The organism is Streptomyces sp. NPDC020731 (assembly GCF_044334705.1).
GTDB lineage: Bacteria > Actinomycetota > Actinomycetes > Streptomycetales > Streptomycetaceae > Streptomyces.
Genome location: NZ_JBIRTN010000015.1, coordinates 55203 through 111907, shown reverse-complemented (window position 1 = coordinate 111907; position 56705 = coordinate 55203). Strand labels below are relative to the sequence as shown.

The window sequence follows — 56705 nt, the reverse complement described above, 5'->3', positions numbered from 1 at the left end:
ATGGCCACTCAGGTGACGACCACGGCGAACGCCCGGCGCGGCTCCTCGTTCCTGCGGACCGCGATCGCCCTGCAGACCCTGACCATCTTCCTTCAGGCGGTCTCCGCCGGACTGCTGCTCGGCTCGTCCTACGGCGAGACGCTGCACAGTGCCGGAGCCCGTGTGATGTACGGGGCGTCGATGCTGTACGTGCTCGCGGCGGTGCTGGCGTGGAAGCCGGGCGGCGGCTCGCCCCGGCCGGTGTGGCACGCGTCGGGTTTCCTCGTACTCGCCTCGGCCCAGGTCGTGCTCGGCATCGCCCACGTTCCGTCGGTCCATCTCCCCCTGGGCGTCCTGATGTTCGGCCTGAGCGTGCTGGCGCTGGCCCGGCGCTGAGGTCCGATACGGGGCCGCAGGCCGGTGGACGAAGCCGGGGTCGCGCCCGGCCCAGGCGCAGGAGGTCGTCCCTCGTCGATCCCGTAGCCCTCGGCGATGTCGCCGGTGCGCTCGTTCACCCACCGGTCGCGGACCCGGTCCGAAGCGCCCCCGTCGGGCCGGGCCGCTCCCGGACCGTCGACCTCGTAGACCTGGACCGGATCGAGCCGGCCTGCCGGCCCTCGGACGGCTGCGCCTGTCCCTGCCGGTGACCCGAGCGCTTGCGGTGCCGGGCGCCCCGGCGGGCCGGCCACATGGGGCCCGCGGTGCAGGCCACCGCGCCGGCCGGTGTGCCGACCGCCGGCAACAGCATCCCGGCACCGAGGACCGTCACCGTAGCGATCACCTTCTGCGGGATCCGCAGCCCGTGTCCCGGCGCCGCCCCGAGTCACCTCACCGACCGACGGCGTCGGAGCCCGGCCGCCTCTTCGCCGCGTCATCCACGGGGACTGATGAGGAGCAGGGCGACGTCGTCGCCGGGAGCGAGGGCGTGGTGGATGAGGGTCTCGGCCATGGTGTCGAGGTCGGTCGGGTCCGCGTGTTCGAGGAGCCCCGCGAGGGCCGCGGTGGCGTCGTCGAGGTCCACTCCGGGAGCTTCGACGAGCCCGTCGGTGTAGAGGGCGAGCACACAGCCGGCCGGCAGCCGGAATTCCAGGGCCGGGTAGCGGGAGTCCGGCTCGATGCCGAGGAGGAGACCGGGTGGGACCGGGAGGATTTCGGTGCGTCCGTCGGCATGACGGAGCAGGGGCGGCGGATGGCCGGCGGTGGCCACGCACGCGCGGTGGGTGGTGAGGTCGAGGTGGACGTAGAGGCAGCTGGTGAACAGGCCCGGCTCGAGGTCGGTGAGCAGGCGGTTGGTGCGGGTCAGGACCTGATCGGGGGCCGAGCCCACGGTGGCGTGGGCGTGGACGGCTGTGCGGACCTGCCCCATGAGCGCCGCGGCATCCACATTGTGGCCCTGCACATCGCCGATGGTGGCGCCGACGATGTGCTCGTCGAGGCGGATGAGGTCGTAGAAGTCGCCACCGATGCCCAGGCCCCGGGCCGCCGGAAGGTAGCGTGCGGCGACCTTCAGACCGGGGACGTGGGGAAGCGCGTGCGGCAGCAGGGCGGACTGCAGGCGGTGGGCGAGGTCGTGTTTGGTGTCGTAGAGGCGGGCGCGGTCCAGGGCCTGCCCCACCAGGCCCGCCATCGAGGTGAGGACGGCGCGTTCGCCGGGCGGGAAGGCGCGGGGCCGGCGGTAGGAGAGGAGGAGGGAGCCCTTGGGGCGGCCGGAGGCGATCAGCGGCAGGACGGCCCAGGCGGCCATCCCGTCCTCGTGCGTCGTCGCCGGGTAGTCGCGCTGGAGCTCGGCGAAGTTCGTGAAGAAGTGCGGGACGCCGGTGGTCAGGACCCTGGCGACGGGGATGTCCTCGCTCAGGGGGAGGTTGTCGAAGCGGGAGATGAGTTCGGCGCTGTAGCCGTGGTGGCCGAGAATCCTCAGCCTGCCGTCCTCGGGGGCCATCAGCACCATGCCCTGGGCGCCGAGGGCGGGCAGCAGCTGGTCGGCGGTCTGGTCGGCCACGTCCTGTACGCCGACGGCCTCGGTCAGGGTGGCGGCCAGCTGCATCAGCTGGTACAGCAGGACGGCGCGGCTGGGACCGGCGGCCGGCGCGGACGGCGACGCGGGAGCGTCCTCGGACGGATCGGCGCCGGTGATGCGGACGCTGATGCCGGAGGGGTCCGGGTACAGCTTGAACGTCAGCCACGTGTCCGGGGGGCGCAGGACGGTGAACGCCTGCGGCTGGTTGCTGACCAGCGCGGCCCGGTAGCGGTCCTCGACCTGGGGGACGTCCATCCACGGCAGCGCTTCCCAGGGCAGGGCGCCCACCAGCTCGTCCGGGCCGGCGCCGAAGAGATCGGCGGCGGCGGGAGTGACGAAGGTGATGCGGCCGTTCATGTCCAGTGCGCAGGACCCTCCGGGCAGGCGGTCGACGAAGGCCGTGACCGCGGCCGCCTCGCCGGGCGGGACCGTGCGCCCCTTCGGCAGGGGCAGGGTCCGCGGCCGGCCGGCGGGCAGCAGCGGATCGCCGCGGTCCGCGGACTCCCGGAGGAGGCTGCCCAGACGGTGGCAGCCCGATTCGATGGCGTCGCGTTCGCCGGGGCTGAGCTGCGGGGAACGGGTTCCGGACCACAGCAGCACCAGTCCGCCCAGGACCGTGGCGCCCGACGTGACCGGGGCGGCCGAGAGCGCGAAGTCGTACGGCAGCACGAGGGCCGGCCGCGGGTAGCGGCGTGCCAGCTCCTCCTGTCCGCCGATCCACACCAGGCGCCGCTCGCGCACGGCGTCCGCCACCGGCATCGGATCGGTCAGCGCGATCCGCCGCCACGGACTCGCGAGCTCGTGCGGGGCTCCCGCCACCACGACCAGCCACAGGGCGTCGTCGCCCGGCGGCAGTACGTACAGCAGCCCGCCGTACGCGCCGCTCTCCCGCACCACGGCAGCCATCGCGGTTTCCATCAGCCGTCCACCTGAACCTCACCGACTTTCCGGCGGGCCGCCGGCGCGTCGGAGACGCGGTAACGGCTGCCCCGCACCACCGGTCCCGGCGAGGGGGCACCACACCAGCCACATCAAACACTGTACATATGCGGACATTGCAACCAATGTACCGCGATCGCACCCCGGTGCCGGAGCGGAGCCGGGTTCGGTCCTTGCCCATGCTGAGGCGGGAGAGCCGCCCGCCGTACGGGGCACCCGCCCCGTAGGGCGGGCACCGGTCCGGCACCGCAGTCCGTCTGCCACGGGCGAGATCGAGCCACCGCTCAGCGCTGGAGGTTCCGTTGTTCCTTCCGATGGGGCGGCCGACGTGACAACCGGGCCGGTCGTGCCGCGGAACGGTCGGCCCGTACCCGTACCCGTACCCGTACCCGTGCACGCAGGCCCGCGTCCGGTCGGCGGGCTCAGTGCGGCGGCACCCCGTGTTCGGAGAGCGGGCCGACCGACAGGCCCGCCCGCCGGCAGCCGTCCACGATGTCGGGCAGGGCGTCCAGGGCGGCCCGCCAGCAGCCCGGGGCCGACATCCGGTCCGTGTCGTGCAGGAGGAGGGTGCCGCCACCGCGCAGACCGGCCGCGACGGCCGAGTACACCGACGCCGGGGTGGCCTCGGCCGTCCAGTCCCTGCCCCAGGCGGTCCACAGCACCGGCCGCAGGCCCGCCGTACGGGCGGCGGCCCAGCGCCCGGAGGTGAGGACGCCGTAGGGCGGGCGATACCAGCGGGGGCGGCGGCCCGCCAGCTCCCGCACCGCGCCGGCCGCCCGCGACAGGGCACGTACCTCGCCCGCCGGGCCCGGCAGCCAGGGACGGTCGTGGCTCCAGCCGTGCACGGCCAGTTCGTGCCCGCGGCGGACGGTCTCGCGCACCACGGAGGGATGCCGTACGACGCCGTCACCCAGGACGAAGAAGGTCGCCCGGACCCCGAGTTCCTCCAGCGCGTCGAGGAACCGCGGGGTGGACTCGGGGTCGGGCCCGTCGTCGAAGGTCAGGGCGACATGGGCGGGGTGTCCGACACCGGCGAGGCGCGGGAAACGGCGGCGCACCACGGGCAGCCAGGTCGCGGCCGGGGCGATGTGCGCCACGGCGACGGCGGCGACAGGAGCCAGCGCGGCTGCCGCGCGCCGGGCGGGGGAGGGACCGGTAGACACGGGCATCGGCTTCTGACTCCTTTCCGCGTGAGGTGGCCGTGACGCCTACGACACCGGCCGGGGCGAGTCGTCGCCCGGGCTCCGCGACGCCGCGTCCCAGCTCCCGGAGACCGACGGGGCGCGGGCCAGCCCCGCCGCCCCCGCCCCCATGAGGGCCACGCCGACCACCGCCGGCACCACCCGCACACCGAGCGTGATCTGCTCCCCGAACAGCGCCCACCCCAGCGCCACGCTCGTCAGCGCGTCACCGAGGGTCAGGGCGGGCTGGGACGCGGCCAGCGTCCCGGCCCGGAACGCGCCCTGGAGCAGCAGGAAGGCGAGGGCTCCGGCGACGGCGGTGGCGTACACGGGCCACGTCCCCAGCACGGCGCCCACCCCGTCCGGAATCCTGCCGGTCACTTCCTTGAGCAGCGCCGCCGTCAGGGAGAACGACGCGGCGGACGCCAGTCCCAGCAACCCCGCGCGCGGTGCGCCCCGCACCGTGCGGGCCGTCGTCACCAGCACCACCACGACACCCAGCACCACCCCGGCGGCCACGATCCACCGCCCCGCGGAGGCCGTGGACCGGCCGGCGGCCGGAGCGACCGAGGTCAGGAACGCCGCCAGCCCGGCGGCCAGGGCGGCGAACGCCAGCCAGGTCCTGCGGTCCGGACGACGGTGGAAGACCACGCTGCCGACGACGAGGGTGAACAGCAGCTCGGCGGCCATCAGCGGCTGGACCAGTGCGAGACTGCCCACGCCCAGAGCCGCCGCCTGCAGAACGGTCGACAGTGCCAGCATCCCGGCGCCCGCGACCCAGTAGGGCCGCCGCAGCACACGCCCGAGCCAGCGAACGGCCTGGCGCACGCCCGCGCCGCCCTCCGGTTCGTCCGCCGCGGCCCGCCGCTGCAGTACCGAGGCCGCGGCGTTGGACAGCGCCGCCAGCAGGGCCAGGACGACGACCAGCACGCCGTGTCGCCGTTCAGCCGAACACGGCGGCGAGCCGCCGGTACGGGCCCGGCGCCGCGCCGCGCACCCGGGCGGGCACCACCTGCCGGACCGGCCGCGACGTGGCCAGGAGGTCCACGCGGCCGGCGTGCTCGAAGGCGAACCGGGCCGGCCGCCGTTCGGCGGCCCGTCCGTTGGGGCCGGGACGCCACCATCCTCGCGCGGAGAGCCGTCGGGCCACGGCGGCGCCGATGCCCGAGGAGGCACCGGTCACCGGTGCGGCGCGCGGACGCCCGGTGCCGCCGGCCGGGGGCCCCGGCACCGCGTCGGCCGGCGCCACGGACGTCCGGGGCGACGACACGTCGGCCGGGCCGGCAGGGGAAGCGTGAGACATGGGCTGCACCTCGGCTGGGGGGTGAGCGCCCGGGGTGACCGCCGTCCGCGGCCGCTCCCGGCGTTCGGCGGAGAGGGGCACCCCGGAGTATCCCCGGCCCGGCCGCCGAAACGCGGGAAAGCGTGTTTCACCGGCGCAGCGGAAGGAGACACACCATCCCGTGCACTCACCGTCTTCGGGGCCCCGCCGGAACACGCCGGCGGACGGCAGGCCGCGACTGCTGATCGTCAGCGCGAGCATGGGAGCCGGCCACGACACGGTGGCCCGCGAACTCGCTCGCCGAGCCCGGGAACAGGGACACGACGCGCAGGTCGTGGACCTCCTGCGGCTGCTTCCGTACGGTCTCGGGACCGGGCTGCGCCTCTTCTACCGGTCGTCGGTACGACACTTCCCCTGGGCGTACGCGGGCCTCTACCGCGCGCTGCTGCGCCCCGGTCCGCGGCACCGCCCCAGCGGCGTCCCCCTCGCCCGGCTGGCGGGCCGCCGTCTGACGGATCTCGCGGAGCGCACGGGCGCCGACGTGGTGGTCCCCGTCTTCCATCTGGCTGCTCAGCTGACCGGTCATCTGAGGGCCCGCGGGCGCCTGCGGTCCCCGAGCGCCGTCTTCATGACCGACTTCGCCGTCCACCGGCAGTGGCTCCACCCCGGCAACGACCTGTACCTCTGCCTCACCGACGACGCCGCGCGGGACGTGGGCCGGCGCATCATGGTGTCCGTCGAGACGACCGGACCGGTCGTGGCACCCGGCTTCTTCGCGCCGGTCGCCGGAGCGGTGGAATGGCGGCGGCGCTTCGAGCGGTACGCCCCCGGCCGCCCGCCCGTCGTGCTGTCCGCCGGTGCCTGGGGCGCGGCTTCGGAGCTGGACGGGACCGCCCGGCTGCTCGCCGCCGCCGGTTTCCTCCCGATCGTGCTGTGCGGCCGGAACGAACGCCTGCGGGCCCGCCTGGCCGGGCTGCCGGGCACGCTTGTACCGGACTGGGTCACCGACATGCCCGGCCTGCTGCGCGCGGCCCGCGTCCTGGTCGACAACGCCGCCGGCCAGACCGCCGTACAGGCACTGGCCTCCGGGCTGCCCGTGGTGGGCTACCGTCCGCTGCCCGGCCACGGCGCGGAGGGCGTACGCCGGATGGCGGCGCTCGGTGTCTCGGAGACCGCCGCGGACGCCGCCGCCCTGCTGCGCGCACTGCGTCGGTTGTCGGCGGACGGCGCGCACCGGGACCACCGGATCGCCCGCGGGCGGGAGCTCTTCCGGGGGGACGTACTGGCCCGGGTGGCCGCACTCGCCGGCACGCCACCCGTGTGATCCGCCGGAACGGCCCGAGGGAGGCCACCGGGGGCCGGGGTGCCCACCCGCCGGGAGTGAGGTTCCCGCGCCCGCGGCCCGGTGCGCCCGGAGCGGCCGGGTCGCAACGACACGGAGGCCGGTCAGGGGCCGTCGGAGGTCGCCGCACACCGCCGGGGGGCGGGTGCGGGACGTCGGGAACCCTTCGGCCAGGACGCTCCCTCCCCCGCGGGGGAGGGCGATCCGCCCGCGCGAACGAGCCATGAGCAGGAGAGCGGGTGTCGCCTTCGTCAGTCGTCGCCGGCCTGTTCCGTCCCGGGCGGCGGGGGCAGGTCCTCGGTGAACCGGTGCCCGTGGTGGTGGAGGAGCCAGCGGCCGAACAGGGCGCCGCCGAAGATGACGAACCCCACGCCGATGAGCCAGGACTCGACGATGAGGACGACACCGACGGTGCCGTAGTTGATCGCGTTGTCGACGATCAGCGGGGCGAAGACGAAGTAGGAGAAGCCCCGCAGACCGATCAGGCCCGCCATGGTGGCGATCGCGCCCGGCAGCAGATGCCACCAGGGGATCTGGCTGCCCAGCAGGAAGCGCTGCCCCCACCAGAAGAACAGGACGCCGGTCACCAGCGACAGGGTGATCCGCTCCGGCCCGTGCATGGCGTCGCGGGTCAGCACCTCCTGGTAGAGGTACGCGGTCAGGACGCACAGCCAGGTCGCCTGACGCCAGATCCGGTGCCACGGTCCCGGTGGCAGGTTCCACATCCGCTCGTAGCCGTTCTGGACGCTCCCGCCGAACGGGATGCCGAACGCGGCGAGTGCCAGCACGCCCCACAGGCTGGTGGTGCCGATCACCTCGCGCGGCGGACTGATGATCTTCGTGAGAACGCGCGCGGACCGGCCGGACAGTCCCATGCCGTCCGCCAGCCAGGCCGCGAAGCCGCCCCGTCCGAGCGGATCGGCGGCGGCGATCACGATGAGCAGGGGCGCCAGCGTGACCAGCGCCAGCGTGGCGAACCCCATGGCCCTGTGCATCAGTTCGATGTCACGGCCGCGCCGTATCAGGGTGTGGGCGCCCAGCCACTCCCATCCGTGCCGGAGCGCGCGCAGGCCACGCCTCACGGTGCGCTCCTTCGTCGGCTTGCGTACACGCACCTGTGTCACCCGTCGGCAGGCGGGACAAACCCGGGCGGGGAAGGTGCTCTCTCCTCGTGCGCGCGGCGGGCGGGAGGGGGCCGCGCCCTCGTGGTCCGCGGCACGGTCCCGGCACACGTCCGCCACCGCGCGCCGAACGGGACGAAGCGCCGCGCGCCTGTGGACCGCCGCCGGACCGGGTGCCCATGATCGTGCCGGTGCCGGCGCTCCGCACCGGCCGTGACGCGCGGAGCCGGGGCGACCGGGTACGTGTGAGCCGCGGGACCGGTGGACCGCGCGGGACGTACCGGCTTCTCCGTGTCACGGCGATCGCGCGGGGTGCGTGCCGGCCGCGCCACTTCGGCGGCTCCCGCGCACGGCTCGCCCGCCAGGAGCGCCTCGCGGAGCCGGTCGAAGCACCGCCGCAGGATGCGGGACACCTGCATCTGGGAGACGCCGATGGCCTCCGCGATCTGCTGCTGGGTGCGCTCCCGGTAGAAGCGCAGGTAGAGCACTCGGCGGTCGCGCTCCGGCAGTTGCTTCACCAGAACGGCCAGGGACACGGTGTCGACCACCCGGCCGAGCGCCGGGTCCTCGGCACCGGCCAGACGGGCGAGCGATCCCTCCTGGTCGTGCCCGGTGGGCTCGTCGAGGGATCGCGGACGGCACGCGTGCACCGCCCGCAGTGTGGACAGCACGCGGTCCTGCCCGAGTCCGGTGTACTCGGTGATCTGCTCGGAGGTGGGCGAGCGGCCGCCCAGCCGCTGTTCGAGCTCCTCGACGGCCTGGAAGATCTGACCGCTCGCCTCCTGCAGGGGGCGGGGCAGCCGTACGGTGGCCGTGCGGTCGCGCAGATGCCGCCGGAGCTCACCGGTGACCTTGGGGAGCGCGTACGACAGGAAGGCGTGCCCCCGGGCGGGGTCGTAGCCGTCGACGGCCTTGATCAGCCCCAGGGACGCGACCTGTACGAGATCGTCGAACTCCTCCCCGTGTCGCTGGAAACGGCGCGTGACCCGCCGCGCCATCGGCAGCAGCAGACGGATGACGTGGTCCCGCAGGGCGGCCCGCCGCAGCCCCGGTGGGTGCTCCGAGAGCTCGCGCAGCAGCGCGTCGAGTTGCTCCGAGGACGGCTCCGGTACGGCTGCGTCGCGCGTCCGGATCACATCGGCGGCTGAGGTGGACATGGGCCTCCGGGGGTGTCGGCCTGATGGGACACGTACGGCGTGGCGCTGCTGTGGTCGATCCGTACGGGCAGTGGTGCCCACGCCAGTCTCGAAGTCACCCTTCGGCCGGGCCCTGAAACCCGGCCTGAGCCGCGTGCGGGAGCCCTGTCCGTCCCGCGAGTGACGTCAGGTGCCGGCAGGTTGCGCTCCGGGCCGGTACGTGTCGCGGGCGGCGGCGCCGTCATCGGCCCCGCGCTCCGGTCGCCCACCGGATCCGCCGCGCGGGACGGACGCCCGTCCGGACCGCGGTTGAACTACCCTGCCCGGCACCCGCATTGACGCCGCTCGATAAAACGGAACTTCGCTCCGGACAGTAAGCGGATCGGCGTCCCGTTTCGCCTCGGCGTACCTGGACGTCCGCCCGCCTCCGCCCGGTCGGGCCGGCGGCGGGACGGGCCGCTCCCGCGATCCGCCCGCGTGCCTCACCTCCGGCGAGGCCGGACCCGACACCTCCGTATGCGCCGCCGCCGCAGGTCAGGCGGAGGAACCGGCGGGGCCGGTGCCCCTGCCGCTGTCACGCTGGTGGCCGCGGCGGGCGTCGCGGTCGAAGACGCCCGGGATCTCGCAGGGGCCGCCCTCGGCGCCGAGGGCGTGCGGAAGCATGGTGGGGAACTCGGCGGCCCGATTGGTCTCGACGCGGAAGCGGCGGTGGCCCGGCATGAGGATCGCGGTTCCGGACGGGACGACGAGCCGTTCACGGCCGGAGTGGGCGCGCATGCGCGCGGGGTTGTCCGGCGGCGGTTCGGTCATGCGCTGACGTACGACGGTCATGCCCGGGTCGCCGAGGTGACGCCGACCGCGCGTGTGGCCGGCGGCATCGGCGCTGCGATGATCATGCCGATCGCCCTGGCCGTCATCACCTCCACCTTCCCCGAGGAGCGGCGCGGCAAGGCGATCGGGGTGTGGACCGGCGTCGCCGGGGGCGGCGGCATCCTGGGAATGTTCCTGTCGGGTCCCGCCACGGGGAACCGGTGCGGTGCCTCCGCGCGATGGCCTTCAGATGTGCAGCTCGGGGGGAAAGCCCGTCCAGCGCAGTTCGGCGGGCAGATGCCGCATGTCGTTGGAGAGGAGGACGGAGGCGGGGCGGCCGGGCGCGTAGCGGATGACCGTGAGTGCCGCGTTGCAGTGGCTGAGGCCGAGCCAGCGCCACTTCGGCGCGTGCATGGCGTCCCGGACGAGCCAGGCGACCAGGAAGTTGTGGGTGACGACCAGTTCATGCCGGTCCTCTTCGCCGTCCACCGCCCCGGTGAACAGATCCAGTGCCCGGCGGGCCAGCGCAGGTCCGTGCCTCCGCTCCTCATCGGTGGCACCGGCGAGGAAGCGGAGGTGGAAGTCCGCTGATTCGGCGGGAAGTTCGTCTCTTCCCGGTATGTGGGGCACGTAGTCACCGGCGGCTTCCGAGACGTGCAGAGGGACGCTCCCCAGTCGGTCGCCGATCAGGCGCGCGGTCTGCTCCGCCCGCGGCAGGGGGCCGTGGTGAACAGCTGTGAAGGGGATGCCCCGGAGACGTTGGCCGAGCAGTGCGGCTTGCCGTCGACCGGCCTCTGTCAGCCCGCTCTCGTCCGGTGATGCCTCGCCGTGCCGGACAAGATAGAGGTGACGGGTGGCCGTGCCGGTCATCTTGAGCCCCTCCGGTCCGACAGCGATCTTGTGCATCGATGGACGCTGTCCCCTGACTTCTGGTTCCCCATCGGTGGACACGGACGGTGTGTCTGCCTTCGGACCGATGCCGTCCCGGTCGCCCAGGAGCTCGCAGCCAGGGCTTGACGACGCCCCGGTCGTCGACCGGGGCTCTCACGGACTGCTCCACCTCACGTGGTTGCGGTCAGGATGTGCGCGAGGCCCGAGTCGAGGAGCCGGCGGAGGTGTGCCGGGGTGGGGGCGATCGCGGTGACGAGCAGGGCGGGTGCGTTCGCCAGTGGGGTGAGGACGGCGTGTCCTTCGGTGGGGCTGTCTTCGATGAGGAGTGGCCGGTGGTCGGGTTCCAGGCGGGGATGGACGGCGAGGAGTTGTCCGGCGGCACGGTGGGGGCCCAGGACCGCGGGGCCGTCCCACGCCGGGGCCGGGTCGCCGTAGGTGGTGTGCTGGTCCAGGAGCGGGCGGCCGTCGCGCCGCACGGTCAGGCGGGCGGAGAGAAGGCCGGGGGGTTCGGCTGTGCGGCCGAGGAGCTGTTCCTCGCGCAGCAACAGCCTTGACGTGGCGGTGAGTTCCACGGCGCAGGTCTGGCGCAGGGTGCTGCCGCGGGTGCTGATCAGCGGTTGCGGCAGCCAGTTCACGGACGCGTTCTCGCCGACGGTGAGGCGGATGTCGTAGGTGGCGGGAGCGGTGGTGGGTCCTCGCAGGGCGATGGTGGCGGCGGCCGTGGTCACCTCCAGTTCGGACCGGTCCTCGGCGGTGACGACGACGGCGAGGCGGTCCCCGCCGAGCGGTGCGCTCATGGCCCCGATCACGCTGACCCGTGCCCGCTTGCCGCGGGGACGCAGCCGTCTCAGGTGGAAGGGGCCGTCACTGTGCAGGAGCGGGACGGTCGTGGTGCGGCCGTTGTGGCCGGTCCGGATCCGGGCGGTGGCGTGGACACCGGAGGGATGGGGGGCGGGGGAGTGGTCCTCCGGGGCGCCGGGCAGTTGCGCGGTGCCGTTCACGCGGCGGCCCCGGTACGCCAGTCGGTGAGACGTGCGGTGAGCCAGTCGGTGACCGGGCTGATGCCGTCGGTGGTGGTGAGGCTGGTGAAGGCGACGGGCAAGCTGCCGCGCTGCCTTCGGGCGTCGGCGGCCATGGTGTCCAGGTCGGCCCCGACGTGGGGTGCGAGGTCGGTCTTGTTGATGACCAGGAGATCGGCGGTGGTGATGCCGGGGCCGCCCTTGCGCGGGATGTCGTCGCCGCTGGCCACGTCGATCACGAACACCTGGGTGTCGACGAGTCCGCGGGAGAAGGTGGCGGTGAGGTTGTCGCCTCCGGACTCGACGAGGATCAGGTCCAAGGGGTGCAGTGCCTGTTCCAACTGCTCGACTGCTTCGAGGTTGGCGGAGATGTCGTCGCGGATCGCGGTGTGGGGACAGGCCCCGGTTTCCACGGCGGTGATCCGCTCCGGGGGCAGGACGGCCTCACGGCGCAGGAACTCGGCGTCTTCGCGGGTGTAGATGTCGTTGGTGACCACGGCGATGGACAGCCGGTCGCGCAGCGTGCGGCACAGCGCGGCGACGGTGGCGGTCTTGCCGGAGCCCACCGGTCCGCCCAGACCGACCCGCAGTGCGCGGCGGCTGCCGTCGGGGCGCGTCGTGTCGGCGCTGTGGGTGTGGCGGTGGGGCATGGTCGCGGAGTGGTCGAGGTGCACGGTGGCTCCCGTGGGCGTGGGTCGGTTCAGGACGCGAACAGGCGGACGTTCCAGGCGGCGTGCCGCTCGGCGGTGATGTCCAGCAGCGGTGCGGAGGCGGCGGGCAGCACGGCGACACCATCGGTCGCGACACGGTCCGCCGCGTCGGCGGCGATCCGGGCGACGCCGTCGAGTTCACCGGCGAGTCCGGCGAGGAGCGCGGTGGCGTCGAGCGGGTCCAGGGACAGCAGCCGTACCGCCGCGGTTGCCGGCCCGCCGATGCTCTCGTAGGCGGCGCACCGGGCGGCGTCCAGCGGTGTCAGGCCGGCGGCGCGGGCCGTGACACCCAGGACGACAGGCTGGTGCACTCCCTGTGGCCTCAGGCGGGCGAGTCGGTCGAGGTCCGGAGCGGGCCAGGTGGCACGGGCCGCCCGCAGCATCTGCCGGCCGAGTCTGCGGGCGACCTGACGTAGCGCCGGCACGGGTGTGCGGGCGTCGGCGGCCTCGTCGAGGGTCAGGGGATCGTGTCCTGCGGCCGCGGCGGCGGCGAGTCCGGCCGCGGTCAGCCCGGCGGTGTGCAGGCGCCCCCGGCAGAACGCCTCCAGGCTCGCCGTGTCGTGCACGCCGTGGGAAGCCACCGCGGCCTCCACACCGCCGGAGTGGGCATGCCCGCCGGCCGGGAACCGGCCGTCGGCGAGGACGAGCAGGGCAGCACGGCTCATCAGGCGGCGGCCCGCCTTTCTCCGGACAGCCGACCTGTCCGGTGACGGAGGTCTCAGAAGAGGAAGTAGCGCTGGGCCATGGGCAGTTCGGTCGCGTACTGCCGGGCCACCTGCTGACCGTTCACCGTGGTGCGTACGTCCGACTCGACGGCGCCGCCGATGGTGACGTCGAAGGTGTCGGGGCCGACGACGACCTCCGGCATGCCGTCGTTGTGCACCATGTCGGCCTTGGTCACCCCGCGGGTGTCCTTGATGGCGCGCAGCGGTTTGAGCAGGCCGCTGCGCGACAGCTCGCCGTCGGTGGCGAGCTCGGACACGAAGTTGAAGGAGTTGGCGCCGGGGGAGCGGCCCGTGGAGCCCCATACGGGACGGGGCAGGAACGGTTGGGGTGTGGGGATCGAGGCGTTGGCGTCGCCGATCTGCGCGTAGGCGATCTGGCCGCCCTTGATGACCATGTGCGTCTTGACGCCGAAGAACTTCGGTTCCCACAGCACCAGATCGGCCAGCTTGCCCACCTCGACGGAGCCGACCTCGTGGTCGATGCCGTGGGTGACGGCCGGGTTGATGGTGTACTTGGCGACGTAGCGGCGGGCACGGAAGTTGTCCGCGTGGGCGTCGTCTTCACGCAGATGCCCGTAGCGGGTCTTCATGACGTGTGCGGTCTGCCAGGTCCGCATGATCATCTCGCCGATGCGTCCCATGGCCTGTGCGTCGGAGGACATCATCGAGATGGCCCCCATGTCGTGCAGCAGGTCCTCGGCGGCCATGGTGGAGGGCCGGATCCGCGAGTCGGCGAACGCCATGTCCGCCTCGACCTCGGGATTGAGGTGGTGGCACACGATCATCATGTCGACGTGTTCCTTGACGGTGTTGACCGTCAGGGGCCGGGTCGGGTTCGTCGACGCGGGCAGCACGTTCGGTCTGCTCACCAGGCTGATCATGTCGGGCGCGTGGCCGCCGCCGGCGCCTTCGACGTGGAAGATGTGCAGGCTGCGGTACTTGGAGTCCTTGGTCCTCGGGTCCTCCTTCGTCGCGGCGAAGGTGTGCTGCACGAACCCGGACTCGTTCAGGGAGTCGGCGTGCAGGGCGATCTGGACGCCGGTCTCGTCACACATCCTCAGTGCCGCGTCGATCACCGCCGGCGTGGCGCCCCAGTCCTCGTGGATCTTGAAGCCGAGAGCGCCGGCGGTGACCTGGTCACGTAGCGCCTTCCGCGAGACCGTGCTGCCCTTGGCCAGCAGACCCACGTTCACCGGATACGGGTCCAGCGCCTCGAACATGCGCTGCAGGTGCCACTTGCCCGGTGTCACGGTGGTCGCCTTACTGCCCTCGGCCGGCCCGGTGCCACCACCGATCAGCGTGGTCACCCCCGAGGCGAGCGCCTCATGGATCTGCCCCGGGCACAGGAAGTGCACATGCGTGTCCACGCCTCCCGCGGTCAGGATGCGCCCGTTGCCGGCGATCACCTCCGTCTCGGGCCCGACGACGAAGTCCGACGCACCCTGAGGACTGCCGGGGCTCGGAGACATCGTCTCGGGGTTGTACGCCCTGCCGATCGCCTGGATCCGCCCGTCACGCAGGCCCACGTCGGCCTTCACCACACCCCAGTGGTCCAGGACCAGCGCACCGGTGATGACGGTGTCCACCGGGGCGCGGGGATCGTCCCGCGGGATGTGCGACTGTCCCATGGACTCGCGCATCACCTTGCCGCCGCCGAAGACCATCTCGTCACCGCTGCGGCCGGGGCCTCCGCTCCAGTCCGCGTCGATCCGCAGCACGAGGTCGGTGTCGGCGAGCCGGACCCGGTCGCCGGCCGTCGGACCGTAGAGGTCGGCATACCGGGAGCGCGTCAGCGGATCATGGGGCCGTTCGGTCTCACCGGGCATCGAGGTTCATCTCCTGTTCGCTCTTGCCGATCTGCAGACCCCGGACGACGCGCTCGCCCCCGATGGGGACCAGCCGCACGGTGCGCTCGTCGCCCGGTTCGAAACGCTCCGAGGTCCCCGAGGGGATGTGCAGGCGCATGCCGTGCGCGGCTTCGCGGTCGAATTCGAGCCCCTCGTTGGTCTCGGCGAAGTGATAGTGGGAACCGATCTGGACCGGGCGGTCCGAGGGGTTGCGCACGGCCAGATCCACGTACTCCAGGCCTTCGTTGAAGGCGATCCGGTGCTCCTCGTCGTCCGGCAGAAGTTCCAGCCTGCCCGGATGGACGGCCGGCACTCCGGCTGCCTCGTCGAACGGGTCGTGGATCGTCACCAGCTTCGTCCCGTCCGGGAACGTCGCCTCCACCTGCACGTTGGAGATCATCTCCGGTACGCCGTCCATGACGTCGTCGCGGGTCAGGACACGGCGGCCGGACTCCATGACCGCGTCCACCGTGGCACCGGCCCGGGCCTCCTCGTACACGTGCGCCGTCAACACCGCCATGGTTTCCGGGTGGTTCAACAGCAGGCCCCGCTCACGGCGCCGCCGTGCGACGTCCGCCGCCACATGGATCAGCAGACGCTCCTGCTCGTGCGGAGTCAGATGCACTCGCTCCTCCTTCCTGCTCGTCACTCGACCTGTACGGCCCGGGCCCGCGAGGACGGCGAGCGCCGGTGTGCCGAATGCCGCATACCGATCCTCGTGCCACGAGGGGGACAAGAGCGATGGAATCCCCATTGTTCTCACCAATCGAGTGGAACGGGTGCACAAGGTGGCACGGGGGGCGCTCACGGTACGGCCGCAGCGGCGGCACGAGGAGAGGCCGCGGCATCCGCCGCGGCCGCCTTCTCGCGGGAGCGGCCGCGGAAAGGGGCGAGCGCGGGCAACCTTCGGGGCGTCTCGCGCATCGAAGGTGCATGACGTCCATGCGCACGATGTGCGGGGCAGTGCTGACTGCCGTGGTATTCGCCCTGACGCCCGGTGGGACGGCGGGGGCCGCCGATCCGTCGCCCCTGCCGACACAGGCGTATGCGACGATCGAGGCCGACAAGCAGATCAACGTGGGGCGGGCGGCGCAGCCGGTCGATGTGAGCTGGATGTTCTGGGACGGCGGGGCGCAGGTCCCCGCTCCCACGAACGAGTCGCTCGTCATCGACGCGCGTGGTCTGACGGGCATCGCGGGCGTCACGGTCGACGACCCGAGATGCGAGGCCGACGGGCAGGTCTTCAGCTGCGTCAACAAGGATTCCTCACAGAGACGGTCGGTCGGGTTCACCCTGCGCGTGGCCGAGGGCGCCGCACTCGGCGACACCGGCACCCTCACGTACACCGTCGCCGCGGGGCGTGCGACCGGCGCCACCGCAACGGCGAAGGTGGTCGTCGGCGTCCCCGACCTGGTGGCCGGCAAGGTGCCGGACATGAAGGACGCCGCCGTCGGGTCCCGTATCGACGTCCCGTTCCGGCTCCGCAACACCGGGAACCTGGCCACGGACCGGCGCATCATGCTGCGCTGGGAATCGGTGGGCGGACTGCTCTTCGACCGGAAGTTCTCCAACTGCGCCTACGACGACGGCGACGATCCCACCGAACCGGGCAGCCGGACGACCGTCACCTGCGTGTTCACCGCCCCCGTGGCCGCGGGGGCCACCGTGGAGCTGAGCAGCCCCCTGACCGCCACGGTCGGCGAGCGCGTCCTGACCGGCGTGGTCGACTACTCGGTCAGCCTGCTGAAACCGGGCGTACAACCCGGCGGCGGCAGCCGGCAGGGCACCGGGCCGGCGCTCGGCCTGGTGCCGGTGTCCGGGGCGGGAGGCGCGTTCGAGAAGGGTGCCGGGGGCCGGTTCACCGTCGCGGCCGACAACTTCGCGGATCTCGAGGTCACCGCCACGGCCGAGCCGGGCCGCGGGGCGGGCAGATGGACCCTGGACGTCAACGCCGTGAACCACGGCCCGGCCTCCGCGTACGGGGTCGACGGCAAGGCCGTCGCCGTGGTCGACGTCGTTCTGCCCAAGGGCACGGTCGCGATCGGCAACGCATACATGGAGGGGGAGGACAGCCCTTACGGCCCCTGCCTGCTCCGGGTCGGCAACACCAGGACGGCACCGTTCGAGGCAGGTCACCGGCATTACGTGTGCCCCGTGCCGTTCGGTGTCGCCGCCGGCAAGAGCCAGTTGTTCGAACTGTGGGTGAAGCCGTCCGAGGACTACGACGGCGCCAAGGGCACGGCGACCGTGCGCCCCGGCCCGGCCGGCTTCCCCCTCCACGACCCGGACGCCTCCAACGACAGCGTCACCTTCGCCTTCGGCACGCCGGCCACGCCGACCCCGACGGCACCGCCCGGCGGCACGCTCCCCGACACGGGCGCGCCCCACACGGCGCTCATCACCGCGGCAGGCGCCGGAGCCCTCCTGCTGGGCACCGCGGTCCTCGTCGGCCGGCGCCGCAGGCGCTCGCACTGACCGCCTCCCACGCGCACGGGTGTTCGCCGCTCGCATCGAGGAGGATCATTAATTCGTTTGGCACTCGCGCGGGTGTGTGGTGGGATCGGAGGCAACGGGGGCGGCTCCCCGGCGTGCATCCTTCTCACCTTCTTCGAAAAGACTCGGCGCGCCCACTCTCCGCCCCCGTTCTCCTGTCCCGGGTCGTCGTGGAGGGTTCCCCCGTTGCTCGCTGCCGAGTCCGTACTGCTGCGCCGTAATCAGACCGTGTACGTGGACGGGGCGTTCGCGTCCGGCAGTGGGAACGGAACAGGACCGGCACTGCGCCGGCTGGAGGCCGAACTGCTCGGCCGCGGTCACGTCCTTTCTTCCCGGCTGCACGCGGCGCTCGACTCGCTGACCTCCGAGGAACTGGCGGTCGCGCACACACGCCTGGTCGGGCTGACCGACGGCCTGCTCGGCTCCCACCGCACCCACGTCCCGCTCTTCCGCGGGTTCCCGCGCACCGTGCCGCGGAACACCGACGCGCTGTACGTGGACCGGGTCTTCGCCTACCTGCTGCAGCAGCCGGAGCAGCCTTGCGTGCTGTGCGGCGAGGCACGCACGGTGTTCCCCGTCTCGCCCTGCGCGCACCTGGTCTGCCGGCTGTGCTGGGACGGATCCGACTACGCGGGCTGCCCGGTCTGCCACCGCCGGATCGACGCGGACGACCCCTTCCTGCGGCCGGTCCGCGCCGTCGGCGCCGCCAAGGCACCGGCGCCCGGCCCGCTGCGGCTGCTGCGCCTGGGCGGCGACCGGGCCACCGACGCCACCGCCGTGGTCGACGTCCTACTGGCCCGCCGCACCCCGCTCTCCCCGCAGGACCGCGACGACCTGCTGACGCTGCTGCCCCTCACCCCGGCCGGCCGGGGCCTGCTGCCGCAGGACATCCCGGTCCGGGAGACCAAGGCGATGGTGCTGGGCGCGCTCGTGCGCGAGGCGCCGGAGGGCCTGTCGGTACGAAAGCTGCTGACCGAGCGGCTCACCACCACCACCGACGTGCTGCGGCTGCTCGCCGTGCTCGCCGGCGGTGACGCCGGGCTGGTGACGCCGTCGCGGTTCACGGGCCTGCCGCGCCCCCTGCGCCGCGAACTGCTCCGCGTACTCGACGGCCTGCCGACGCCTTACCTGGTGGAGGACATGCTGCGGCACCCCACGGCGTGGAAGCGGGCCGCGGAGGTCCTGCACCCCTTCGAGCGTCACGCCCGGCATCCGCGCGCCGCCCTCGCCTTCGCGGTACTGCGCGGCACCCCGGTGGATCCCGGTACCGCGTTCGGCGCCGCCCTGCTGGAGACGGCCGCCGCGCACCCGGACGCCGTTCGCGCGGACGGCACCCGACTGCGCCCGGCCACCTGGGCCGGGCGGCTGGAACAGGCGGTGGCCGAGGGCGACGCGGGCAGGGCCGCGGCCCTCGCCGGGGAGCGCCCCGGCGAACTGGTGCGCCGTCTGGACCTGCTGCTTCGCCTGCACACCACCGACGCCCTCGAACCGGAGCTCGAGAAGGCCCTCCTGCGCGGGCTGCCGAAGGTGGGCCCGGGCCCGCTGCTGTCGGCGCTGGGAGCCCTGCGGGTCCGGACCGAGGACCGTACCGGCCGCCGCCGCGTGTTCTTCCCGCGCGGGGAGGTCACCCGGGCCCTGACTGTTCCGGAGCGGCGGGCTCCACTGTCCTCCGGGCTGGTGACGGCGACGGTCACGCTGCTGCGGGAGGAGGTGCTGCGCCGGTTCGCCGCCGGGGAGCCGTACGAGCTGTCGGTGCTGGACGCCTCTCTGGCCGACCTCACCGTGCCGTTCACCGAGCGGTCCACCGCCAGGGCACTGGTGGCAGTGCCCCGGGGCAGCACGCAGACCCTGCCCGAGGGCACGGTGCTGCGGCTGTTCCTGCACTGGACCGAACCACAGGGCAACCGCACGGACCTGGACCTCTCCGTCGCGTTCTTCGACGCCCAGTGGCAGTTCACCGGATTGTGCGACTACACCGACCTGGTGCACGGCACGGACGCCGCGGTCCACTCCGGCGATCTGACGTCCGCCCCGGCGCCGCGGGGCGCCACCGAGTACGTGGACCTGGACCTGGAGCGGCTGGCGGAGCAGGGGGACGTCTATGCCGTCCCGCTGGTGTTCAGCTACAACAACGTGCCGTTCGAGGAGTTGCCGGACGCCTTCGCGGGCTTCATGGCACTGCCCGCGCACGGCCCGAGGGACGCCTCCTACGATCCGCGCACGGTCCGTCAGCGCTTCGACCTGGCGGGCGACTCGCAGGTGTGCCTGCCGATGATCGTGGACCTGGGCCGTCGCCGTGCGCTGTGGACGGACACCCACCTGCCGCCGACAGACGGCTTCCAGAGCATCGGCTCGCACGGCGGCGGCCGGCTGGCCACGGTGGCCCGAGACCTGTGGGAGCAGTTCGGCTCCGGCAGCCGGACCACCCTGTGGGACCTCGCGGTCTGGCGAGCGGCGGCGCGCTCCGCCGAGGTGGCCGTGATGTCCCGGGAGCCGGAGCCCGCACTGCTGCGGTACCGGCGGCGACCGGACGAGGACGCGGCCGCGTTCGCCGTCAGGGTGTCCTCCATGGAGGACAGCGAGGAGAACCTCCCGCACCCCGACCCTGACGCGGCAGCGGCCGAACACGCGTCCGGCAGGCGGGTGTTCCTGGCGACGGTCCACGGGAACGTCGGGCCGGCGCAGGCTTCGGGCACCCTCTACCGGCTGTTCCCCGGTCCCGGAGACGCCTCGGAGACCTTGGCGCGCGTGACGGCCGGCGACCTGGTCGCCGAACTCGGGTGAACCGACCCCAGGGGCCTGGCTGCCACGGGTTCTTCGGGCCGGTCCACTTCGACCGTACGCGCGCACCCGGGTCATGAACACGCCGCCTCCGGTCCCGCGCCACGGGACCGGAGGCGGTGACGTCACAAGGGGCCGCGGTGGAGCGATCCTGCGGCGTCGGCCTCCGCTGCAGGCCGCGGCAGGGAAGGCACGGCCGGATCACCCGCCGACGGCGGCGTGCTCCCGGCGCGGGTCCCCTCCTCACGGCCGCGGCTCAGTCCCCGACGATCCGGCGCACGTTGTCCACGGAACCGCAGTCGGCCTTCAGCAGCCGCTCACGCTCCTCCCGGAACGCCGCGCCCAACTCCTCCCGCCGCCGCATCGCCACGTTCTCCCGCGCCTGGTTCAGGATGGTCCGCTCCTCCTCGTCGGCGTGGTGGGTGACGGCCTCCACGAGTGCCTCCAGCTTCGAGTCCCACTCCTCGGAGCCGATGTCCTGGACCTCGAGGAGTTCCAGGAGGGCCTTGTTGCCCTCGTCGTGCTCGTGCTCGCCGTGCTCCACCTCTTCGTCGTCGATGTTCTTGTACCGCTTGAGGGCGGGGTAGACCTTGGTCTCCTCGGCCAGCGCGTGTGCCATCAGCAGGCCTGCGAACTCCTGCAACGCGGCAGCCCGGTCGGCCTCGACGCTGCGCATCAGACGAAAGAGATCCTCCATGCGCCGGTGGTCCTGGAGGATGAGCTCGACGACGTCCTGTGTCTCGGCCATGGGACGCGTACTCCTTCACGTGTGAGGAACGGGTGCCTCTACCGCTTGCCCGCTCCTGCCGACTTGAGTGCCTCCGGCTTTGTACAGGTCACCGGCCTTTGCGCCGGTCACCGACGGCGTCCGGCCCGGGAGCGGTCCTGAGCACGGGGCAGGAAGGGCGGTGGGGCCGCGGCCGCCCCTCCCGACGTCCTTCCGGAAAGCACTGAGCCTGCGTGATCCCCGGTCCGGGCCCGGGCACCTCGACTTGATAGGCAAGTGATTACTTGCCTATGCTGTGGTCGTGGCCGAAGACCTGTTCAAAGCGTTGGCCGATCCCACTCGCCGCGTCATCCTCGACGAGCTCGTGGAGCAGTCCGGACAGACCCTGTTCGAGATCTGCTCGCGGTTGGCCATGAAGCATCGGCTCGGCATCTCCCGCCAAGGGGTCTCCCAGCACCTCGCCGTGCTGGAGGCCGCGGGGTTGGTCGAGACGAGGCGGGAGGGCCGCTACAAGTTCCACGACCCGAACACGGCTCCGCTGCGGCAGATCACCGAGCGGTGGCCCCTGCCCGGCCCGTCCGGTCTTGAGGAGAGCACCCCATGAAAATCCATCTGACCAGCGTCTTCGTTGACGACCAGGCCAAGGCCCTGCGCTTCTACACCGAGATCCTCGGCTTCGTGAAGAAGCACGACGTCCCGGTGGGCGAGAAGGACCGGTGGCTGACCGTCGTGTCGCCCGAAGAGCCCGGCGGTACCGAACTTCTCCTGGAACCCGCCGGCCACCCGGCCGTCCGGACCTACCGCGACACGCTCGTCGAAGACGGCATCCCGCTCGCCCAGTTCACCGTCGATGACGTGAGGGCGGAGTACGAGCGCCTGCGCGGCCTCGGCGTCCGCTTCACCCAGAAGCCCTTGGAGGCGGGACCCGTCACCACTGCCGTCCTCGACGACACCTGCGGCAACCTGATCCAGATCGCCACGCAGCCGCAGTAGACGGCAGGAAGGCGGCAGGCGTCCCGTGGGGCGGCGGCGGACGCAGGCGGGCTTCGTCGTCCCCGGTGCGGACGCCGCCGGCCGCCCCTGCCCTCTGCCCGCGGCCACGGGGGCTCACCGCTGCCGCCCGGTGCCGGCCGGTGGCGGAATCCAGCCCTCGTCGACACGTGTCCTGGGCCTGATCCGATCGTTGATCAGCGCGTCATTTCCTACACGAAAGGGATATCCGTGCGTAATCGTCTCGCCGTCGGCGCCGTCGTGGCCCTTGCTGCTGCCGGGGTGCTCCTCCCGGCCTCCGCCTCACAGGCGGCCCCGCCCGCGTCGACCGACCCGGCCGCCGCAGCCGCCAAGGACGGCAGCAGCCTGGGGGACCTGGCGTACCTGGTCCCGAACCTCGCTCGCGGCCTGCTGGAGAAAGCGGACGCCGACAGCGACCGCCCCCACCAGGAACCCGCCGCCGACCCCGAGGCCGGCAGCTAGGGACCGGCGGCCCGCCGGTTGCGCAGCACCTCGTCGGCCGGGCTCGTACCGGCCGAACCGGCGGCGCACGTGGTCCCGCCACTGCGGAGGCCGTTCGCTCCCCGCCCGCGGCAGGCGGGGCTTTTCCGTGCCATCACGGCATCGTGACGGGTGGGTGAAGCGGCCGAGGGCGATCACCCCGGTCGGCACGCGTACGTCCACCGACACTCTTGCCCGACACCCTCGCGGGTGCGGGCACGCCGGTGCGTGCGCTGCCTCCCGGGCACCGAACCCGGCCGCCCCGACGCCCCACCGAACCGGCCGCCCCGACTCGTCGGCAGGCGGGCAGCCCGGAGCGCACCGGTCTTTGGCACCCGGTCGGCACGGCACAGCGGCGTCCACCGGTCCGCTCCGCGGAGAGCCCGCTCTCCTGGCGGACTCCGGTGGGCGCCGCCGTGGTGAACCTCCCGCACGGAGCACCGCCCGTGGCCGCCGCGCACGTCGAGACCGATGCCGATGCCGGTGGCACCGCGCGGGGCGCGGACCTGCCGGAGGTACGACGCGCCCGGCAGGAGATGTCCGCCGTGACCGTTGCGTCCGGCGCCTGAGCTGCCGCCACCGCTGAGCCCGGGTGGTCAGCCGGGGTCGTCGAACATGGCCAGCAGCGCCTGCTCGTCCGTCTTCGGCGCGGGCCGCTCCGGCCGCAGCATCTGCTCGGCCCATACCGTTTTGCCCTGCGGCATGTAGCGGGCGCCCCAGCTGCTGGTGAACTGCGCCACGAGGAACAGGCCGCGCCCGCCCTCCTCGGTCATGGCCGCCCGTCGGATGCGCGGAGAGGTGTTGCTGCGGTCGGAGACCTCGCAGATCAGTGAGTCGTCGCGGAGCAACCGCAGGCCCACGGGCCCCCGACCGCCGTACCGCACGGCGTTGGTGACCAACTCGCTGACCACCAGTCCGGTGTTGAAATCCAGCTCCGACATGCCCCAGTCGGCGAGCTGAGTACGGGTCAGCGCCCTGGCCCGCGCCACGACCGAGGGGTCGGACGGAAGCTCCCAGGTCGCCATCCGGTCCTCGGACAGCCCGTGCGCACGGGCCAGCAGGAGGGCCACGTCGTCGTGCGGGCTGCCGGGCAGGAGGGTGTCCGCGACCCGGTCGCAGATGTCCTCCAGCGTCGGACCACCGCGACTCAGCGAGGCCAGCAGTTGCCCGGTGCGCGCGTCGGTGTCCCCGTAGCCGCGGTTCTCCTTGAGCAGACCGTCGGTGTACATCGCCAGCAGGCTGCCCGCGGGCAGGTCGACGGTGGCGGACTCGTACGGCTGGATCCCGCCGAGCCCGAGCGGCGGACCGCTCGGCAGGTCGATCAGCCGCGCCTCCCCGCCCGGCGTCAGTACGGCGGGCGGCGGATGACCGGCCCGTGCGGCCGTGCAGCGGCACGTCACGGGGTCGTACACCGCGTACAGGCAGGTCGTTCCCGTCGCCGGGTCCTGTTCGTCGGCCGATTCGTCGGGAGTGCGGCTGACCAGGTCGTCCAGGTGGGCCAGCACCTCCTCGGGCAGCAGGTCCATCCCGGCCAGCGTCCGCACCGCGGTGCGCAGCCGGCCCATGGTCGCTGCCGCCTGCAGACCGTTTCCGGGCACGTCCCCGACGACCAGCGCCACGCGCATCCCGGACAGCGGGATCGCGTCGAACCAGTCCCCGCCCACACCGGCCCTGGCGTCCGCGGGCAGATAACGGGAGGCGAGTTCGGCAGCGCTCAGCCGGGGCAGGGCGTGCGGAAGCAGGCTGCGCTGCAGGGTCAGGGAGGCCTGGTGCTCCCGGCGGTAGTGGCGGGCGTTGTCCACGCTGATCGCGGCACGGGCCGCCAGTTCGCCCGCCAGCTTCAGGTCGTCCTGCTCGTACGGCTTCGTCCTGCCGCGGCGGTAGAAGCCCGCCAGGCCCAGGAGGGAGCCCCGCGCGGACAGCGGCGCGCCCAGGTAGGAGTGCACGCCCTCGCCGAGCAGGTCGACGGGGTGCGCCCGGTCGGCCGGCGCCCCGGACAGGGCGGCGGTCAGCACCGAGTCCGTCACCGGCTGTCCGGTCTCCAGGCACCGGGCCTGGGGCGTACCGGCGGGGTAGCCGGCCGGCTCGTCCACGCCGCCGGCCGGGGTGTCGCGGGAGTCCTCGCCCGCCCAGGCGGCCACCCGGCGCAGTGCCACGTCGGGGCGTGGCGGCCCGGGCGGTGGCTCTTCGCCCGCCAGGACACATTCCACCAGGTCGACGACGACCAGGTCGGCGAAGCGCGGCACGGCGATCTCCGCCAGCTCCTCGGCGGTACGCCGCATGTCCAGGGTGGTGCCGAGCCGTACACCCGCCTCGTTCAGCAGGGACAGCCGCCCGCGCGCCTCGGCGGCGAGCCGGCCGACGCCCGGCTCGCCGACCAGCAGCAGCCACGCGTCGGCCGGTCCGGCGGTGTGCGGTTGCGCCGTCGCACCGGGCGCGTTCGCCCCCGCCGTCACGGTGGGACGGCCCAGGAGCGGCACATGACGACCGTCGGGGGCGGTCGCGGTGGCCGGACCCGGTGCCCCCGCGCCGCGGGTGTCCTCGAAGCTGACCTCGACCGCCGCGCCCTCCGCGTCGCCGTGGTGCAGCTCCCGGCGGCGCAGCACGGCCACGCGGCTGCCCGCGAGTGGCACCTCGGCGAATGCCTCGCCGGCCGAGGAGATCAGTTCGACGGCCCGCTCCAGCAGCATCAGCTGCTCCTGCGAGGCCAGGTGGGGCGCCGGTCCGCCGAACCGGTACAGCTCACCCGAGCCGAGGTCCAGCTCGGTGTGCCCGCCGCCGCGCTCCCTGGCCCGGTGGAAGGCGCGCATCAGCTCGAGCTCGCGGGCCGTGCTCAGCTCCAGCAGGCGTTCCCCGATGCGTTCGGTGGCTTCCCGCAGGACCAGTGCCATGCCGGGATCGGCCAGCACCCGGGGCACGGAGAGGTTGACCGCGCCCCGCACGGTGCCGCCCACCGGGTCGCGCACCGGCGCGGCCATGCAGGTCAGCTCCTTGAGGCCGTGCAGGAAGTGTTCGTGGCCGACGACCACGAACGGTGCCCGGGTACTCAGCACCATGCTGACGCTGCTGGTCCCCATGAACCGCTCGTCGACATTGGCGCCCGGCACCAGGGAGGCGGCGTCCATCAGCTCCAGCCCCGCCGGGTCGCCCCGCCGGTCCACGATGTTCGCCCGTGAGTCGGCCAGCGCCACGGTCACCGGCACGCCCGAGAACCGTTCACGCAGGCGGTCCAGCACCGGCGCGGCAGCCCTGATCAGCCGGGAGTCGGGATCCAGGTCGCTCTCGACCGGCAGGGCCGCCCCCTCGCGGTTGATGCCGAGCGACTGCGAGCGCTGCCAGGAGGCGAGGATCTCCGGACGTACTCCGGCGACCGGCTGCGGCCGGTCGCCACGACTGCTGCCCGGAGGAGTCGGATACGGGTCCACAACATCAGGGTAATCGGGCAAATGGGGCGTGCGCTCGGTCGTGAACGTCTCGGAGGCGGAGGTCCGGACCTGCCGGGGAACGGACCGTCGTGTTGTCGGGTGGCCGGTCCTGCGCCCACGGGCACAGGACCGGCGGGCGCGCGGTGTCGTCCTCGCGCCGATCGTCCCTTCCCTTCCTGTCCGTCCGCCGCCGCGGCGCCCGCCGTGCAGGGGGTGGAGGCCACCGCGAACCGGCAGGGCACCCCGGCCCGGGCGTCCGGACACGGACGGGCCGTGTTCTCCCGGCGGCCCACCGGACCAGGTGGTCCTCCCGCACCGCCTCCGGCAGGGGGCCCGCGGCCGAAGCGACCGCGCTCCGTCACGACGCCACGGTCACCATGGGCATGTCACGGACCGCGATCGGGTTCAGTACCGGTTCCCGCACCGACAACAGGGGCGCGCCACCTGCCGGAGCCCCCGTCCGGCGCACCGTGGCACCGAGCGCCTCGTCCGAGGACGCCACGCCGCCGCCCCCGCCGGGGCCCTTCTCCGCGCAGCGTCGGTCAACGCGTCAGTCCCCCCGGACGACGGGCCGGTCACTGCGAGCAGCACGTCCGCACCGTCGGCCACCTCCGGATCGACCGGGCACCTCGGCGGGCCGTGACGACCTGCGGCAGGCGGGCCCGGCCGCCCGAACGGCATGGGGCAGGTCCCCTCTTGTACCGCGTTCGGAGATCGCGTGCGGCGAGACGATGAGGGCGACTGCGACCGCCGCCCCGCTCCGGAGGCCGATGCCGGGCGGCGGGTGTGTCTGCTCCATGTGGCCGTAAGCGCTGGCAGTCGTCCGGGCAGGGGATTGTGATGAGCGCACGAGCCCCGCTCCTCCCTCCGTGAAAGCGAGCCACCCGTGATCGTGAAGAAGCCGCACGCGTCGGGTGTCCGTGCCGGGCACGTCCACGGGCTCGGTCTCCATCGGTCCGTCGGTCCTGTCCTGGTGCGCCTCACGCGGTGTGGAGGAGAAGGACGAGGAGCCCTCGACCGCTGGGGCGTCCTCGTCGGCCGATCACGGGCCGCCCGGCACCGATCGCGTCGAGGGGAGTGCTCCGGTACGGCACACGGTGACCCGGGCAGGGATTCACGGGTCCCGTGTCCGTTCCAACCCCGAGGTCCGCACCCGCTGTCTCGACGCGGTCGGACAGGAAAAGCAGAGGTGTGACATGGACAAGTCCGAACTGGCTCGGGCCGGCGTGCGCAAGGCCGCGCAGGGAGGCCACGACATCCGCCAGGAAGACGCGGAGCAGGTGATCGACGCTCTGTTCGGCACGGTCGACATGGCGGGTGTGATCGCTGAGGCACTCAAGCGCGATGAAGCGGTGGTGGCCGGCAGTTTCGGCCGCTTCCACGCCGACGAAGGCTCCGCCGCTTTCCAGCCGGGCAAGGCCCTGACCGAGTATCTCCAGGACACTGCCCCGTGACGGGACCGGATCGTGGTCACCGGCAACCCGCTCACCACCGTCCGGGCGGACCGGTCGGAGGCGCTCCTCGAAGGCGACCTGCCGCGCCGGCTCGCCGCCGCCCAGGCGTTCGACGTGGCCGGCTGACGATGCCGCCCGTTCCGAGCCCGCATGACGAACACGGTGTGCCGCAACGGCCGACGGATCGCCGCGTACGGTGGGCGGGCTGAGGGGGCCGGTGCCGGCCGTCTGCGGTCCTGCCCCGGCCACATAGGCCGACGGCCGTGCGCACCGTGGAACTGCTGCCCGACACCGCCACCGAGATGCGCGTCCGGGAGATGTGGCGCATGATGGCCGCCGCGGGACTGCCCAGCCTCGCGGAGCACCGGCACCCGACCAATCGGCCCCATCTGACCCTCGCGACATGCGAGGAACTCCACCCCCCGGCCAGGTCGGAGCTGGCCACGCTCCTCGACGGCGGGCTGCCTGCGCCGTTCCGGCTGGACGGGCTGCTGCGCTTCGACGGACGTACCCGCGTGCTCGCCTGGCGCGTCGCCGAGGACGTGGAGCTCCTCGAACTGCACCGGCGGGTGTGGGAGGTACTCGCCTCCACCGCCGCTCACCTCAACCCGCTGCACGCTCCGGGACGCTGGATCCCGCATGTGACGCTGGCCCGGTCGCGCCGCACCTCGGCACGGTGGCCCGACCACCTTCTGCCCACCGCGCTGTGCGAACCCCGGGAGGCGGCTTTCACCGGCGCGCGCAGCTACGACTCCACGACGCGTACGGTCGAGAGCCTCGGAGGTGAGGCCCGCCCGCCGGCCGGCTGAGAAGGCGGCCGGCCGGCGGGCGGGCCCCCGCGCGGCGGTGGATCCTCACTGAGCCGACGTACGTTCCGCCGCTGGGGAAGGACTTCGTGAAGGAGCGTTTCCCCGTCGGGGAACCGCCGGCTGTCGGCGCTCCGCGACGCGGTGTGGGGCACGGTTCCGCTCGAACCGATGAGTGGTGGGCCCCGGGCGAATGCGCGGAGCGACAAGGCAGGTGGCCGTCGGGGGTGCCGTCAGCCGACGCTGTTGCGCAGCCGGGTGATGGCGGCCTGCAGATCGTCGAAAGCGTGCTGTTCGTGACGCGGAGTCGCGCGTGCTGTCGGCAACAGGCTGTCGCGTGTTGCTCGGGCACGGGCGTAGGCGTCGAAGCGGGTGACGACTTCGTTGACGAGATCGAGGGGTGGGGGAGAGGACGGGTGAGGTCGGTCCTGGTACGGCATGACGGGTCATTTCGTGGCGGAGGGGGCAGGGTCCGGGCCGTGGGTCACCCGGGAGTGACGGACCGGACGCCGAACGCGATGCCGCGCGGGTCGCTGTGGACCATACGTGGATGCGTCGACCGTCGCAGGTGGGCAGGTCGGCAACCTGGCGTGCCTCCGGATTGCCGGAACCAGGCATGGTGAAGCTCATGACCGGCTTGATGTACGCGGATCCGCCGCAGGAAGCAGTGTGGGGGACGGGCGGGCCTGACCGTGGGGGAGAGGCGGTAGGAGACCGGACGACTGCGACGAGGCACCCGGCGAGGAGCGCGGCAGCCCGGCCGCCCAGCTCGGGCAGCGAACCGAACGGGGGTTCCCGGCGTTCCGCAGGCGCGTCATCAGGTGCCGGTCCGGCGCCGGTGAGGGGCGGTGCGGTCGACTCGCGCCCGTCCTCCCCCTGGTGTCCTTCCGTACGGTGACGGCTCGCATCGTGACCGACGGGCGGACGGTGCACACCGGGCCCGGCCGGACGAACACAGCCGGCCGACGCTGCCGGGATCAGGCAACGGGACAGGCGTGCACGTGTCCTCGCGGCACGTGGCACGGCCGTGCGGGCGAACCCGGTCGCGGTGTGCCGCGGGTGTCGGCTGGTTCACCGACGTGCAGACCGGGTCCGGCGCTCCGGGGAGCTTCGCGTACGAAGGGTCGCCCGTACGCCGGCGGGCCGCCTTGCCGCGGCCCCCGGCCGAACCGGCGGTGGGGCAACGGGCGGAGCGCCGCGCTCGGACCGGGCCGCACGCCTGGCCCGGCGTCGGCCGGTGGTCGCGTACCACTGGACAGCGAGAGACAGCGCCAGGACGGCTTCGACCGCGTCACCGCCGTAGTACATGACCTGTGCGCCGAGGCGCAGGTCGTGTGGTGCGAACGAGGTGCCCGGCGGACCGGTGGCATACATGCTCCTGGCGAGGACGGCGTGGGCCGTCCCCGCCAGGAGCAGCGTCGCCGCCCGCAGCGGCGGGCTCCACCGGCGGCGTACGGGATCGAGTTGGCAGACGGCGGCGGAGAAGAGCAGGCCCGCGAGCAGCATGTGCAGTTCGAGGACGGCGCTCAGGGCGGGGCGGTGATGCGCGGCGGACAGCAGCTCGGTGCGGAACAGCAGCCACAGCCCACCCATGTCGACGACCGCGGCCATCGGAGGAAACAGCAGCCACGCGGCGAAGGGGGAGTGCGCCGTGCGCAGCAGCCCTCGGCGGAGCACGCCCGGTGGCAGCACGCGCAGGGCGAGGGTGAGCGGGCGTGCGACGACGAGCAGGACGGGACCGGCCATGGCCACGAGCAGGTGACGCGCCGAATGGACGGTGAACGGTCCACCCGGCAGCCACCCGCACAGTCCCCAGATCAGAGCCACGCCCCCGGCAAGGAAGGCGCAGTCCCGTCGCCACGGCCAGGCGTCGCCCCGGCGTCTCAGCCCGGCGGCGGCCGCGACATACGCGGCACAGACCAGGACGCACGCGAGGACGGCCACCGTGACGGCCGGAGGCGGGTGTTCCGTCACGGCGACCGTCGCCCCCGTCGCGCGGCCCGGGTGAGGACACCCAGGCCGACCAGGAGCAGGGCGAGGCCCGTCAGGTTCCACGCCCAGTCGTACGGGGTGACGTCGACGCCGTAGCGGATCCGGTGCAGGCGCAGCAGCTTGTGGTCGACGACGCCGTCGAAGACCTGGAAGGCGCCGAGGCCGAGGAAGAAGCCGCCCCGGGCGTGTGCGGGGGACAGCGCGTGGCGCCGCCGCAGGTCCGCGAAGAGGAAGAAGCCGGCGATCAGCGCCAGCAGTTCCGCGGTGTGCAGGAAGCCGTCGGAGACCAGCCCCGCGCCGGAGGTGGACCGGTCGTAGAAGTGGTGCCAGTGCAGGATCTGGTGGAAGACGATCTCGTCCAGGGCCGCCATCACGGCCGCGCCGATCATCGCGCACACGAGCAGTGACCGCAGGGGGTCGGCTCGTCCCACGTCCTCGGGGTCCGCCCGGTGGTCACGGGTCCTCACGGTGCGCGTCCGCCTTTCCGAACGGGGGTCGTCCATCGCTCTCCGTCTGCCCCGCGGAGCGTGAGACCGGGTCGGCCGGTGTCGTGGGCGACGTCCGGCCGGCCGGGGTTCATCAGGGAATCGGTCTCGTCACCCGGCCGGGGCCGGCCGGGTGACGAGACCGGTGGTGTCGGAGCTGCGGCGGAGACGGGTGAACTCGTGGAGTTCCTCCGCCCGGGAGCGCATCCGCACATCTGTGCCCGTAACGATGGCCGTCAAACAGCAGGCGCCGAACCCCGGACGGCGGGCTGCGGAGCAACCGGCGGCTCCGGCCGCAGCGACCACGTTCCTTCTCGGTCGGGGCCCGAACCCAGGATCACGCTGTCGTAGGGGAACGACTCCTCGACCCTAGCCGCGCCGAGCACGTCCGGCACCCGCAACGGCTGTCGGCCCCGGCACCGGCGTACCCCGTGCCGCGGCCGGCCGCGCCGCTGCCGACGAGGGCCGCCGGGCGCCTGCCGCCGCACGCGTCCTCCCACGGCCCGGTGCTCCTGGCCCGCGGTCCCGCGGGCCTGCCCGTGGGCGTCCGCTCCGGTCCCCATGGCACTCCGAACAGACCGAGCACGGCCTGCGGGTGCCGGCCCGCTGCGGACCTGCCCCCGCCCCGGAACAGTCGAGCGGAACCGTCCGTCAGTCCTTGCCGACGACGACCACCTCGTCCGCGGCCGTCCATCTGCGCCGCTCGGCTTTGGGCGGGTTGATCCGCACGCCGTGGCCGGGACTTGTCGACAAACCTTCGTGACTTCGGTAACCGATGGCGCATTCGCCGCGACGACGTGCCGCGGCCACGACTGTGGCGAAGGACGTCTCACGCCCGGGCAGTACGTAGTCGGTGGCCGGCCGCAGGCGGACCCCGGTGCCGTCGGCGGAGAACAGTTCCTCGAACACCGCTGCCAGATGACGGTTCTGGGAGATCTGCGCCATGAGCAGGCCGATGAGCTTGCCACTGATGATCACGTCGGCTCCGGGACGGATGGGGGCCAGCGCCCGGTTGCGGTCGTCGATCAGTTCGGTGACGACCGGCAGTTCGCGCCCGGTGGCCTCCTCCAGCCGGCGCAGCAGCAGGAGGGTGACGAGCGTGCGGTTGTCCGGGTCGTCCGGTGGTTGTCCGGGAGCGGGATCCCGGCCGAGCACGATCACGCTGTCGTAGGAGTGAACGTCCAGACGCCGCAGGGTCTCGAGGCGGGTGACGTCCCCGTGGTGCAGTGTCAGGGCCAGGCCGGTGCCGCCGTCCGCGTCGGCCTCGTTCACCTGCCGGACCGTCGCCTCATCACCGTCCGCCACCACGTCGACGGCGGATCCGGGCCGGGCGCGGCGGCGCAACTGGTCGACCATGAGCGGCGCCCGGCGGTTCCAGCCCAGCAGGAGAACCCGCTCCGCTCGCGCGGGTGTCGGCGGCCCGGACGCCATCGCCCCCTCCTCGACCAGCTCCGCGCAGTCGCCGAGCCAGGTCGTGTCGTCGTCACGGGAGATGACGATGAGCAGGTCGTCCGCGGCGAGGGGCGTGTGCCCCGGCGGGTTGAGCAGGGGGGCGCCTGAGCGCACCATCCCGACGACGCTCGACGTCGGGTAGGACAGCAGCGCGTCGCCGAACGGCCGGCCGGCCAACGACGGCTCAGTGATCAGGTAGAACTCGTCGCCGGCGAAGTCGAGAAGTTCCTGGTGGACGAGGGAGAGCCCGGGGCGGCGCGCGGCCTGGACGATCAGCCGGGCGGTGACGGTGTCACTCTCCAGGATGACGCCGCCCGGTCCGGCGGCGAGACGGGCAGCCAGGAGGTAGCGGTCGTCCCGGACGGCGGCGACGACGGGCGGAAGGGTGGCCTCCCCGGTCAGGGCCGCCCTGAGCGCCAGCAGCGTCTTGACCACCTCGGCGTCGGCGTCGGGCTCGTCGTGAGGCATCACCAGCACGACACCGGCCGTCTCCGGGCTGGTCAGGCCGAGCAAGGCCGGGTCGGTGGTGGGGCCGCTGCGACAGATCAGCCGCGTACGGCCTACGGGACCCACCTTCGTGCCCAGGGCCTCCTCCATGGCGGTTTTGTCCCGGTCGGCCAGGACGGCCACCGCCGCCCGCCGCTGGTTGGCGTTGGCGGCCACCAGCTCGCTCACCACCGTGAAGACCTGCTCCGACCAGCCCAGGACCACGGCGTGCCCTTGTTCGAGCACCGTGGAACGGCCCCGGCGCAACGCGGTGAGCCGCTCCGTCAGCGCCGTCGTGATCAGACCGACGAGGGTCGAGACGTACAGCAGAGCGACCAGTGCGAGCAGCAGCGACATCGTCACTCGCAGCGGCGTCCCCGTCGAACCGCCCAGCCGCAGTGTCTCCCCGGTCAGGCGCCACACCCGCGCGAACCGGTCCGTCAGGGACGCCGGTGCGTCGGGGTCGGTCCACACGAGCACCGCACTGGCCGGGACGACGACGGCCAGACACAACAGGGCCATCCAGCCGACGAGGGCGGAGGCACCGCGGGTCAGCGTGCTGTCGAACCAGTAACGGGCTCTGTCGCCGAACCGAGCGCGCGGCTGCGCCACCGTTCCCCCCTTGGTCGTCCCGCACTCCTGTGAGCCCGGGGCAATGCCGCGTACGCGATGCGCCGCGCGAGCCCGCCGGAGAGCACGGATGGATACGCATCTGGCAGTGTGCGGAATCGATCGCGTCGGCATCGGGGGGTTGCCCGGCATTCATCCCTTCGGGTCCCCCGGACCGTCCGCACCGGCGGACCGGCTGTGACGTCAGTGCTCGTAGCCGTCTTCGCTCCTTCGGGTCAACTCCGGGGCCAAAGCCGGACACCCGGTCACAGCCGCCAGTACAAAGGCCGCCATGACTGAAGATCACACAGTGGTGCGCCCGGACGGCGGCTTCTCCCGGAGGAGCTTCACGGCGGCGGCCGGCACGGCCACGGTGGCCACGGCCCTGACCGGCGGTGCCGCCGCGGCTCTGCCCGCACCGGCCGCCCCGGGCGGGAGCCGTGGCCCCGACTTCGACCGGTGCCTCGCTGTCGCTCGCGCACTGCTCGTTCTGGACTCCGACGACCGCCCCCTCGTCCCGCGTTACCGGCGCGTCCTCCAGGAGGGACTGCCGTCCCACCGGCGGACACGCCCCATGGACGTCCTGGTCGTCGGCGCCGGTCCGGCCGGGCTGGTGGCCGCCTGGCTGCTGAAGAGGGCCGGTCACCGGGTGACGGTGCTGGAGGCCAACGGCAACCGCGCGGGCGGACGTATCAAGACCTTCCGCAACGGCGGCCACGAACACGCCGGACAGCCCTTCGCCGATCCCCGTCAGTACGCCGAAGCGGGCGCGATGCGCATCCCCGGCAGCCATCCCCTGGTGATGGAGCTGATCGACCGGTTCGACCTGAAGAAGCGCCGTTTCCACTACGTCGACGTCGACACCGAGGGACGCCCCGCCCACCGCACCTGGATCCACGTCAACGGCATCCGCGTGCGACGCGCCGACTACGCCCGCGCGCCCCGGCGCGTGAACCGGTCCTTCGGCGTCCCCCGGGCCCGCTGGGACACCCCCGCCGCCGTCATCCTGCGCTCCGCGCTGGACCCGGTGCGCGACGAGTTCAGTTACGTCGACCGCGACGGCAAGCGGGTCGGCAAGCCGCTTCCCAAGCAGCTGCAGGGCTGGGCCCGCGTGGTGCAGCGGTTCGGTGACTGGTCGATGTTCCGTTTCCTGACCGAGCACGCCGGCCTCGACGAACGGACCATCGACCTGATCGGCACCCTGGAGAACCTCACCTCCCGCCTCCCGCTGTCCTTCATCCACAGCTTCATCGGCTCCTCCCTCATCAGCCCCGACACGCCCTTCTACGAGCTGGAGGGAGGCACGGCCGTACTGCCGGACGCCCTGCTGGAACGGGTGCGCAAGGAGGTGCGGTTCGACCGCCGTGTCACGCGCATCGAGTACCACCACCCCGACCGTCCGTCGCCGGACACCGAGCACGTCCGGAGCAAGGGCCCGCACGTGTGGGTGGACACCGTGTCCGAGGGCCGTGACGGGCCCGTCGTACGCGAGCAGTTCACCGCGGACGTCGCCGTGGTGACGGTGCCGTTCTCCGGACTGCGCCACGTGCAGATCGAGCCGCCCATGTCGTACGGCAAGCGCCGCGCCGTCTGCGAGCTGCACTACGACAGCGCGACCAAGGTGCTGCTGGAGTTCAGCCGCCGCTGGTGGGAGTTCGGCGAGGCCGACTGGAAGCGTGAGCTGAACGCCGTCGAGCCGGGCCTGTACGACGCCTACCGCACCGGCCGCACCGCTGCGGACGGCAGCCTGCTCGGTGCCCATCCCTCCGTGCCCGCCGGGCACATCTCAGCGGGCCAGCGCACCCACTACGCCGCCAACCGCGCGCTGGTGCGCGACCAGCCGGAGGCGGTCGACGTCGTGGGGGGCGGATCGGTGTCGGACAACGCCAACCGGTTCATGTTCCACCCCTCCCATCCGGTTCCCGGCAGTGCGGGGGGCGTGGTCCTGGCGTCCTACAGTTGGGCGGACGACGCGCTGCGCTGGGACTCCCTGGACGACGAGGCACGGTACCCGCACGCCTTGTGCGGTCTCCAGCAGGTCTACGGCCGGCGCATCGAGGTCTTCTACACCGGCGCGGGCCGCACGCAGAGCTGGCTGCGCGACCCCTACGCCTACGGGGAGGCGTCCGTGCTCCTGCCCGGGCAGCACACGGAGTTGCTGTCCGCCATCCCCGGGCGCGAAGGGCCGTTGCACTTCGCCGGGGACCACACGTCCGTCAAGCCGGCGTGGATCGAGGGAGCCGTGGAGTCCGCCGTCCGTGCCGCCTTGGAGATCCACACGGCATGAGCCGGGCGGTCCGCCGAACCACGGCGCGGGCGCAGGCCGCGGCGCACCGGTGCCAGGGCCTGCGGCCCCCGCGGTACGACGTCGTTGCCGTCACCGGAACGGCCGCGGTACGGGGAACCGGTGGCCCGTCCGGCGCCGTGAGCGGCCGGTCCAGGCAGCGAGGCCGTCGCGGAGTTCGCTCACGACGGCCTCGTGGTGCCGGCGGGCGGACATCGAGTGCTGGGCGGCCGACACCGTCCCGCGTCCCGCCGGACCTCTCCGCCGCAAGGCCGGGTTCGTGCGCCGGGAGGCTGTGGCCGGCAGGATCCCGGTCTCGAGCGGAAGTCTCCATGCGGTGATCGGCCCGCCGCAGGACGCGGTCGAGGCGGTCGTGCGGGACCGCATCGCCCGTGACCACCGTGCGGGGCCGCGCCGGACCCAAGGGCCGAAGTCCGCGTGGGCTCGACGCCGAGCCGCGGGAGCCGCAGGGCCGAGTCCCCGGCCGCGTGCCGGCGCCCGCACCGCCGGCCCGGAGTCCGGGAACGCGCAGGCGCACATGGCGGACAGCGGAGCGGGACAGCGCTTGGCGACTGTCCTGCCCCGCTCGCCCGGCTTCCGGCCGGTCGCACCGTTCATGGGACCGACCCGGCCGGCTCCGCTGCCGCGGTCCGCGAGTTCCCCGGCCCGTGGCGAACCCTTGCCGGAAGGGCCGTCGTCACCTCTGCGGACGCCCGGCCTCCTCGAGCCGTCGGTGCGAACGGCTCCCGCCCCGGCTGCGCAGAGGGGCGTCCGCCTCGGTGAGGACACGGTGGACGAACCCGTACGACCGCCCGTGCGCTTCGGCGATGGCCCGTATGGACAGGCCGTTCTCGTACTGCTCCCTCATCTCCCGCGCGAGTTCCTCACGGGCCGTGCCGGTGATCTGTTTGCCCTTGTCCACGACTCGTCTCCTTCGGTGATCGACGTCTGGCCGTGATCGTCGTCTACCCCCGACAAGGGATGAGCCACAGAACGGAAACGTGTTGCCGCCCGGCGCCGTGGAGGGGGAACAATCCGCGGGCGGGCGTGGTTGGGAAGGGCGTGGTCGTGGAGGGGACAGTGTCCCCGGGCCTCACCTGTTGCCCGCAGGGACGATCGTTCGGCTGAAGCCCTGCGGAGCCTTCCGCCGCGTAGGCGACCGCCCTCCACGATCACGCACCGAGCGGCTTCGGCCCGCGTCCGGTGGCGCGCCGCCCGGGAACGAGCGGTGGCCCTGTCCCGCGGAAAGCGGGATCGCCGGAATACACCACGTGCCGACGCTGTTGCACACCATGTATGACATGTCCGAGTCAAGCGGCTCGGGCCGGTGGCGGAAGGAGCACCCCATGGCACGCAGCACCACGCGGCCGGTCGTCAGGCTGAGGTCGACGGCAGGTACGGGAGTCACCTACGTGACTCGCAAGAACCGTCTGAACGATCCCGACCGGCTGGTCCTGCGGAAGTACGACGCGGTCGCCGGCGAACACGTCCTCTTCCGCGAGGAACGATGAGAGCCGCCTCCGTCGCCCGGCGGCGGAGGCACCCCGGGAAGGACATTCCGTGAGGCACGGCATCCATCCCGTCTCCCGCCCGGTCGTCCTCCGCGACCGGCTTCCGGCTGCTGACCCGCTCCACCATCGGGGCACAGCACACGGTCGAATGGGAGGACGGCGCCACCTGTCCGGTCGTCGACGTCGAGATCCCGTCGGCCGGCCACCCGTTCTGCACCGGCACCTCGCGCGTCGTGGACACCGCGGGACGCGTGGAACGCTTCGAGCGGCGCCACGGCCCCGCCCGCACCCGCCGCTGACAGCGGTACCCCCGGTCCGGTCCCGCGGAAGGAGATCGTGATGAAGGTACGCAAGTCCTTGCGCTCGTTGAAGGCCAGGCCCGGCGCCCAGGTGGTGCGCCGACGGGGCGTGACCTTCGTGATCAACAAGAAGGATCCGCGTTTCAAGGCCCGCCAGGGCTGACGGGCCGCTTCACCGACGGACGGCCCGGCACCGCACTCGCGGTACCGGGCCGTCCGTCGTGCCGGCGGGGGGGGGGAGGGGACAGGCCGTGGCCCGGTCGTCCGTCCGGGCCGGCGCCGGTGGTCGTCGCACGCTTCGTGCCGGAGCGGGCCGGACGCGGGTCGTGGCGGCGTGGCGCGGCGCCTCACGGACCGCCGCCCGGCCAGGATGGAGAGGCGACGCGTCCACGTCCCGGCCACAGCCCGTGTGGAGCACCGGTGAGCGGACGGGAGTGCCGGACGTCGGGGCCGACGGCCACGCGGGCCGGTCGAGGCGGACGTTCTGGAGGCGAGATGACGGTGGACCGGGTCGGCATGGTCGTGCACGGCGGGCGTCCCGAGGCCGCGGAGGCCGCTCGCACGGTCCGGGACTGGTGTGCCGAACACGCGGTCGCCTGCAGGGACATCGACGTGTGGAACGACGGCGGACGGCACGGCGCCCGGCAGGAGGTGGCGGCGGCGGGCGATCCCGACCTCATCGTCACCCTCGGCGGAGACGGCACCTTCCTGCGCGGGGCCCGGCTCGCCGCCGCCGTCGACGCGCTGGTACTCGGAGTCGACCTCGGCCGGGTGGGCTTCCTGACCGAGGTGCCCGCGGCCGTGGTGCGCGCGGCGCTGGACGCCGTACGCGAGGACCGGCACGACGTGGAGCGGCGCATGCTGCTGACCATGCGCGCCTCGCGCCGCCTGGAGGTGCCCTCGGACATCGAGGCGCTCATGAGGTACGGCCGGGGCCCGCTGCTGCCCCCGACGAGCGTGCGCTCCGACTGCGAGACGGGCGGCGAGTGGGGCGTCCCGCTGGACGTGGCCGCCCTCAACGACGTGGTGCTGGAGAAGCTGGCCAGGGACCGGCAGGTCTCGGCCGGGGTCTACATCGCGGGCCGGCTGCTGGCCTCGTACTCCGCCGACGCGCTGCTGGTGGCGACACCGACCGGCTCGACCGCCTACAGCTTCGCCGCCGGCGGCCCCGTGGTCTCGCCGCGCGCCGAGATGCTGGTGTTCACACCGGTCGCGCCGCACATGACGTTCAACCGCTCGGTCGTGGCCGCCCCGGACGAACCCGTCGGGCTGCGCGTGCTCGAACGCTCCGGCCGCGCCGCCGTCAGCATCGACGGCCAGCTCCGCGGCGTCATCGGCCCCGGGGACTGGATCGGCGTGTACGCGGCACCGCGCAGGCTGCGCGTCGCGCGACTGGGCCCGATGGACTTCTACGGCCGCCTCCGCGACCGTATGAACCTCACCGACGCGCCCGCCGCGGTGGCCGACGGCATGCCCGCACCCCTCTGGCCGGTGAGCGGCCCCCCGCCGGGAGACCTGGCGCACCTCGCCATGCCCCACGGCCCGGCCCCGGCCGGGTGAGCCGGACTTCTGTTCTCCCCGCCGCGGCTCGGCGGTGGGGAGCGCCCGGCGTCGCCGGCGGGTCCCTGTGACGGCCCGGGCGTCCGTCGCGGGGACCCACGGCTTCGCCGGGGGCCCTCACCCGTCATGGTGGAGGCGCGGCGGCTGGTGGGTGCGGGTGCGGAGGGCGAAGGCGGCGAGCGCGGTGGTGGTCATGGCGGTCAGCCAGGCCGTGCTGTGGAGCAGAGGGCTCAAGGTGGCGTTGCGGGTGAAGCCCGCGGCGAGGCTGGTCTGCAGGGAGCCGTAACTCGGAAGCAGCTCGACCAGGGCTTTGTCGGCGCTGGTGCTGGCGACGGGATTCTGCGGCGCGAGGTCGATGATGCTGGCCATGATGATCGTGACCAGCCCTTCGACCTCGCCGCGCAGGAAGAGGGCCAGGCACATGCCCATGGCCCCGTAGACCAGGCAGACCGCCAGGACCGCGATGCCGAGGAGGAAGGGCTGGAGGGGAGACCAGAACAGCAGCATCCAGACGGTGGCATAGGTGCTGACCAGCGCTGATGCGACCAGGAGAGTGGTGAGTTTGGCGCCGATGAGGGCGGTTCGGGGATAGCCGGCCGCGGTGAGGCGACGGTCGAAGGCCCTGGTGCGGCGCGCGGCGCTGAACATCAGGAACCCCACGAGGAGGGACACGGCGTTCAGGGAGCCGCTGATCATCGTGATCTCGTCCCCGCCGGCGCGCAGCCAGGTTCCGGTGGCGCGCAGCCGGAAGGGAAACGTCTTCGGCGTGGTGAGGGTCTTCGCCACGGTGATCCACATCGGGATGAAGGCGATCAGGAGCACGGCGGCCAGCCGGTTCTTCGCCATGGCCAGCAGGGCGTAACGGCAGGCGACCAGGTAGGCACTCATGTGGTGTCCGCCGTGGGTGAGGGCCCGAGGACGCCGTCGTGCAGATGGTGCAGGACGTCCAGGCGTTCGGTGTCGTGCGCGAGGTGGGAGACGATGATCACGGTGCGGCCGCGGCCTTTCCACTCTTGGGCGAGGTCCCAGAACCGCAGGTAGGTTTCCCAGTCGAAGCCTTGGTACGGCTCGTCGAGCAGCACGACGTCCGGATCGTGCATCAAGGCCAGGACCAGGTTCAGCTTCTGCAGGGTGCCACCGCTGAGAACTTTCACCGGCGCGTCCAGATAGCCGGCCGCGGAGAGCGCGTCGATCAGCTGGAGCGCGCGGGCGGGACTCGGGAGACGGTAGGCGACCTGGAAGAGGCGCAGGTGCTGGCGCACGGTCAGTTCCTCGTCCAGGACCGGATGCTGCGGGCAGTAGCCCCGTGTGCCCCTCAGGTCGACGCGTCCGTCGTCGGGGCGCAGGTCGCCGCTGAGGACGCGCAGCAGGGTGGTCTTCCCGGCGCCGTTCTCCCCGACGATGCCCACCAGCTGCCCTGCCCGCGCCTCGAAGCTGACCCCGCGCAGTACCTGCCGGGACCCGAAGCCCTTGCGGACCGCCATGACGCGCAGCACCACCGCCGGTTGTCGCCTCACGTCCGGGCCCGGACGGCCGAGCCTGCGCACCGATGGTCCCGTGGGTCCCGGCAGCAGCCGGATCTCCGGGGCCGGGGCGGGGCACCGGCGTGGAAACCGGGACCGTCGGCCCACTGCGGCAGGGCCTCGTCGAGGCCGGCGGCCCGGGCGTGCGCGCGTTCGGCGAACGGACGCCGAAGGGGTGGCGTGCCCTCGTCCTGGTCGACGGAGAGCGGGCTCGAACTGGCCACGGGGGCTCCTCGAGAGTGAGGGAGTGCACGGGTTCCGACCGGCCAACGACGCACGAGCCCGTCGGGACACGTCACGAACGCTTCCGGGGCGTGCTTCGGAACCGGGGCGCGAGCCGGCGCTCCGGGCCTCACCGACGGGTATCGGTGCCTGTACGTCCGGAGCTTCTCGTGCCCCTCGCGGGTCACATCACCGGCGAGGCGGTCGGCCTCGCCCCACGCCTCCGACCGGCACGCCGGCCGTGCCGGCCCACCGCGGCCCGACCCGCGCCCGGCACGACACCGGGCCACAGGCGAACGGGTACGGCAACGCGCCCTGCCGCCCGGCGGCATCGAGACCTGTCAGTGCCGACAGCACTCCCACGACGACCACCGGCCGCGTCACGCGCGGCCTGCCCCTCGGCCGGCCCCCCGACGGGGCGGCTTCGTCCGGCTGCCGGCGCACCGGCTGCCCCATCGCCCGCGGACGCCGCCCGATGCGACGGGGTTCTCCTCGCAGCGACCCGGCCCACTGCCCTGACCAGGCAAGAAGGGCGCTTTGGGTGATGTCGCGGAAACTCGGGGAAAAAGATGCGGCAGCTGATAGGAGGCTGCTGTGCGGGGTGGAGATGTGGAACTGGGCGAGTTGCTGGCCGCCGCGGAGGCGGCGCCGCCCGGTGAGTCCGTGGACGTGGTGGCACACGATCTGCAGAAGCGGTTCGGCGCGGAGAGCGTGTCCTTTCTGTTCGTCGACCTCGTCGGCCGGCGGCTGGTACGGCTCACCGCGACCGGCGGTGATGTCGCGGACCCAGACGAGCCGATCGGACTGCAGGGCAGTGTCTACGACCGCGTACTGCAGAGCCAGCGCCAGCATGTGGAACCGGACAGCCAGGGCGGACGGCGCGTCATCACGCCGGTCACCAACCGAGGCGACTGCGTCGGCGTGCTGGAGGTGACCCTGCAGTCCGCCGACGACACCGTGCTCCGGCAGGTCCGCGACGCGGCCCACGCGCTGGCCTACATCATCGTCACGGACCGCCGCTTCACCGACCTCTACCACCTGGGCCGGCGCACCACCGAGACCAGCCTGGCCGCGGAGATCCAGCACCAGCTGCTTCCCTCGGCGCCCTGCTGCGAGGCGGCCCAGTTCACCCTCGCCGCCGGGCTGGTCCCGGCCGACGACATCGGCGGCGACACCTACGACTACACCCTCGACCGCGACACCCTGCACCTGTCCATCACCGACGCCATGGGCCACGACACAGGTTCGGCCCTGCTGGCCACCTTGCTGGTCGGCGCACTGCGACGGGCGCGCCGCAGCGGCTGTGACGCCCTCAAGCAAGCCAACCACGCCCACCAGGCCCTGTTGAGCCACAGCCGTGGCCTGGCCACCGGACAACTGCTGTGCGTCGACCTCGGAACAGGCCTCTGCGAACTGGTCAACGCCGGCCATCCCCGGCCGCTGCGACTGCGCGACGGCACCGTCGAGGAGGTCGAGCTCGCCGTCAACCTGCCGTTCGGTGTGGTGGCCCCCACCTCCTACCGTCTGCAGGAACTGCAACTGCAGCCCGGCGACCGCCTGATCCTGCTCACCGACGGAATGCAGGAGCGCGGTGCCGCAGCCGTCGACCTGGCCGCGCTCGCCCACGACACCCGCACGCTGCATCCGAGGGAAGCCGTCCGGAGCCTGACCGCCGCGGTGCTCGATGCCTGTCACGGCAACCTCAAGGACGACGCCACGGTCCTGATACTGGACTGGCACGGCGAACGCCGCAGACCGGCCGGCGCCGGACCGGGCCCGCAGTGATGAGCCGCGGCGGCCCGCCGCACCCTTGACGGCGCCGACGTCCGAGCCGCCCCGCGGGACCTGGCTGTCCAGCTCGGACGACTGCTGCGCCACTACGACCGTTCGGAACCTGATTCGGCGTGGACAACAGGCCCTGGTCGGCGGTGGGGAACTGCCGAAGCCCGTCTCGACGCCGCGCCGACCATCCACGGCTCCTGGACCGGCGAGGAACAACGAGTCCTTCTTCGGACCCTCCGTGGCCGGATCGAGAACCGTACCGGCGAAGTGGCCCGCGGTACCAGGGAGTGACGGCCCGTCCGTGCCGGGGTTCGTGCCGGGGCAGTCGTGAACTCCCGACGCCGCCGGCAGCCGGCGTGGTATCCCGCGTATCACGCGGTGGCGCCGTCATGCGCGTACCAGGTGCGCGGTTGCAGGGGCTGGTTGTACGGCTGGCGCTCGCCGGCGGTCGCGCGGTCGCGCAAGGGGTCCTGATCGACGCGATCCGGGCCGGGAGCCCGCCTGCCGACCCCGCCCACGCCCTGCAGGCCCTTGTCTCGCGGCTGCGCCGGGCCCTCGGCTCGGCCCGTGTCGTCGCGCAGGCCGCGGACGGTTGCCGACTGGACGCGGACGCCGCCGTGGACGTGCTGCGGTTCGAGCAGCTCGTCGCCGCAGGCCGGGACCGCCTGTGCGCCGGCGACCCGGATGCCGCGGCGGCCGTGCTCGGCGAGGCGGCGGTGCTGGGGGGGGCGACCGTACCGGCGCCGATCCCGTGGCCGGCGCCGCCTCGGGCGCCTGGGGCGAGGCACCCCAGGTCCGTACCCAGCCTTCGTCCGCGACGCCGAGGTCGACGGCGCGGCCGGTGCCGGGAGTGGTCCTGTCGCTCATGGGGTGTCCTTCCAGGTGCCGACTGCCCTCGCCCGTCCGTCCGCCCTCAGGGAACCCGCCGTTCGCCGACTCCAGCGCGACGTGCGGGCAGCGGTGTCCGGTTATCACCCGTACGTAGTAAATGCCTGGACCGGTGCCGTCGTTCAACGGGAGACTTCCGAGTTCCGACCCCCGGGAGTGTGATGGCGACCACGGATACACAAGGGCCGACGCCGGGCAGGAGCGCGGTCCTTCTCGCGCTGCGCCTCTACGGCCGGGAAATGTCACGACTCCGACGGCTGGCCCTGCCCGCGCTGCTGCTGCCGGCCGTGGGCAACATCGGCATCCGCTACGTCGCCCCCCTGCTGATCGCCAAACTGGCGGGGCAGGCCGCCGACGACGGTGGTCTCACCCCCGCCTCGGCGCTGCCGTACGTGCTGGGCTTCGGCGCGGTGCTGCTGCTCGCCGAGACCGTGTGGCGGATCGGGCAGCACTGCCTGAACCGTGTGGACGCCCTCGGCATGGAGCACCTGTACGTGCTGGGAATGGACGAACTCCTCGCCAAGGACGCAGCGTTCTTCCACGACAACTTCGCCGGCTCCCTGACCAAACGAGTGCTGGGCTTCGGCAGGCGCTTCGAGGACTTCGTCGACACGGCGACGTACCGGATCGTGGGCAGCCTCGTGCCCCTGGTGTTCGGCGCCGTCGTGCTCTGGCACTACGAACCGCTCCTCGTCGCCGGCCTCCTCCTGATGATCGTACTGACCGTGGTGGGCGCCGCACCTCTGATCCGTCGCCGTCAGGCGCTCGTCCACGACCGTGAGGCGGCGATCGCCCGGGTCTCCGGCCATGTCGCCGACAGCCTCACGAACATGGAGACCATCCGGGCGTTCGCGGCCGAGCGACGGGAGGCCGACGAACACCGCAGCCGGGTCGCGGACTCCCGGCGCCTGACGCTGAAGTCGTGGGACTACGGCAACCTGCGCGTCGACACCCTGGTCGCCCCCATGTCCGTGCTGACCAACGTGCTGGGCCTGTTGGTCGCCATCGCCTTCGGTGGCCCGGGCCAGGGAGTGGAGGAGATCGTCATCGCCTTCACCTACTACTCCAACGCGACCCAGATCATGTTCGAGTTCAACCAGATCTACCGGCGTCTGGAAAGCTCGATGACCGAGGCCGCGCAGTTCACGGAGCTGCTGCTGGACCCGCCCACCGTGCTCGACGCGGCGGAACCCGAACCGCTCGCGCCGCGGGACACCGGCATCCGCTTCGAGGCGGTGACCTTCGCCCACGCCGGTGCGAAGCCGATCTTCCAGGGCCTCGACCTGGACGTGCCCGGCGGCGCACGGATCGGCCTGGTCGGCAGGTCCGGCGGGGGCAAGACCACACTCACCCGGCTCCTGCTGCGGATGTCGGACATCGACGACGGACGCATCCTGGTCGGCGGTCAGGACATCAGCCGGCTGCGCCAGGCCGACCTGCGCTCACTGATCGCCTACGTCCCGCAGGAACCCGCCATGTTCCACCGCAGCCTGCGGGACAACATCGCCTTCGCCCGGCCCGGTGCCACCGACGAGGAGATCCACGCGGCGGCCGCGGCGGCACACGTCACGGAGTTCGCCGATCAGCTCCCCGAGGGCTTCGCCACCCTGGTGGGGGAGCGGGGAGTGAAACTCTCGGGCGGCCAGCGCCAACGGGTCGCCCTCGCCAGGGCGCTGCTGCGCGACGCCCCGGTCCTGCTGCTCGACGAGGCGACCAGCGCGCTGGACTCGGAGAGCGAGATCCTCGTCCAGGACGCCCTGTGGCGGCTGATGGACGGACGTACGGCCCTGGTCGTCGCCCACCGCCTGAGCACCGTCGCCGGCATGGACCGTCTCGTCGTCCTCGACCGGGGACGCGTCGTCGAACAGGGCACCCACGGGGAACTGCTCGCCGCGGACGGCGCCTACGCCAAGCTGTGGCGGCACCAGTCGGGCGGCTTCCTCGGCGAGAACGCCGATCCGGCCCCCGGCGACGACCCACCGGGACCCGGTCTGGCCGGGCTGCCGCAGCCGGCCGAACCAGCGCCGGACCGGGAGGTGTCGCCCCAGGCCCGCACGAGCACCGGGCCCGCGTGATCGAGCCGGTTCCCGACCGTGGCACTCGGCCTTCTGCACATGGGCCCCGGGGCGGACGCATCCGCGGCCGGTCCCGGCGCCACGGACCGGTTTTCGTCGACGGAGACCCACCGCGTCGACGGCCCCACCATCGGCAAGGTCACCGTACGAAACGGCGGCGGGTCCGGACTGCTGCCGAACGCCACCGTCAACGTCGGCACCGGCCGTGTACGCCCGCCGCCCGCGCCGAGTTCGCCGACTCCCGCGACATCTTCGGTCGCCAGTGGTGCGGCGCCGTCGAAAGCCGCCTCGGTCCCCGGATCCCGGCCCGCCCCGCAAAGCCGACCGTCGTTCTCCGGGTGTGCGACAGAGCATGATCGTCAACGTTGACCTCGTCCACGCGGCATGCGCACAATCCGGGGGCCCGCGACGCTCGCCGGCCATCAGGGGGGCACCATGTGCGGAAACTGCGGTCACCGTGAGACCGTCACCGCGATCGCGCGGAATCCCGCGGCTCCGACCGAGGTCCTGATCAGACTGCTGTGCGCGGAAGCCGTCGCGGCCTGGGACACGATCGCCTGGCGCGCTCTGCCGGACGAGGTGATCGATGCCATCGTCGCGCATCCCGATCACAGACTGCGGGCTGCGTTCACCGAGAACGTCGTGGTACCGGCGGAGCAACGTGCCCGGCTGATGGACGACCCCGATCCACGCGTTCGCCACGCGCTGGCCCTCGGACCCGAATGGTTCCGCATCCCCGCACCGCCCCTGCCCCTGTCGGCTCAGCAGCGTCTGCTCGCCGATCCGGAGCCGCGGGTCCGCCGGAGCGCGGCCTTCTGCCGCGACACGGCTCCGGACCTGGTCGCCGCACTCGCCCACCACCAGGACGCGGACCTTCGGCAGGCAGCCTGTCGCCAGTGGCCCTTGCTTTCCGAGGACACCCGGAGCCACCTGCTCCGCGACGTCGACGACGGAGTCCGCCGGGCGGCCATGATGAAGGCATGCCGCGATGACGCGGGCTGCACGGACCTTCTTCTCGACGCGGGGACGGGCCGCTTCGCCAGGCAGGAGGTGATCCGGTACGGCGCCATGAACACGACGACCGCCGAACGGCTCGCGGCAAGCCCCGAAGAGGAAGACCGGCGGGAGCTGGCGACCAACCTCAACGTTCCCGTCGACATCGTCGGCACCTTGGCGAACGACGACGCGCACAGCGTCCGGCTGGCGGTATCGGTACGACCCGAACTGACGGAAGCCGAACGTACCGCCATCGACGTCACCATCAGGCCGTCCGACCGGCTCTGTCCCGTCGAATGGGTCCTCCTCTGCACCGATCCCGATGTCCTGCGCCAGTGCGCCGAGTCGGCCAACGTCCTGCTGCGACGCAGCGCCGCCTGCAGCCGGCACCTGCCCGCCGACGCCGTCGGCCTGCTCTCGAAGGACGACGACCACCCCGTACGGCTCCTGCTGTGCGAGAACCAGCCGACCGTCGACGGCGAGGTGGTGCTGCAGACGTATCTGGACTGCGAGGTCATCACCAAGGGCGCTCTGCTGCGCCACCCGAACTTCCCGCGCGCGGGCAGCGGACAACGTTTCGCCGGCGACCCGGATCCGAAGAAGCGATGGCTGGTGGGGCTCGACCCCGAAGCGCCCCTCGACGCTGTGGTCCGGTTGCTCGCCGACCCCGACGAGCACGTACGCGCCATGGCAGCCGGGCACCCCGCACTGCCGGTCGATCTCGTCCTCCAGAGCTGTGGGGACCCGGAGATCTCCTCCCACGCCCTCGGCAACCCGAGCCTTCCCACGGAGGCCATGCACCGGTACCTGGACGCTGTGGGCATCCCTCGCTGACACGGACACACCGAAGGCAGCGCAAGACCCTGCTCGTCCGTGCCGTGCCCGGCCGGCCGGCCGATCAGATGTCGGCGCCACCGCCGTGGCCGCGAACAGGCCGACGTGTCACAAGGACACGCCGCTGCTCGTCGCCATGGCGACGTGTACGCGGCTTCCGGTGATCGGTGCCGGCCCGGAGCAGGGCAAGTCGGCAACCGCCTGCCCCAGCCGGAGGCGCACCGGGTGACCGGGGCCCGCGGGGCGGCCGCGTCCGGAACCGGTACCGGGAGCTGACGGCCGTGGTGTTCACGCCGCCGGGCAGCCGACCGGAGCCGACCCGGGCTCCGCGGACGACTGGCTGCGCGCGGCACTGGAGCGGGACAACGCCGGAGCGACGTGAAGTGCTCCACCTCGTGAACGAGGTGGAGCAGCTCGCCGTCGTCAGCCCATGCCGAGGACGCTCATGGTGTGCTCGGCCATGCGCCGCTCTCCGAGGGCGTTGGGATGGACGGGCACGAGACTGCCGCCGAAGAGGAGGGGCTCGATCCAGCGGGTGCCGCCGGGCTTGCACGCGTCGTGGCCCTCGGAGATCCGGGAGAAGTCCACATAGGTGGCGCCGGTCTCTTCGCCGGCGCGTTCGACGACCGCGTTGAGGTGTGCCTGTATGCCGCGCATGTAGGGCACGTCACCGGCGGCGACCGGCAGCTTCACGAAGCAGGACGGGTCGGCCTCGGCCGGTGTGATCCACGGGTAACCCAGGACCGCCACGCGGGCGTCGGGGGCCTTGGCGCGCACGCTCCGCAGGGCGGTCTTCAGCGCGGGATAGGTGTTCGCGTCGATCTGGTCGGTGAAGGAGGTGCCGTACATGTCCTTGCAGGGACTGCCCTTGCCGCCGCTGAGGACACCCGCGGTGCCGCAGGCCGTCAGGGCGTTGATGAAGGTGCCGTTGTCGTTGCCGCCGATCGTCAGCGTCACCAGGTCGGTGTCCGCCCCGAGCGCGTCCACCTGGGGCGCGACCCCGGGGTACTGCGATTCGGTGAAGTCCTTCGTCTGGGCGGCGCCGCAGGTCACGTCCTTCAGCCGGGCGCCCGTCCGGGCGGTGATCACGTGGGGGTAGTTCGCGGTGGAGCGCAGACACAGCAGGTTGGTGAGATCCACGGGCAGCACGCCGGAGCCGGCGCTGTAGCTGTCGCCGAGGGCGACGTAGTCCAGCGACGCGGAGGCCTGTGCGGTGCCGCCCGTGAGGCTGAGGGCGAGGGCACTGACGAGTGCGGATGATGTGGCCATGACATTCCGCAGGGTGTGCTTCGGCATGTGATCCCTCTTCTCGGGAGCGGAACGGCGGGTACGGCGGCAGGCGGGGTGCGCCGTTGGCGGGAACGGAGCGGTTCGAACAGGGAGAAGTGCCGGGCTGTGCGATTACCGAACGGTTCTACCGACAGGTAATGTGCAGGCCCCCCAACGGGGAGTCAACATCGTTGACGAGACTTCTTGAAATGCTCACGAAAGGCCCTCGGCTCGCCCCTGTGAACGAGCGAACCCGCAGTTGCGAAGCGTCGGGACCCCTATCCTGTCCCGCATGCTGCAGACCGGCTCCAGTCCCACGACCCGCGAGTCCATCCACTCGGCCGCTGCCCGGCTGTTCCGGAACCAGGGCTTCTCCAGGACCACCGTCCGCCAGATCGCGGCGGCGGCCGACACGGATCCGGCACTGGTGATCCGTCATTTCAAGAGCAAAGAACTCCTGTTCCTGGAGACGATGCACCTGACGATCGATGACGAGCCACTGCTCGACGTGCCACTGGAGCGTCTGGGAGACCGACTCGCCGAACTCCTCGTCGAACTCGACGGTTCCGCGCGGGGCGTGTTCCTGGCCCTGGTGCACGGCAGCAGCGGACCGCAGATCCACGAACGTCTGCGTGATACGCACGAGCGCCTCTTCGTCGCACCACTGCGCCGTCGCCTGTCCGGCCCCGACGCCGACGTCCGCGCGCGCATGGCGGCCGCCTTGGCGGGGGGACTGCTGTACGCGCTGTGGGTGGTCGGGGACGAAGGGCTGCTCCGGATGGACCGCACGGAACTGGTGTCACGGTACGGCGCACTGCTCCAAGAGGTGCTGACTCCTCGGAACCACTGACGTCGTTGCGGTGGCGGATCTCGCGGAGGCCGCGCCGGAGGACGTGCGTCAGGTGGTCGAGGCCCGGTGCGTGGCCCGGCGGGAAGGAGTGCGATGTCGGCGGGCGGCGTCATCGAGAAGCCGGCTTCGTTCCCGGGGCACGGCAGGGCCCCGGGCGCGGCCACCTGCTCGTCCGGCCGCAGCAACGGCAGACCGTGCACCAGGTGCAGCCGGGCAGACCCTGGAACGAGACCCTCTCCGCCTCCCGTCGGGGAAGAGGAGATGCGCTCCGAAGCAGCCCGACGATCCCTCATGATGCTCCACTCGTTTCTTGATTCCGCGTCAGGGAACCCGAAAGCTCATGAATCACGGTGTGATGGTGCAGGCCTCCTCCGGAGGCGGTGGCACCAGCCCGGCCCTCGTCCTGTTCCTGTGCCTCTTCCTGATCATGGGCCTGGTCCAGGTCGTACGCCCTCAACTGCTCTGGCGGGTGAACAGCCGTCTCCAGCGTGGCTGGGTGAAGGACCCCGAGGCGACCGAACCCACCGGCAAGGGATATGCGATGCAGCGAGTGACCGGGGTGCTCTTCCTGGCAGTCGCCACATGGATGCTCATACAGAACATCTGACTGAAGGCCAGGACCCTGCAGGCCATCCCCAGGCACCCCTGAAGCCGGTGAAGCCGGCCCTTCTGGTCCTCCTCGTCAAAGGGGCCGGGAAACCGGAGAAGGGGAGGGAGACGGGTCCAAGGGCCTGTCGGAGGGACAGCCGATCGTCTTGAGCTCAGTGACCCACGTCACACACGGTTCCTGTCAGGGATCGGGGCGCGGTCTCGTTCAAGGGGCACGCGAACGAGACAGGAGCAACGCCATGAAGCACCGCATCGTCGTCCTCGGTGCCGGATACGCCGGGGCCTTCGCCGCCGGAAACCTGGCCCGTCGGCTCTCGCCCGCCGACACCGAGATCACTGTCGTCAACGCCGTGCCCGACTTCGTCGAGCGGATGCGGCTCCACCAGTTCGCGATCGGCCAGGACCTCACGTTCCGCAAGCTCGCCGACGTGTTCGCGGGCACGGGGGTGCGGCTGCGCCTGGCGCGTGTCACCGGCGTCGATCCCGAGCACAGGACCGTCACCGTGACCGGTGAGGAGGGCGACGGCGAACTCGCGTACGACACCCTTCTCTACGCGCTCGGCAGCTCCGTCGCCCACCACGGCGTCCCCGGCGTGGCCGAGTACGCCTTCGATGTGACCGGCTGGTCCTCGGCGCTGCGTCTACGCGAGCGCCTGGCCGATCTGGGCGGGGGCGGCACCGTGCTGGTCGTCGGTGAAGGGCTGACCGGCGTCGAGACCGCCACCGAGTTCGCCGAGTCCCGGCCCGACCTCTCGGTCGCACTCGCCGCCCGCGGCGAGCTGGGCGCATGGCTCTCCCCGAAGGCCCGCCGTCATCTGCGTCAGGCCTTCGACCGGCTCGGCATCACCGTCCACGAGCACACCGGCATCGAAGCCGTCGAGCCGGCCCGGGCGATCGCCGCCGACGGTACGTCCATCCCGGCCGACGTGACCGTGTGGTCGGCCGGGTTCGCCGTGCACCCCCTCGCGGCCGCCAGCGGTCTGGAGGTCACCGAGACCGGCCAGATCGTCGTCGACCGCACCATGCGCTCGGTCTCGCACCCGGACGTCTACGCCGCCGGTGACTGCGCCTACGCGATCGGCGAGAACGGCCGGCCGCTGCCGATGTCCTGCGCCTCGGCCGGCTTCACCAATATGCAGGCGACCGCCGCGATCATCGCGCGCCTGGTGGGCAGCGAGGTCCCGACCACCGGGCTGAAGTACCACGGCAACCACATCAGCCTCGGGCGGCGGGACGCGATCTTCCAGATGGTGGACGGGACCGCCCGGTCGAAGTCCTGGTACCTGGGCGGCCGGACCGCCGCGCGGCTCAAGTCGGGCGTGCTCAAGGCGGCCGGGTGGGGCATCGCCCACCCGACCTTCGGCATGCCGAAGCGCAAGCGCCGCCTGGCCGATGTGCCGGAGCGGGCCGGTGCGAGGGCCGCCGCATAGGCTGTTGCGCATGGACGGCACAGCCATCGATCGGTTCGAGGCCAGCCGGGGCCGGCTGGCCTCGCTCGCGTACCGTCTGCTCGGCTCGGCCGCCGACGCCGAGGACGCCGTCCAGGACACGTTCCTGCGCTGGCAGGCCGCGGACCGCGAACGGGTCGAGGTGCCGGAAGCATGGCTGACCAAGGTCGTCACCCATGTCTGCCTCGACCGGCTCCGCTCGGCGCAGGCGCGCCACGAGCGAGCGGCCGGTGCCTGGCTGCCCGAGCCGCTCCTCGAGGGTGACCCGATGCTCGGCCCTGCCGACACCTTCGAGCAGCGCGAATCGGTGTCCTTGGCCGTACTGACCCTCCTGGAGCGCCTCTCGCCGGCCGAGCGGGCCGTCTACGTCCTGCGTGAGGCCTTCTCGTACAGCCACGCCGAGATCGCCGGAATCCTCGGCATCACCGAGTCCGCGAGCCAGCAGCATGTCCACCGGGCCCGGATCCGGGTCGCCGCCGAGCGCCGCCGTGGCGGCGAGGCCGATTCCGCGTCCGTGCGCCGGGTCGTCGAGGAGTTCCTCGCCGCCGCCACGTCGGGGCGTACCGAACGGCTGGTGGCGCTGCTCACCGACGACGTGACGGTGGTCTCGGACGGCGCCGGACTGGGCAAGCGGCTGCTGCGGTACAGGACGCGTGAGCGGGTCGCCTCCTATGTGCGGGCCGGCTTCAAGCCCACGCCGGCGAAGCGGCGGCTGGCAGGCGGCTCGCCCGCGATGCATATCGCGTGGGTCAACGGCTCTCCGGCCGTCCTCGCCGTGGTCGACGGCCGGGTCGTGGGCGCCGTGGCGTTCGAAGTCAGCGACGGCAAGGTCGCGTTCCTGCGCGGCATCGCCGCCGCGCACCGGCTCTCGCGCCTCAACGAGGCATGGCGGCATCACGAACCCGACGCGCCGGTCATCAGCGCATGGTGACCAGAGCCGCCGGAAGCCGGTGGACCCGAAGCGCTCCGGGTCCGATGGAGGCTCCGGAGCGCCCTGAGTCCGGTGGAGCCGTCGGAGTGCCCTGAGAGGGCCGGGTCATGTCGTGCTCGACGGGCCACGCGGAGACGGCGCATGGATCAGATGGGCGCGGGCACACGGAGGACGGCACCGGGGTGAGCAACGCGGCGGCACGGCATCGATGACCGTGCCGCCGCGCGGCGTTTTGGGCCCGGACGTCGAGCCCTCCTCGGGCTGCGGCAGCTGCCGCACCCGGGACCGTGCTCCGTGTCATGACGACCGCTACGCGGCCCCTCACCGCGTCCCGCAGGGTTTTCCCAGGTCACCACAGGCGTACCGACATGGTCGGATCTCGGACATCCCCGTTGCGGCCGCTTTCGCCCCTGTCTCCTGGCCGGAGTGAGAGGAGGAGGGACAGGGTGGCGCGGCCGGGGGCCGGGGCGCCGCTCATCCGGTTGCGCACCGACCGGGGCCGCCATGGCAGTGCGGCGGTGACACCAGGCGGGGAATGCCGGCGGGAGAGGACGTCAGGGCGGGCACGTGCCGGCGCACGGGACGACACCATCGGTCGGAGGCGTCACGGGCGACCTTGACGCCGGCTTCCACCGCCGGTTCGGCCAGGGAGCGGTCGGAGGCCGTCAGGAATTGTGCTGCGGGGAGCGGACGGGGACGGCGCCCTTGCCGAAGGCGCGCATGGCGAGGGCGCCGGCAAGCGGCCCCGGTGCGAGAAGGAGGAAGGCGTGACGCCAGCCGATGGCCTCGGCCAGCAGAGGGGTGAGCTGGATGGTGACGACGGTGAGGGCGAATCCGATCGCGGTCTGGCCGGTGAGGGCCGTCCCGATGTAACGGTGGTCGGCGACCTCGCTCAGCGATGTGGAGAACACCCCGGAGTCGGCGATCACGGCGGCGCCCCACAGCACGCAGAAGGCGAACAGAAGCAGCGGCGGAGCGTGGAAGAGGAGCGGGGAGAACAGGCAGCACAGGCCGCTGAGAAGAAGTGCCGTCAGGGCGGCGGGAGAGCGGCCGAAGCGGTCCGCGCCCCAGCCGCCGAGCAGGCATCCGGCTGCCCCGCCGAGTCCCATGGCGAGGAACACCGTGATCTCCACCGAGCCCGGGAGTCCTCCCGCGGCGGGGGCCGCCATCAGGAAGGACGGGATCCAGGTCCACAGGGCGTAGAGCTCCCACATGTGCCCGAAGTAGCCGAGGTTGGCCAGGCGCGGCCCGCGTTCGGTGAACATGGTCAGCGCATACCGGGGATTGCGGACGGGGGAGGCCGACGCCGCGTGAGGGCCGGGCCGGACCAGGACCAGTGCGATGACGGAGCCCACGAGTCCGGCTGCCGCCGCGGTGAGCAGGACACCGCGCCAGGGCAGTGATCCCAGCCCGGCGATGAGATGGGGAAGCGTGGAGCCGAGGGTGAGGGCGGCGATGAGGACGCCCATGGTCCTGCCACGTCCGGCGCTGCCGGACCAGGAGGCCATGAGCTTCATGCCGGTGGGGTAGACCCCGGCCAGGAACACTCCGGTCATGAAGCGCAGCGGGACGGCGACGGCCGGCCGGTCGGCGAACAGGGCCAGCACCACGGTGCAGGCGGCGGCTGCCGCGGCACTGACGGCGAGCAGACGCTGGGCCGGAACACGGTCCGCCAGGTTCAGCACGGTCGAGGTCACGGCCCCGGCGACGAAGCCGAACTGCACGGAGGCCGTCAGCCACACCGCGCCACCGGCCGTGAGCCCCCAATCGCTCCGCAGGCCGGGAACCACCGCCGACATGGAGAACCACACGGCGAGACCGAGCACCTGCACGGCAGCGATCGCGCCGCGTTGCACACCGACGTTCACAGCCGCCCCCCTTGACCGAGACCTTGCTCCTCCGACCTCGCGCTATGGCCGAAGGCCGACCCTAGTCCCCCCGGAATCCTGAGCCCGGCGCGCCCCGGCCGCCGCCCGCAGCGCCAGGCTGCCGTCACGCACGAGGACGGCAGCCTGGCGCACGGTGGCTGGGCCGTGCGGCAGCGCCTTGCCGGAGGAGGACGCCGCATACCCGCGCGCCTCGCCCGACAGAGCCCCGGCAACACGAGCGAAGCACTCCGGCACCACCACCTCGTACGCCTCGGCGCCGATGGCGGAGGCATCCGAGCGGTACCGCTCGCCCACGTGATCGACGAACACGTTCGGCAGCGGGGTGAGGTCCTTGAGCGCGAAGTTCGGATTGCCGGGAAACCCAAGGACCCGGGCCCCTCATCGCGCAGTACACCGGTGCAGGCCGCCGGTTCCGGACAGGGACCGGAGCCGGCGGCCGACCCGGCCACGTCCTCACCCGTCGTCGGAGCCGGGGGAGTGAGTGAGCGTGACGCCGAGGGAACGCCGTGCGGTATGGGCGCGGCGGTCATGGACGGCCATGCGATCCGGTGCGGCTGCGGTCGGAACGGCGGAAGTCGGGGCGTCACCGAAAGCGAAGCCGGGAAGCTCGGTCAGGGAGGTCCGGCCGGCCCGGGCTGCTGCACTGCGGCCGAGGGAAGTATCGCGCACGGCGGCCATGCGGCCCGTACGCAGGTGGCAGCGTGACCGTCACGGGTCACGCTGCCACCGGGCGGCCTCCCGGTCGGGAGGCGAAGCCGACGGACGTACGGGGTCCTACCCGAGAGTGATCGCGTAGACCTGCACCCGAGGATCGTTCTGCAGGCCGACGGAACGCACCGTCTTCGAGGCGTCGAGGTCAGCCGAGGCCCCGAACAGCCGCACCGGCGGGCCGTCCACGCCCTGCCCGCGCTTGATCCGGTGCGGCATCTCCAGCGCCACGGAGCTGCCCTGCGGTGCCGCTCCCGCCCAGTCGCCCACGGTGACCGGCACCTCGGCGGTGGTTCCGTCGGTGTAGCGGACGGTGAGCATGGTCGTCACCGGGCCGTGGTGGGCCGCGGCGACCAGGCGCAGCGCGCTGTACGACCCGGCCGGGAGCAGCATGGCCTGACCGCGGGCCTCGACGAAGTTCGGGGCCGTCCCGGACGGATCGGGGGCGTCGTAGGTCACGTCGTCCCAGACGACCGGACCCGCCTCGGGCAGCAGATCACCGTCGAAGCTCCATCCTCCTCCGTCGAAGTCGCCCTCGGCGGAAGCCGCGACAGTCGCGGTCCCGTCGTGGTTCGCCTCCTTGTCGAGGTCGACGGCACACTGCTCCTCGACGCCCGCCGCGCAGCGGGCCGCGGCGCGCACCTCGATGGTCGCGACCCGTTCCACGGCCTTCACCCCCTTCGCCGCCGCCGTGACCCGTACGGTGTACGAACCCGGCGCGGTTCCGGCCGGCACGCCCACGTCCACCGCCGCGGTCCGCTGGACCGGCAGCCGATGGGACGTGAGCGGGAAGGGCGCGGAGGTCTTCACGGTCCAGCCGCTGGGAGCCTTCGCGTCCACGCCCACCCGCAGCGTGCCGGGGGACTGGCCCAGCACGTCCAGCTTCAGGCGGACGCTCTGTGCGCTGTCGGCCGTCGGCAGGACGTCGGAACCGGTGCGGAGCGACGCGTCGAGGTGGCGGCGGGAATCGGCTGCCGCGCGGTTCACGGACGGTGGCTCCGCGCCCTTGCCCGTACCCCATGCCGACGGCTTGCCGGTCATCTCGAAGGCGAGGCTTCCGCCCTTGGCGACCGCGTCCCAGTCCAGCCAGGTGGCGCGCAGGTTCTTCCCGCCGAACTCCGCCTGCTTCACGTAGCGTCGGGTGTCGCTCGTACCCGGTGCCCTGACGGTCAGGGTGCCGCCCTGCTTGTTCCCGTAGGCGCCGATGCGAATGACCGCCGACGGGAACTGCGGGCTGGAGACGGCGAGGAAGTCACCACCGTTCGTCGTCGGGTACAGGCCCAGGGAGGAGAAGACGTACCAGGCCGACATGGTGCCCAGGTCGTCATTGCCGGTCATGCCGTCGGGCCCGTCCGTGAAGAGCGTCATCGCGGCGCGGACCACGGTGGCCGTCTTGGCGGGTGCGCCGGCCCACAAGTACATGTACGGGGAGTGCAGGTCGGGCTCGTTGTTCGGGTTGTAGGTCGGCTTCCCGTAGTAGTCGTACGGTGCCGAGATCCAGTCCTCGCGAGCGGTTCCGGCAGGGTCCGCGAGAAGTTTGTCGTAGGCGAAGAACGCGTCGAGCCGCTTCTCGGTCTCCCGCTTGCCGCCCATCAGGGAGACCAGCCCGGCCGGGTCCTGGGGCGCCAGCCACTGGTACTGGTGGGCGCCGCCCTCGTGGAACTGGTGGCCCGCCTCGACGGGGTCGTAGGGCGTCAGCCAGGTGCCGTCGGTCGTGCGCGGCCGGAACTGCTGGATGGAGGAATCCCACAGGTTCCGGTACCACTGGCCGCGTGCCGCGAAGATGCGGGCGTCCGCGGTGTGCCCCAGTCCCTTGGCCATCAGGGC

Annotated in this window: 47 protein-coding genes and 4 pseudogenes (1 of these 51 only partly in view); 23 read left to right on the top strand and 28 right to left on the bottom strand. The window is 72.6% G+C overall.

Features of this window, described 5'->3' with window-relative positions; genetic code table 11:
• The gene (locus ACH4VX_RS23400) at positions 1-375 is read left to right on the top strand and encodes a hypothetical protein (protein ID WP_398369736.1); all 375 of its coding nucleotides are present in this window, start codon (positions 1-3) and stop codon (positions 373-375) included.
• Positions 376-577: 202 nt separating this feature from the next.
• On the opposite strand, the pseudogene ACH4VX_RS23395 reads toward ACH4VX_RS23400, so the two are convergent.
• The 5 genes and pseudogenes from ACH4VX_RS23395 to ACH4VX_RS23375 all read right to left on the bottom strand — a co-directional run.
• A pseudogene (locus ACH4VX_RS23395) lies at positions 578-778 on the bottom strand (ZIP family zinc transporter); the annotation flags it as partial.
• Between the two features lie 72 nt (positions 779-850).
• The gene (locus tag ACH4VX_RS23390) at positions 851-2914 is read right to left on the bottom strand and encodes a SpoIIE family protein phosphatase (RefSeq protein WP_398369735.1); all 2064 of its coding nucleotides are present in this window, start codon (positions 2912-2914) and stop codon (positions 851-853) included.
• 443 nt (positions 2915-3357) lie between these two features.
• A complete protein-coding gene (locus tag ACH4VX_RS23385; RefSeq protein WP_398369734.1) occupies positions 3358-4104 on the bottom strand; it encodes a polysaccharide deacetylase family protein in 747 nt (248 codons plus the stop codon).
• Between the two features lie 39 nt (positions 4105-4143).
• Positions 4144-5046 carry a DMT family transporter gene (locus ACH4VX_RS23380; RefSeq protein WP_398369732.1) on the bottom strand — a complete coding sequence of 301 codons (903 nt, stop codon included), beginning with the start codon at positions 5044-5046 and terminating at the stop codon, positions 4144-4146.
• Between the two features lie 13 nt (positions 5047-5059).
• Entirely contained in the window at positions 5060-5419 is a 360-nt protein-coding gene (locus ACH4VX_RS23375; RefSeq protein ID WP_398369731.1) for a hypothetical protein, read from the bottom strand.
• Between the two features lie 238 nt (positions 5420-5657).
• Here ACH4VX_RS23375 and ACH4VX_RS23370 point away from each other — a divergent pair, with 238 nt between their 5' ends.
• On the top strand, positions 5658-6722 hold the full coding sequence (locus tag ACH4VX_RS23370) for a galactosyldiacylglycerol synthase (protein ID WP_398369889.1): 1065 nt from the start codon (positions 5658-5660) through the stop codon (positions 6720-6722).
• 269 nt (positions 6723-6991) lie between these two features.
• Here ACH4VX_RS23370 and ACH4VX_RS23365 read toward each other — a convergent pair whose 3' ends face one another.
• The 3 genes and pseudogenes from ACH4VX_RS23365 to ACH4VX_RS23355 form a co-directional block, all read right to left on the bottom strand.
• Positions 6992-7822, bottom strand: coding sequence for a ribonuclease BN (locus ACH4VX_RS23365; RefSeq protein ID WP_398369729.1), 831 nt, complete (start codon positions 7820-7822; stop codon positions 6992-6994).
• 38 nt (positions 7823-7860) lie between these two features.
• Positions 7861-9018 (bottom strand): sigma-70 family RNA polymerase sigma factor, encoded by a 1158-nt coding sequence (locus ACH4VX_RS23360; RefSeq protein WP_398369728.1) that lies wholly within the window; start codon positions 9016-9018, stop codon positions 7861-7863.
• Between the two features lie 513 nt (positions 9019-9531).
• A pseudogene (locus ACH4VX_RS23355) lies at positions 9532-9840 on the bottom strand (XRE family transcriptional regulator); the annotation flags it as partial.
• Between the two features lie 3 nt (positions 9841-9843).
• Here ACH4VX_RS23355 and ACH4VX_RS23350 point away from each other — a divergent pair.
• Positions 9844-10008: pseudogene (locus ACH4VX_RS23350) on the top strand (MFS transporter); the annotation flags it as partial.
• A gap of 45 nt (positions 10009-10053) precedes the next feature.
• Here ACH4VX_RS23350 and ACH4VX_RS23345 read toward each other — a convergent pair.
• From ACH4VX_RS23345 to ACH4VX_RS23320, 6 genes are all read right to left on the bottom strand, one after another.
• On the bottom strand, positions 10054-10677 hold the full coding sequence (locus tag ACH4VX_RS23345) for a histidine phosphatase family protein (protein WP_398369887.1): 624 nt from the start codon (positions 10675-10677) through the stop codon (positions 10054-10056).
• A 191-nt stretch (positions 10678-10868) separates the two neighbouring features.
• Positions 10869-11699: an urease accessory protein UreD gene (locus ACH4VX_RS23340; protein WP_398369727.1), complete on the bottom strand. Its 831-nt coding sequence runs from the start codon at positions 11697-11699 to the stop codon at positions 10869-10871.
• Complete coding sequence (gene ureG / locus ACH4VX_RS23335; protein ID WP_398369726.1) at positions 11696-12391, bottom strand: urease accessory protein UreG; 696 nt, start codon at positions 12389-12391, stop codon at positions 11696-11698. The genes ACH4VX_RS23340 and ureG overlap by 4 nt, the downstream gene beginning before the upstream one ends.
• 26 nt (positions 12392-12417) lie before the next feature.
• Positions 12418-13092 carry an urease accessory protein UreF gene (locus tag ACH4VX_RS23330; RefSeq protein WP_398369724.1) on the bottom strand — a complete coding sequence of 225 codons (675 nt, stop codon included), beginning with the start codon at positions 13090-13092 and terminating at the stop codon, positions 12418-12420.
• Positions 13093-13145: 53 nt separating this feature from the next.
• A complete protein-coding gene (locus ACH4VX_RS23325; protein WP_398369722.1) occupies positions 13146-14978 on the bottom strand; it encodes an urease subunit alpha in 1833 nt (610 codons plus the stop codon).
• Complete coding sequence (locus ACH4VX_RS23320) at positions 14968-15624, bottom strand: urease subunit gamma (protein WP_398369720.1); 657 nt, start codon at positions 15622-15624, stop codon at positions 14968-14970. Before ACH4VX_RS23320 ends, ACH4VX_RS23325 begins: the two co-directional genes overlap by 11 nt.
• 308 nt (positions 15625-15932) lie before the next feature.
• On the opposite strand from ACH4VX_RS23320, the gene ACH4VX_RS23315 reads away from it, so the two are divergent.
• Positions 15933-17474, top strand: coding sequence for an LPXTG cell wall anchor domain-containing protein (locus tag ACH4VX_RS23315; RefSeq protein ID WP_398369719.1), 1542 nt, complete (start codon positions 15933-15935; stop codon positions 17472-17474).
• A 204-nt stretch (positions 17475-17678) separates the two neighbouring features.
• The gene (locus tag ACH4VX_RS23310; RefSeq protein WP_398369717.1) at positions 17679-20276 is read left to right on the top strand and encodes an MXAN_6230/SCO0854 family RING domain-containing protein; all 2598 of its coding nucleotides are present in this window, start codon (positions 17679-17681) and stop codon (positions 20274-20276) included.
• A 253-nt stretch (positions 20277-20529) separates the two neighbouring features.
• Here the strand turns inward: ACH4VX_RS23310 and ACH4VX_RS23305 are convergent, their stop codons facing one another.
• Entirely contained in the window at positions 20530-21021 is a 492-nt protein-coding gene (locus ACH4VX_RS23305; protein WP_398369715.1) for a hemerythrin domain-containing protein, read from the bottom strand.
• 280 nt (positions 21022-21301) lie between these two features.
• Between ACH4VX_RS23305 and ACH4VX_RS23300 the strand changes: the two genes are divergently transcribed.
• The 4 genes from ACH4VX_RS23300 to ACH4VX_RS23285 all read left to right on the top strand — a co-directional run bounded on the left by ACH4VX_RS23300 (position 21302) and on the right by ACH4VX_RS23285 (position 23060).
• On the top strand, positions 21302-21604 hold the full coding sequence (locus ACH4VX_RS23300; RefSeq protein ID WP_398369713.1) for an ArsR/SmtB family transcription factor: 303 nt from the start codon (positions 21302-21304) through the stop codon (positions 21602-21604).
• Positions 21601-21993 (top strand): VOC family protein, encoded by a 393-nt coding sequence (locus ACH4VX_RS23295; RefSeq protein ID WP_398369712.1) that lies wholly within the window; start codon positions 21601-21603, stop codon positions 21991-21993. The genes ACH4VX_RS23300 and ACH4VX_RS23295 overlap by 4 nt, the downstream gene beginning before the upstream one ends.
• 228 nt (positions 21994-22221) lie before the next feature.
• Positions 22222-22473 carry a hypothetical protein gene (locus ACH4VX_RS23290; RefSeq protein ID WP_398369710.1) on the top strand — a complete coding sequence of 84 codons (252 nt, stop codon included), beginning with the start codon at positions 22222-22224 and terminating at the stop codon, positions 22471-22473.
• 464 nt (positions 22474-22937) lie between these two features.
• The gene (locus tag ACH4VX_RS23285; RefSeq protein WP_398369708.1) at positions 22938-23060 is read left to right on the top strand and encodes a hypothetical protein; all 123 of its coding nucleotides are present in this window, start codon (positions 22938-22940) and stop codon (positions 23058-23060) included.
• A gap of 27 nt (positions 23061-23087) precedes the next feature.
• Here the strand turns inward: ACH4VX_RS23285 and ACH4VX_RS23280 are convergent, their stop codons facing one another.
• Complete coding sequence (locus ACH4VX_RS23280; protein ID WP_398369706.1) at positions 23088-25916, bottom strand: SpoIIE family protein phosphatase; 2829 nt, start codon at positions 25914-25916, stop codon at positions 23088-23090.
• Between the two features lie 1196 nt (positions 25917-27112).
• Between ACH4VX_RS23280 and ACH4VX_RS23275 the strand changes: the two genes are divergently transcribed.
• Positions 27113-27370, top strand: a complete 258-nt coding sequence (locus tag ACH4VX_RS23275; RefSeq protein WP_398369704.1) for a hypothetical protein — start codon at positions 27113-27115, stop codon at positions 27368-27370.
• A gap of 272 nt (positions 27371-27642) precedes the next feature.
• Complete coding sequence (locus ACH4VX_RS23270; protein WP_398369886.1) at positions 27643-28179, top strand: 2'-5' RNA ligase family protein; 537 nt, start codon at positions 27643-27645, stop codon at positions 28177-28179.
• Between the two features lie 230 nt (positions 28180-28409).
• Here ACH4VX_RS23270 and ACH4VX_RS23265 read toward each other — a convergent pair whose 3' ends face one another.
• The 4 genes from ACH4VX_RS23265 to ACH4VX_RS23250 form a co-directional block, all read right to left on the bottom strand.
• Positions 28410-28616 carry a hypothetical protein gene (locus tag ACH4VX_RS23265; protein ID WP_398369703.1) on the bottom strand — a complete coding sequence of 69 codons (207 nt, stop codon included), beginning with the start codon at positions 28614-28616 and terminating at the stop codon, positions 28410-28412.
• Positions 28617-29247: 631 nt separating this feature from the next.
• On the bottom strand, positions 29248-30150 hold the full coding sequence (locus ACH4VX_RS23260) for a cytochrome c oxidase assembly protein (protein ID WP_398369701.1): 903 nt from the start codon (positions 30148-30150) through the stop codon (positions 29248-29250).
• Positions 30147-30557: a DUF2243 domain-containing protein gene (locus ACH4VX_RS23255; protein ID WP_398369884.1), complete on the bottom strand. Its 411-nt coding sequence runs from the start codon at positions 30555-30557 to the stop codon at positions 30147-30149. Before ACH4VX_RS23255 ends, ACH4VX_RS23260 begins: the two co-directional genes overlap by 4 nt.
• A gap of 747 nt (positions 30558-31304) precedes the next feature.
• Positions 31305-33203 (bottom strand): NAD-binding lipoprotein, encoded by a 1899-nt coding sequence (locus tag ACH4VX_RS23250; RefSeq protein ID WP_398369699.1) that lies wholly within the window; start codon positions 33201-33203, stop codon positions 31305-31307.
• 289 nt (positions 33204-33492) lie between these two features.
• Here ACH4VX_RS23250 and ACH4VX_RS23245 point away from each other — a divergent pair, with 289 nt between their 5' ends.
• Positions 33493-35487 (top strand): flavin monoamine oxidase family protein, encoded by a 1995-nt coding sequence (locus ACH4VX_RS23245; protein ID WP_398369697.1) that lies wholly within the window; start codon positions 33493-33495, stop codon positions 35485-35487.
• A gap of 694 nt (positions 35488-36181) precedes the next feature.
• On the opposite strand, the gene ACH4VX_RS23240 is transcribed toward ACH4VX_RS23245, so the two are convergent.
• Positions 36182-36406, bottom strand: a complete 225-nt coding sequence (locus ACH4VX_RS23240) for a helix-turn-helix domain-containing protein (RefSeq protein WP_398369696.1) — start codon at positions 36404-36406, stop codon at positions 36182-36184.
• 424 nt (positions 36407-36830) lie between these two features.
• Between ACH4VX_RS23240 and rpmG the strand changes: the two genes are divergently transcribed.
• The 4 genes and pseudogenes from rpmG to ACH4VX_RS23220 all read left to right on the top strand — a co-directional run bounded on the left by rpmG (position 36831) and on the right by ACH4VX_RS23220 (position 38854).
• Positions 36831-36995 carry a 50S ribosomal protein L33 gene (rpmG, locus tag ACH4VX_RS23235; protein ID WP_398369694.1) on the top strand — a complete coding sequence of 55 codons (165 nt, stop codon included), beginning with the start codon at positions 36831-36833 and terminating at the stop codon, positions 36993-36995.
• A 49-nt stretch (positions 36996-37044) separates the two neighbouring features.
• Positions 37045-37294, top strand: a pseudogene (locus ACH4VX_RS23230) (type B 50S ribosomal protein L31).
• Positions 37295-37334: 40 nt separating this feature from the next.
• On the top strand, positions 37335-37457 hold the full coding sequence (ykgO, locus tag ACH4VX_RS23225) for a type B 50S ribosomal protein L36 (protein ID WP_026084623.1): 123 nt from the start codon (positions 37335-37337) through the stop codon (positions 37455-37457).
• A 332-nt stretch (positions 37458-37789) separates the two neighbouring features.
• Entirely contained in the window at positions 37790-38854 is a 1065-nt protein-coding gene (locus ACH4VX_RS23220; RefSeq protein WP_398369692.1) for an NAD(+)/NADH kinase, read from the top strand.
• Between the two features lie 117 nt (positions 38855-38971).
• Here ACH4VX_RS23220 and ACH4VX_RS23215 read toward each other — a convergent pair whose 3' ends face one another.
• Both ACH4VX_RS23215 and ACH4VX_RS23210 read right to left on the bottom strand, forming a co-directional pair.
• Positions 38972-39742: a hypothetical protein gene (locus tag ACH4VX_RS23215; protein WP_398369690.1), complete on the bottom strand. Its 771-nt coding sequence runs from the start codon at positions 39740-39742 to the stop codon at positions 38972-38974.
• A complete protein-coding gene (locus ACH4VX_RS23210) occupies positions 39739-40338 on the bottom strand; it encodes an ABC transporter ATP-binding protein (RefSeq protein WP_398369882.1) in 600 nt (199 codons plus the stop codon). The genes ACH4VX_RS23215 and ACH4VX_RS23210 overlap by 4 nt, the downstream gene beginning before the upstream one ends.
• Positions 40339-41193: 855 nt before the next feature.
• Between ACH4VX_RS23210 and ACH4VX_RS23205 the strand changes: the two genes are divergently transcribed.
• Positions 41194-42384 (top strand): PP2C family protein-serine/threonine phosphatase, encoded by a 1191-nt coding sequence (locus ACH4VX_RS23205; protein WP_398369688.1) that lies wholly within the window; start codon positions 41194-41196, stop codon positions 42382-42384.
• A 368-nt stretch (positions 42385-42752) separates the two neighbouring features.
• On the opposite strand, the gene ACH4VX_RS23200 is transcribed toward ACH4VX_RS23205, so the two are convergent.
• Complete coding sequence (locus ACH4VX_RS23200) at positions 42753-43169, bottom strand: hypothetical protein (protein WP_398369686.1); 417 nt, start codon at positions 43167-43169, stop codon at positions 42753-42755.
• A 261-nt stretch (positions 43170-43430) separates the two neighbouring features.
• Here ACH4VX_RS23200 and ACH4VX_RS23195 point away from each other — a divergent pair, with 261 nt between their 5' ends.
• The gene (locus ACH4VX_RS23195; protein ID WP_398369685.1) at positions 43431-45344 is read left to right on the top strand and encodes an ABC transporter ATP-binding protein; all 1914 of its coding nucleotides are present in this window, start codon (positions 43431-43433) and stop codon (positions 45342-45344) included.
• Positions 45345-45779: 435 nt separating this feature from the next.
• The gene (locus ACH4VX_RS23190; RefSeq protein ID WP_398369683.1) at positions 45780-47174 is read left to right on the top strand and encodes a HEAT repeat domain-containing protein; all 1395 of its coding nucleotides are present in this window, start codon (positions 45780-45782) and stop codon (positions 47172-47174) included.
• Positions 47175-47597: 423 nt separating this feature from the next.
• Here the strand turns inward: ACH4VX_RS23190 and ACH4VX_RS23185 are convergent, their stop codons facing one another.
• Entirely contained in the window at positions 47598-48470 is an 873-nt protein-coding gene (locus ACH4VX_RS23185; RefSeq protein WP_398369681.1) for an SGNH/GDSL hydrolase family protein, read from the bottom strand.
• Between the two features lie 265 nt (positions 48471-48735).
• On the opposite strand from ACH4VX_RS23185, the gene ACH4VX_RS23180 reads away from it, so the two are divergent.
• The 4 genes from ACH4VX_RS23180 (at position 48736) to ACH4VX_RS23165 (ending at position 52281) form a co-directional block, all read left to right on the top strand.
• Positions 48736-49293 (top strand): TetR family transcriptional regulator, encoded by a 558-nt coding sequence (locus ACH4VX_RS23180; protein WP_398369679.1) that lies wholly within the window; start codon positions 48736-48738, stop codon positions 49291-49293.
• Positions 49294-49633: 340 nt separating this feature from the next.
• Complete coding sequence (locus ACH4VX_RS23175; protein ID WP_398369678.1) at positions 49634-49900, top strand: DUF6199 family natural product biosynthesis protein; 267 nt, start codon at positions 49634-49636, stop codon at positions 49898-49900.
• A gap of 241 nt (positions 49901-50141) precedes the next feature.
• Positions 50142-51332: an NAD(P)/FAD-dependent oxidoreductase gene (locus ACH4VX_RS23170; RefSeq protein ID WP_398369676.1), complete on the top strand. Its 1191-nt coding sequence runs from the start codon at positions 50142-50144 to the stop codon at positions 51330-51332.
• A 10-nt stretch (positions 51333-51342) separates the two neighbouring features.
• Positions 51343-52281, top strand: coding sequence for a sigma-70 family RNA polymerase sigma factor (locus ACH4VX_RS23165; protein WP_398369674.1), 939 nt, complete (start codon positions 51343-51345; stop codon positions 52279-52281).
• A gap of 665 nt (positions 52282-52946) precedes the next feature.
• On the opposite strand, the gene ACH4VX_RS23160 is transcribed toward ACH4VX_RS23165, so the two are convergent.
• The 3 genes from ACH4VX_RS23160 to ACH4VX_RS23150 all read right to left on the bottom strand — a co-directional run.
• Positions 52947-54149 (bottom strand): MFS transporter, encoded by a 1203-nt coding sequence (locus ACH4VX_RS23160; protein WP_398369672.1) that lies wholly within the window; start codon positions 54147-54149, stop codon positions 52947-52949.
• Positions 54150-54191: 42 nt separating this feature from the next.
• On the bottom strand, positions 54192-54479 hold the full coding sequence (locus ACH4VX_RS23155; RefSeq protein ID WP_398369670.1) for a hypothetical protein: 288 nt from the start codon (positions 54477-54479) through the stop codon (positions 54192-54194).
• A gap of 465 nt (positions 54480-54944) precedes the next feature.
• On the bottom strand, positions 54945-56705 hold the 3' portion of the coding sequence (locus ACH4VX_RS23150; protein ID WP_398369669.1) for a GH92 family glycosyl hydrolase. The gene runs 1524 nt beyond the window's last position; only the last 1761 of its 3285 coding nucleotides appear in the window; its start codon lies beyond the right edge, outside the window; its stop codon occupies positions 54945-54947.

Bases quoted from the DNA above. Each gene is read 5' to 3' on its own strand.
- ACH4VX_RS23400 (WP_398369736.1), top strand. From the start codon at position 1: ATGGCCACTCAGGTGACGACCACGGCGAACGCCCGGCGCGGCTCCTCG.
- ACH4VX_RS23390 (WP_398369735.1), bottom strand. From the start codon at position 2,914: ATGGAAACCGCGATGGCTGCCGTGGTGCGGGAGAGCGGCGCGTACGGC.
- ACH4VX_RS23385 (WP_398369734.1), bottom strand. From the start codon at position 4,104: ATGCCCGTGTCTACCGGTCCCTCCCCCGCCCGGCGCGCGGCAGCCGCG.
- ACH4VX_RS23375 (WP_398369731.1), bottom strand. From the start codon at position 5,419: ATGTCTCACGCTTCCCCTGCCGGCCCGGCCGACGTGTCGTCGCCCCGG.
- ACH4VX_RS23370 (WP_398369889.1), top strand. From the start codon at position 5,658: ATGGGAGCCGGCCACGACACGGTGGCCCGCGAACTCGCTCGCCGAGCC.
- ACH4VX_RS23360 (WP_398369728.1), bottom strand. From the start codon at position 9,018: ATGTCCACCTCAGCCGCCGATGTGATCCGGACGCGCGACGCAGCCGTA.
- ACH4VX_RS23345 (WP_398369887.1), bottom strand. From the start codon at position 10,677: ATGACCGGCACGGCCACCCGTCACCTCTATCTTGTCCGGCACGGCGAG.
- ACH4VX_RS23330 (WP_398369724.1), bottom strand. From the start codon at position 13,092: ATGAGCCGTGCTGCCCTGCTCGTCCTCGCCGACGGCCGGTTCCCGGCC.
- ACH4VX_RS23325 (WP_398369722.1), bottom strand. From the start codon at position 14,978: ATGCCCGGTGAGACCGAACGGCCCCATGATCCGCTGACGCGCTCCCGG.
- ACH4VX_RS23315 (WP_398369719.1), top strand. From the start codon at position 15,933: ATGACGTCCATGCGCACGATGTGCGGGGCAGTGCTGACTGCCGTGGTA.
- ACH4VX_RS23305 (WP_398369715.1), bottom strand. From the start codon at position 21,021: ATGGCCGAGACACAGGACGTCGTCGAGCTCATCCTCCAGGACCACCGG.
- ACH4VX_RS23295 (WP_398369712.1), top strand. From the start codon at position 21,601: ATGAAAATCCATCTGACCAGCGTCTTCGTTGACGACCAGGCCAAGGCC.
- ACH4VX_RS23275 (WP_398369704.1), top strand. From the start codon at position 27,113: ATGGACAAGTCCGAACTGGCTCGGGCCGGCGTGCGCAAGGCCGCGCAG.
- ACH4VX_RS23265 (WP_398369703.1), bottom strand. From the start codon at position 28,616: ATGCCGTACCAGGACCGACCTCACCCGTCCTCTCCCCCACCCCTCGAT.
- ACH4VX_RS23255 (WP_398369884.1), bottom strand. From the start codon at position 30,557: ATGATCGGCGCGGCCGTGATGGCGGCCCTGGACGAGATCGTCTTCCAC.
- ACH4VX_RS23245 (WP_398369697.1), top strand. From the start codon at position 33,493: ATGACTGAAGATCACACAGTGGTGCGCCCGGACGGCGGCTTCTCCCGG.
- rpmG (WP_398369694.1), top strand. From the start codon at position 36,831: ATGGCACGCAGCACCACGCGGCCGGTCGTCAGGCTGAGGTCGACGGCA.
- ykgO (WP_026084623.1), top strand. From the start codon at position 37,335: ATGAAGGTACGCAAGTCCTTGCGCTCGTTGAAGGCCAGGCCCGGCGCC.
- ACH4VX_RS23220 (WP_398369692.1), top strand. From the start codon at position 37,790: ATGACGGTGGACCGGGTCGGCATGGTCGTGCACGGCGGGCGTCCCGAG.
- ACH4VX_RS23215 (WP_398369690.1), bottom strand. From the start codon at position 39,742: ATGAGTGCCTACCTGGTCGCCTGCCGTTACGCCCTGCTGGCCATGGCG.
- ACH4VX_RS23210 (WP_398369882.1), bottom strand. From the start codon at position 40,338: ATGGCGGTCCGCAAGGGCTTCGGGTCCCGGCAGGTACTGCGCGGGGTC.
- ACH4VX_RS23195 (WP_398369685.1), top strand. From the start codon at position 43,431: ATGGCGACCACGGATACACAAGGGCCGACGCCGGGCAGGAGCGCGGTC.
- ACH4VX_RS23190 (WP_398369683.1), top strand. From the start codon at position 45,780: ATGTGCGGAAACTGCGGTCACCGTGAGACCGTCACCGCGATCGCGCGG.
- ACH4VX_RS23185 (WP_398369681.1), bottom strand. From the start codon at position 48,470: ATGCCGAAGCACACCCTGCGGAATGTCATGGCCACATCATCCGCACTC.
- ACH4VX_RS23180 (WP_398369679.1), top strand. From the start codon at position 48,736: ATGCTGCAGACCGGCTCCAGTCCCACGACCCGCGAGTCCATCCACTCG.
- ACH4VX_RS23175 (WP_398369678.1), top strand. From the start codon at position 49,634: ATGAATCACGGTGTGATGGTGCAGGCCTCCTCCGGAGGCGGTGGCACC.
- ACH4VX_RS23170 (WP_398369676.1), top strand. From the start codon at position 50,142: ATGAAGCACCGCATCGTCGTCCTCGGTGCCGGATACGCCGGGGCCTTC.
- ACH4VX_RS23165 (WP_398369674.1), top strand. From the start codon at position 51,343: ATGGACGGCACAGCCATCGATCGGTTCGAGGCCAGCCGGGGCCGGCTG.